Source organism: Streptomyces sp. H39-S7 (assembly GCF_027158205.1).
GTDB lineage: Bacteria > Actinomycetota > Actinomycetes > Streptomycetales > Streptomycetaceae > Actinacidiphila.
Genome location: NZ_JAPVLU010000030.1, coordinates 1 through 55,767 on the forward strand (window position 1 = coordinate 1; position 55,767 = coordinate 55,767).

53 protein-coding genes (1 of these 53 only partly in view) are annotated in these 55,767 nt (G+C 73.1%); 28 read left to right on the forward strand and 25 right to left on the reverse strand.

The annotated features are described in order from the left end of the window. Positions 1-383, reverse strand: a 383-nt coding sequence (locus O3X23_RS26570; RefSeq protein ID WP_269274084.1) for a winged helix-turn-helix domain-containing protein, incomplete at its 3' end; no start/stop codon positions are given. 144 nt (positions 384-527) lie between these two features. Between O3X23_RS26570 and O3X23_RS26575 the strand changes: the two genes are divergently transcribed. The 4 genes from O3X23_RS26575 to O3X23_RS26590 all read left to right on the forward strand — a co-directional run bounded on the left by O3X23_RS26575 (position 528) and on the right by O3X23_RS26590 (position 4,317). Next, a complete protein-coding gene (locus O3X23_RS26575) occupies positions 528-1,328 on the forward strand; it encodes an alpha/beta fold hydrolase (RefSeq protein WP_269274178.1) in 801 nt (266 codons plus the stop codon). Positions 1,329-1,380: 52 nt separating this feature from the next. Continuing rightward, complete coding sequence (locus tag O3X23_RS26580; RefSeq protein ID WP_269274085.1) at positions 1,381-2,139, forward strand: molybdopterin-dependent oxidoreductase; 759 nt, start codon at positions 1,381-1,383, stop codon at positions 2,137-2,139. Further along, positions 2,123-2,776 (forward strand): cytochrome b/b6 domain-containing protein, encoded by a 654-nt coding sequence (locus tag O3X23_RS26585; protein ID WP_269274086.1) that lies wholly within the window; start codon positions 2,123-2,125, stop codon positions 2,774-2,776. The genes O3X23_RS26580 and O3X23_RS26585 overlap by 17 nt, the downstream gene beginning before the upstream one ends. A 110-nt stretch (positions 2,777-2,886) precedes the next feature. Further along, a complete protein-coding gene (locus O3X23_RS26590; RefSeq protein ID WP_269274087.1) occupies positions 2,887-4,317 on the forward strand; it encodes a hypothetical protein in 1,431 nt (476 codons plus the stop codon). Positions 4,318-4,413: 96 nt separating this feature from the next. On the opposite strand, the gene O3X23_RS26595 is transcribed toward O3X23_RS26590, so the two are convergent. Continuing rightward, positions 4,414-5,469 carry a LacI family DNA-binding transcriptional regulator gene (locus O3X23_RS26595; RefSeq protein WP_269274088.1) on the reverse strand — a complete coding sequence of 352 codons (1,056 nt, stop codon included), beginning with the start codon at positions 5,467-5,469 and terminating at the stop codon, positions 4,414-4,416. Between the two features lie 233 nt (positions 5,470-5,702). Between O3X23_RS26595 and O3X23_RS26600 the strand changes: the two genes are divergently transcribed. Genes O3X23_RS26600 through O3X23_RS26625 form a run of 6 tightly spaced genes read left to right on the forward strand, consistent with a single transcriptional unit; the run spans position 5,703 to position 13,270 of the window. Continuing rightward, entirely contained in the window at positions 5,703-7,037 is a 1,335-nt protein-coding gene (locus O3X23_RS26600; protein WP_269274089.1) for an ABC transporter substrate-binding protein, read from the forward strand. Between the two features lie 15 nt (positions 7,038-7,052). Beyond that, positions 7,053-7,928, forward strand: a complete 876-nt coding sequence (locus O3X23_RS26605; protein ID WP_269274090.1) for a carbohydrate ABC transporter permease — start codon at positions 7,053-7,055, stop codon at positions 7,926-7,928. A 1-nt stretch (position 7,929) separates the two neighbouring features. Beyond that, positions 7,930-8,763, forward strand: a complete 834-nt coding sequence (locus O3X23_RS26610) for a carbohydrate ABC transporter permease (RefSeq protein ID WP_269274091.1) — start codon at positions 7,930-7,932, stop codon at positions 8,761-8,763. A 52-nt stretch (positions 8,764-8,815) separates the two neighbouring features. Further along, complete coding sequence (locus O3X23_RS26615; RefSeq protein ID WP_443047984.1) at positions 8,816-10,075, forward strand: glycoside hydrolase 5 family protein; 1,260 nt, start codon at positions 8,816-8,818, stop codon at positions 10,073-10,075. Continuing rightward, entirely contained in the window at positions 10,072-10,194 is a 123-nt protein-coding gene (locus O3X23_RS26620) for a hypothetical protein (RefSeq protein WP_269274094.1), read from the forward strand. The genes O3X23_RS26615 and O3X23_RS26620 overlap by 4 nt, the downstream gene beginning before the upstream one ends. A gap of 10 nt (positions 10,195-10,204) precedes the next feature. Continuing rightward, complete coding sequence (locus tag O3X23_RS26625; protein WP_269274095.1) at positions 10,205-13,270, forward strand: alpha-mannosidase; 3,066 nt, start codon at positions 10,205-10,207, stop codon at positions 13,268-13,270. A gap of 221 nt (positions 13,271-13,491) precedes the next feature. On the opposite strand, the gene O3X23_RS26630 is transcribed toward O3X23_RS26625, so the two are convergent. Then, complete coding sequence (locus O3X23_RS26630) at positions 13,492-13,959, reverse strand: MarR family winged helix-turn-helix transcriptional regulator (protein ID WP_269274096.1); 468 nt, start codon at positions 13,957-13,959, stop codon at positions 13,492-13,494. 106 nt (positions 13,960-14,065) lie between these two features. Between O3X23_RS26630 and O3X23_RS26635 the strand changes: the two genes are divergently transcribed. Next, positions 14,066-14,623: a DoxX family protein gene (locus O3X23_RS26635; RefSeq protein ID WP_269274097.1), complete on the forward strand. Its 558-nt coding sequence runs from the start codon at positions 14,066-14,068 to the stop codon at positions 14,621-14,623. A 225-nt stretch (positions 14,624-14,848) separates the two neighbouring features. Here the strand turns inward: O3X23_RS26635 and O3X23_RS26640 are convergent, their stop codons facing one another. Beyond that, complete coding sequence (locus tag O3X23_RS26640; RefSeq protein WP_269274098.1) at positions 14,849-15,337, reverse strand: SRPBCC family protein; 489 nt, start codon at positions 15,335-15,337, stop codon at positions 14,849-14,851. 83 nt (positions 15,338-15,420) lie between these two features. Then, the gene (locus tag O3X23_RS26645; protein WP_269274099.1) at positions 15,421-16,263 is read right to left on the reverse strand and encodes a DeoR/GlpR family DNA-binding transcription regulator; all 843 of its coding nucleotides are present in this window, start codon (positions 16,261-16,263) and stop codon (positions 15,421-15,423) included. A gap of 207 nt (positions 16,264-16,470) precedes the next feature. Between O3X23_RS26645 and O3X23_RS26650 the strand changes: the two genes are divergently transcribed. Next, a complete protein-coding gene (locus O3X23_RS26650; RefSeq protein ID WP_269274100.1) occupies positions 16,471-18,846 on the forward strand; it encodes a hypothetical protein in 2,376 nt (791 codons plus the stop codon). Here O3X23_RS26650 and O3X23_RS26655 read toward each other — a convergent pair. The 4 genes from O3X23_RS26655 to O3X23_RS26670 form a co-directional block, all read right to left on the reverse strand. Beyond that, the gene (locus O3X23_RS26655; RefSeq protein ID WP_269274179.1) at positions 18,816-21,212 is read right to left on the reverse strand and encodes a right-handed parallel beta-helix repeat-containing protein; all 2,397 of its coding nucleotides are present in this window, start codon (positions 21,210-21,212) and stop codon (positions 18,816-18,818) included. The two genes, O3X23_RS26650 and O3X23_RS26655, sit on opposite strands and share 31 nt — an antisense overlap. 86 nt (positions 21,213-21,298) lie before the next feature. After that, positions 21,299-21,898: an Rv1733c family protein gene (locus O3X23_RS26660; protein ID WP_269274101.1), complete on the reverse strand. Its 600-nt coding sequence runs from the start codon at positions 21,896-21,898 to the stop codon at positions 21,299-21,301. Between the two features lie 94 nt (positions 21,899-21,992). Next, complete coding sequence (locus O3X23_RS26665) at positions 21,993-22,820, reverse strand: MOSC domain-containing protein (RefSeq protein WP_269274102.1); 828 nt, start codon at positions 22,818-22,820, stop codon at positions 21,993-21,995. A 71-nt stretch (positions 22,821-22,891) separates the two neighbouring features. Continuing rightward, entirely contained in the window at positions 22,892-23,491 is a 600-nt protein-coding gene (locus O3X23_RS26670) for a DUF6643 family protein (RefSeq protein WP_269274103.1), read from the reverse strand. 254 nt (positions 23,492-23,745) lie between these two features. Between O3X23_RS26670 and O3X23_RS26675 the strand changes: the two genes are divergently transcribed. Together O3X23_RS26675 and O3X23_RS26680 are read left to right on the forward strand one after the other, a co-directional pair. Next, complete coding sequence (locus O3X23_RS26675) at positions 23,746-25,095, forward strand: TerD family protein (RefSeq protein WP_269274104.1); 1,350 nt, start codon at positions 23,746-23,748, stop codon at positions 25,093-25,095. Positions 25,096-25,215: 120 nt separating this feature from the next. Further along, entirely contained in the window at positions 25,216-26,364 is a 1,149-nt protein-coding gene (locus O3X23_RS26680; RefSeq protein WP_269274105.1) for a glycosyltransferase family 4 protein, read from the forward strand. On the opposite strand, the gene O3X23_RS26685 is transcribed toward O3X23_RS26680, so the two are convergent. Then, a complete protein-coding gene (locus O3X23_RS26685; RefSeq protein ID WP_269274106.1) occupies positions 26,337-27,521 on the reverse strand; it encodes a glycosyltransferase in 1,185 nt (394 codons plus the stop codon). The two genes, O3X23_RS26680 and O3X23_RS26685, sit on opposite strands and share 28 nt — an antisense overlap. Before the next feature lie 88 nt (positions 27,522-27,609). On the opposite strand from O3X23_RS26685, the gene O3X23_RS26690 reads away from it, so the two are divergent. Both O3X23_RS26690 and O3X23_RS26695 read left to right on the forward strand, forming a co-directional pair. Then, complete coding sequence (locus O3X23_RS26690; protein WP_269274107.1) at positions 27,610-28,389, forward strand: glutamate racemase; 780 nt, start codon at positions 27,610-27,612, stop codon at positions 28,387-28,389. A gap of 73 nt (positions 28,390-28,462) precedes the next feature. After that, on the forward strand, positions 28,463-29,014 hold the full coding sequence (locus O3X23_RS26695; protein ID WP_269274108.1) for a hypothetical protein: 552 nt from the start codon (positions 28,463-28,465) through the stop codon (positions 29,012-29,014). 40 nt (positions 29,015-29,054) lie between these two features. On the opposite strand, the gene O3X23_RS26700 is transcribed toward O3X23_RS26695, so the two are convergent. Then, positions 29,055-30,071, reverse strand: coding sequence for an O-antigen ligase family protein (locus O3X23_RS26700; protein WP_269274109.1), 1,017 nt, complete (start codon positions 30,069-30,071; stop codon positions 29,055-29,057). A 222-nt stretch (positions 30,072-30,293) separates the two neighbouring features. Here O3X23_RS26700 and O3X23_RS26705 point away from each other — a divergent pair, with 222 nt between their 5' ends. From O3X23_RS26705 to O3X23_RS26715, 3 genes are all read left to right on the forward strand, one after another. Then, positions 30,294-30,791: an NUDIX hydrolase gene (locus O3X23_RS26705; protein WP_269274110.1), complete on the forward strand. Its 498-nt coding sequence runs from the start codon at positions 30,294-30,296 to the stop codon at positions 30,789-30,791. A gap of 91 nt (positions 30,792-30,882) precedes the next feature. After that, positions 30,883-31,665 carry a 3-hydroxybutyrate dehydrogenase gene (locus O3X23_RS26710; protein ID WP_269274111.1) on the forward strand — a complete coding sequence of 261 codons (783 nt, stop codon included), beginning with the start codon at positions 30,883-30,885 and terminating at the stop codon, positions 31,663-31,665. A 44-nt stretch (positions 31,666-31,709) separates the two neighbouring features. Then, entirely contained in the window at positions 31,710-33,620 is a 1,911-nt protein-coding gene (locus O3X23_RS26715) for a helix-turn-helix domain-containing protein (RefSeq protein WP_269274112.1), read from the forward strand. A gap of 56 nt (positions 33,621-33,676) precedes the next feature. Here the strand turns inward: O3X23_RS26715 and O3X23_RS26720 are convergent, their stop codons facing one another. Beyond that, positions 33,677-35,080 carry an MFS transporter gene (locus O3X23_RS26720; RefSeq protein ID WP_269274113.1) on the reverse strand — a complete coding sequence of 468 codons (1,404 nt, stop codon included), beginning with the start codon at positions 35,078-35,080 and terminating at the stop codon, positions 33,677-33,679. A 154-nt stretch (positions 35,081-35,234) separates the two neighbouring features. Here O3X23_RS26720 and O3X23_RS26725 point away from each other — a divergent pair, with 154 nt between their 5' ends. Further along, complete coding sequence (locus tag O3X23_RS26725; protein ID WP_269274114.1) at positions 35,235-35,672, forward strand: cupin domain-containing protein; 438 nt, start codon at positions 35,235-35,237, stop codon at positions 35,670-35,672. Between the two features lie 18 nt (positions 35,673-35,690). On the opposite strand, the gene O3X23_RS26730 is transcribed toward O3X23_RS26725, so the two are convergent. Further along, on the reverse strand, positions 35,691-36,149 hold the full coding sequence (locus tag O3X23_RS26730; protein ID WP_269274115.1) for a MarR family winged helix-turn-helix transcriptional regulator: 459 nt from the start codon (positions 36,147-36,149) through the stop codon (positions 35,691-35,693). Positions 36,150-36,305: 156 nt separating this feature from the next. On the opposite strand from O3X23_RS26730, the gene O3X23_RS26735 reads away from it, so the two are divergent. Both O3X23_RS26735 and O3X23_RS26740 read left to right on the forward strand, forming a co-directional pair. Further along, positions 36,306-37,532, forward strand: a complete 1,227-nt coding sequence (locus O3X23_RS26735; protein ID WP_269274116.1) for an MFS transporter — start codon at positions 36,306-36,308, stop codon at positions 37,530-37,532. A 92-nt stretch (positions 37,533-37,624) separates the two neighbouring features. Next, positions 37,625-38,065, forward strand: a complete 441-nt coding sequence (locus O3X23_RS26740; protein ID WP_269274117.1) for a GlcG/HbpS family heme-binding protein — start codon at positions 37,625-37,627, stop codon at positions 38,063-38,065. Between the two features lie 67 nt (positions 38,066-38,132). Here the strand turns inward: O3X23_RS26740 and O3X23_RS26745 are convergent, their stop codons facing one another. From O3X23_RS26745 to dhaK, 4 genes are all read right to left on the reverse strand, one after another. After that, positions 38,133-38,789 (reverse strand): peptidylprolyl isomerase, encoded by a 657-nt coding sequence (locus O3X23_RS26745; protein WP_269274118.1) that lies wholly within the window; start codon positions 38,787-38,789, stop codon positions 38,133-38,135. Positions 38,790-38,971: 182 nt separating this feature from the next. Further along, positions 38,972-39,379: a PTS-dependent dihydroxyacetone kinase phosphotransferase subunit DhaM gene (locus O3X23_RS26750; protein WP_269274119.1), complete on the reverse strand. Its 408-nt coding sequence runs from the start codon at positions 39,377-39,379 to the stop codon at positions 38,972-38,974. Beyond that, on the reverse strand, positions 39,376-40,014 hold the full coding sequence (gene dhaL / locus O3X23_RS26755; protein WP_443047985.1) for a dihydroxyacetone kinase subunit DhaL: 639 nt from the start codon (positions 40,012-40,014) through the stop codon (positions 39,376-39,378). The genes O3X23_RS26750 and dhaL overlap by 4 nt, the downstream gene beginning before the upstream one ends. Before the next feature lie 67 nt (positions 40,015-40,081). Beyond that, complete coding sequence (gene dhaK / locus O3X23_RS26760; RefSeq protein ID WP_269274121.1) at positions 40,082-41,074, reverse strand: dihydroxyacetone kinase subunit DhaK; 993 nt, start codon at positions 41,072-41,074, stop codon at positions 40,082-40,084. A gap of 377 nt (positions 41,075-41,451) precedes the next feature. On the opposite strand from dhaK, the gene O3X23_RS26765 reads away from it, so the two are divergent. The 6 genes from O3X23_RS26765 (at position 41,452) to O3X23_RS26790 (ending at position 49,342) form a co-directional block, all read left to right on the forward strand. Then, positions 41,452-42,102: a TetR/AcrR family transcriptional regulator gene (locus O3X23_RS26765; protein ID WP_269274180.1), complete on the forward strand. Its 651-nt coding sequence runs from the start codon at positions 41,452-41,454 to the stop codon at positions 42,100-42,102. A gap of 105 nt (positions 42,103-42,207) precedes the next feature. Further along, positions 42,208-43,398, forward strand: a complete 1,191-nt coding sequence (locus O3X23_RS26770) for an acyl-CoA dehydrogenase family protein (protein WP_269274122.1) — start codon at positions 42,208-42,210, stop codon at positions 43,396-43,398. A 54-nt stretch (positions 43,399-43,452) separates the two neighbouring features. Then, positions 43,453-44,319, forward strand: coding sequence for an oxygenase MpaB family protein (locus O3X23_RS26775; protein ID WP_269274181.1), 867 nt, complete (start codon positions 43,453-43,455; stop codon positions 44,317-44,319). 78 nt (positions 44,320-44,397) lie between these two features. Beyond that, the gene (locus tag O3X23_RS26780; RefSeq protein WP_269274123.1) at positions 44,398-46,566 is read left to right on the forward strand and encodes a serine/threonine-protein kinase; all 2,169 of its coding nucleotides are present in this window, start codon (positions 44,398-44,400) and stop codon (positions 46,564-46,566) included. An 82-nt stretch (positions 46,567-46,648) separates the two neighbouring features. Beyond that, a complete protein-coding gene (locus O3X23_RS26785) occupies positions 46,649-47,767 on the forward strand; it encodes an NAD(P)H-dependent flavin oxidoreductase (protein ID WP_269274124.1) in 1,119 nt (372 codons plus the stop codon). Between the two features lie 21 nt (positions 47,768-47,788). Next, on the forward strand, positions 47,789-49,342 hold the full coding sequence (locus tag O3X23_RS26790) for an acyl-CoA synthetase (protein ID WP_269274125.1): 1,554 nt from the start codon (positions 47,789-47,791) through the stop codon (positions 49,340-49,342). Between the two features lie 24 nt (positions 49,343-49,366). Here O3X23_RS26790 and O3X23_RS26795 read toward each other — a convergent pair whose 3' ends face one another. From O3X23_RS26795 to O3X23_RS26830, 8 genes are all read right to left on the reverse strand, one after another. Beyond that, the gene (locus O3X23_RS26795) at positions 49,367-51,334 is read right to left on the reverse strand and encodes a hypothetical protein (RefSeq protein WP_269274126.1); all 1,968 of its coding nucleotides are present in this window, start codon (positions 51,332-51,334) and stop codon (positions 49,367-49,369) included. Positions 51,335-51,412: 78 nt separating this feature from the next. Further along, positions 51,413-51,946, reverse strand: coding sequence for a chloramphenicol phosphotransferase CPT (gene cpt, locus O3X23_RS26800; protein ID WP_269274127.1), 534 nt, complete (start codon positions 51,944-51,946; stop codon positions 51,413-51,415). A 101-nt stretch (positions 51,947-52,047) separates the two neighbouring features. After that, positions 52,048-52,989 carry a phosphotriesterase family protein gene (locus O3X23_RS26805; RefSeq protein WP_269274128.1) on the reverse strand — a complete coding sequence of 314 codons (942 nt, stop codon included), beginning with the start codon at positions 52,987-52,989 and terminating at the stop codon, positions 52,048-52,050. Then, positions 52,986-53,372: a carboxymuconolactone decarboxylase family protein gene (locus O3X23_RS26810; RefSeq protein WP_269274129.1), complete on the reverse strand. Its 387-nt coding sequence runs from the start codon at positions 53,370-53,372 to the stop codon at positions 52,986-52,988. The genes O3X23_RS26805 and O3X23_RS26810 overlap by 4 nt, the downstream gene beginning before the upstream one ends. Then, a complete protein-coding gene (locus tag O3X23_RS26815; protein WP_269274130.1) occupies positions 53,369-53,953 on the reverse strand; it encodes a DUF4865 family protein in 585 nt (194 codons plus the stop codon). The genes O3X23_RS26810 and O3X23_RS26815 overlap by 4 nt, the downstream gene beginning before the upstream one ends. A gap of 30 nt (positions 53,954-53,983) precedes the next feature. Continuing rightward, entirely contained in the window at positions 53,984-54,559 is a 576-nt protein-coding gene (locus O3X23_RS26820; protein ID WP_269274131.1) for a TetR/AcrR family transcriptional regulator, read from the reverse strand. A gap of 95 nt (positions 54,560-54,654) precedes the next feature. After that, positions 54,655-54,999 (reverse strand): antibiotic biosynthesis monooxygenase family protein, encoded by a 345-nt coding sequence (locus O3X23_RS26825; RefSeq protein WP_269274132.1) that lies wholly within the window; start codon positions 54,997-54,999, stop codon positions 54,655-54,657. A gap of 67 nt (positions 55,000-55,066) precedes the next feature. After that, positions 55,067-55,767: the final stretch of an acyl-CoA synthetase gene (locus tag O3X23_RS26830; RefSeq protein ID WP_269274133.1), read on the reverse strand. 934 nt of this gene lie beyond the right edge of the window; 701 of the gene's 1,635 nt are visible here — the last part of the coding sequence; its start codon lies off the right edge, out of view; it ends in the stop codon at positions 55,067-55,069.

A 55,767-nucleotide genomic window follows, 5' to 3' on the forward strand; every position in this document is an offset into this window, starting at 1 on the left:
GGGGGAGTGCCGGCCGGGCCGACCGGCCGCAGGGCGTCCGCCAGCACATCGGTCCGCAGCAGCCGGCCCAGCCCCTCGCCCAGCAGGGCGGTCTGTTCCGCCACCACCGGGTAGTTCAGCTCCAGATCGACCGGCGCGGCGGCCGGCTCGGCGAGCGCGGGCCCCGGCGTCCGGGGGGCGGCCCGGACGAACGTGCCGCGCCCCACCTCGCCGACGACCAGGCCGCGCCGGGCCAGCTCGCGGTAGACCCGGTTCGCCGTCGAGGCGGCGATGCCGTGCCGGCGGGCGAACGCGCGCTGCGTGGCGAGCCGGTCGCCCGGCCGCAGCCGGCCGGCCACGATGTCCGCCGCGACCGTGTCGGCGACCGCCCGGTAGTCCTCCATCAGCCCTCCACCTCACGCATGATTGCACCGAGAACAATATAGACATTGCACTCACTGATTCCCACCCCTAGCATCGGGTCCTGAGCCGGTGGGACCGGCCGGATGGACGGGAAAGAACAGGTGGTCAGCGCGATGACGGCGGCAATGGCGGAACTCAGCGGCATCACCGTCGGGTACGAGGACGCGGGCACGGGCGAACCGCTCGTCCTCGTCCACGGCCACCCCTTCGACCGCTCGATGTGGGCACCCCAGCTCGGTGCATTCGCAGCCCGCGGCGTGCGGGTGATCGCCCCCGACCTGCGCGGTTACGGCGCGTCCACCGTCGTCCCCGGCACGACCTCGGTGGAGACCTTCGCCCGCGACCTCGCGGCGCTCCTCGACCACCTCGGTCTGGACCGGGTCGTCATCGGCGGTCTGTCGATGGGCGGCCAGATCGTCATGGAGTTCTGCCGGCTCTTCCCCGACCGGGTCCGCGGCCTGCTGCTCGCCGACACCTTCCCGGCGGCCGAGACCGAGGACGGCAAGCGGACCCGGCGCGACATGGCGGAACGGCTGGTGCGCGAGGGGCTGAAGGGGTACACCGACGAGGTGCTGTCCAAGATGGTCGCGCCGTACAACATCGAGGCGCTGCCCGCCGTCGCGGACCACGTGCGCCGCATGATGTACGGCGCACCGCCGGAGGGCGCGGCCGCCGCGCTGCGCGGGCGCGCCGAACGGCCCGACTACCGGGAACTGCTGGACCGGATCGCGGTGCCCGCCCTCGTCGTGGTCGGCCGGGACGACGAGTACACCCCGGTCGCCGACGCCGAGGACATGCACCGGCGGATCGCCGGATCGGAGCTGGTCGTCGTCGAAGGCGCCGCGCATCTGCCGAACCTCGAACGCCCTGCGGCGTTCAACGCGGCGCTCGACCGCTTCCTGACCCGAGTTATGACGAAAGCCTGACGTCAGGGCGCCGCCCCTGGCCGTCGGCCGCCGTACGTGCTCGAATCGACCTATGGACGAACCCCGCGTGGACGATGCCCCCGACGACCCGGGGGAGCAGGACGAACGGCGTGGTGCGCCGGTCGGGCGGCGCGTGGTGCTGGGCATGCTGGGGCTGGGCGCCGCGGGGGTCGCGCTGGGCAGCCACGTGCAGGACCGCCTCGACGCGGTGCTCGCCGAGGTGAGCGCCAAGGACCCCACCGGGGTGACCGGACTGCTGCCCGGCGGCGGAGGATTCCGCTACTACTCGGTCACCTCGTCGGTGCCCAAGCGCAACGCCGAGAACTACCGGCTCACCGTCGGCGGCCTCGTCGACCGCCCCGCGACGTACCGGCTCGCCGACCTGCAGGCCATGCCGCAGCAGCGGCTGGTGCACGACGTGCAGTGCGTGACCGGCTGGCGGGTGCCGAAGACCGCCTTCGCCGGTGTGCGGCTCTCCGCGCTGCTGGCCGCCTCGGGGGTGCGTCCGGAGGCGACCGCCATCCGGTTCGACTGCTTCGACGGCGCCTACACCGAGAGCCTCACCCTGCAGCAGGCCCGCCGCGACGACGTCATGGTGGCGCTGTCCATGCAGGACAAGCCGGTCACCCACGCCCACGGCGGCCCGGTCCGGCTCTACGCGGCGCCCATGTACTTCTACAAGTCGGCGAAGTGGCTCTCGGGGATCACCCTGACCAAGAGCGTCGAACCCGGCTACTGGGAGAAGCTCGGCTACGACGTCGACGCCTGGGTCGGCACGTCGAACGGACGGTCCGATGACCCCACTTCCTGACGGCGTGACCGCCCCGACCGCCGTGCGGCCCCCGGAACGGCGGGTCCGCCGCTTCAGCCGCGCGGAGCGCTGGGTGCACCGCGCCACCGCCTGGCTGATGGCCGTCTGCGTGTTCACCGCCGCATGCCTCTACCTGCCCCCGCTCTCCGAACTCGTCGGCAGGCGGCGGCTGGTGGTGACCGTCCACGAGTGGTCCGGACTGGTGCTTCCGGTGCCCCTGCTGGCCGGCGTGTTCTTCCGTGCGCTCCGTGCCGACCTCGGCAGGCTCAACCGCTTCCGCCGGCACGACTGGCACTGGCTGCGCACCGTGCTGCGCAAACGCAGCAAGGACGGAGTGCCCGCGGGCAAGTTCAACGCCGGGCAGAAGCTCTACGCGTCCTTCACCGCGGGAGCGGTGCTGGTGATGATCGGCACCGGGCTGCTGATGTGGTTCACCCACCTCGCTCCGGTGGTCTGGCGGACCGGCGCCACCTTCGTCCACGACTGGCTGGCCCTGCTGCTCGCCGCCGGGATCACCGGGCACGTCTGGTTGGCCGCCAAGGACCCCGAGGCGCGGCTGGGCATGCGGACCGGGAGCGTGGCGGCGTGGTGGGCGCGTCGCGAACACTCGCTGTGGAAGCCGGACGGCAAGGGCTGAGCGGGCCGCGCGGCGGACGGCCGGCCTCCGTTCGATTCTGTTACGGGACGGCCACCCGGAGTCCGCCGACAGGACACCGTCCCTTTCCGGCGCGCGCCTAGCGTCGTGACATGACGACCTCTCAGGCGCCCCCGATGCGGCGGGAGTCCGCGACCGAGGTGCCGCGGGTGGCGCCGGTCGGCATACCTGCCGTGCCGCCCACTCCGCCGCCGCGGCGCCGACGCTCTCCGGCGCTGCGGGTGCGGCTGCCGCTCCACGGACCCGCACGGCTCGTCGTGTCGGCCGCGCTCGCCCTGGCCGCACTCGCCGCCCTGTGCGCGACCGCCGTACTCGGCGCGGTCGACGTCCGGGGCGAGGTCTCCGCCCTGGACACGGCCGTCTCCCAGCGGGCCGCCGTCGCCGCCGAACTGCGGTTCGCGCTCGCCGATCTGGACGCCCAGCGGGCCAACTCCCTGGTCCCCGGCCACTCGGCGCTCCACCCGGACGTGGAGGTCGGCAACCGGCTGCTCGCCCTGATCACCGCGCAGCAGCGCCGCGCCGAGGTCAGCGGTCTGCTGCGGCAGCTCGGCGCCGATCCCGCCCAGGGCGACCGGGTCCGGTCCCTGCTCGACGCGCTCGGCCGCTTCGACGACGCCGGCGCCCGCTCGTCCTACGTGGACGAGACCCACCCCGACCGCCCGGCGGGCATCCCGCCGCATGCCGCGGTCGCCCTGTCCTCCGAGGCCGCCGACGTGCTGCGCAACGAGCTGCTGCCCGTCGCGGCGGCGCTGTCGGAGACCTACGCCCAGCAGGCCGCGCACCGGGAGTCGGCCGCGTGGGAGAGCGCGTCCTGGTCGGCGGCGCTCGTCGGGGTGTCCGGTGTCCTCGCCCTCGGCTTCCTGCTGTGGTGGCAGCGGGACCTCTCCCGCCGCTATCACCGCCGCCTCAACCCGGCGCTGGTCGCCGCCACGGCCGCCGCTCTGGTGGTGACCGTGACCGGCGCGCTCTCCTTCGCCTCGGCGGCGTCCGAGGTCGACGCGGCGGGCCGGGAGGGGCTGCGCCCCTGGTCCCGGCTGGCCGAGGCCCGCGCGGTGGCCGCCGATGCCGCGGCCACGCAGAGCCGCTGGCTGGTCCACGACGCCGACTCGGCGGGCTTCCAGAGCGAGCGCTTCACCACGCTCACCCGCAGGCTCGACGTCCTCCTCGCCCCCGAGCCGTCCGTGGCGACCGCGGAACGCCCCGCCTACCAGGACGTGTCCACCCGCTACGGCCACTTCCGCGCCGATGACCGGAAGCTGCGCGAGCTGCGTGCCGCGGGCCGGCTCGAAGAGGCGGTCACGGTGCTCACCGAAGTCGGCCGCGGCCAGGTCGCCTTCGACTTCTGGGACTTCGCCACCACGCTGGACGCCCTCGCGGACCACCAGCGCTCCGACTTCGACCTGCACACCGCCCGCGCCCGCTCGGCCCTCGCCGGCTGGCCGGCCGTGCCCGCCGGAGCGCTGGCCGCCGCGGCGGTCCTCGTCCTCCTGGGCATCCGCCCCCGCCTGGCCGAATACCGCTGACCCGCCGGCCGCTGGGGCCCGTGGCCGACGCGCCCTCCCGAGCTGCCGGCGGGTGGTGTGCGCACGCTGTCAGCGCTGCGGTCGGGCGGCCCCGTGCTACCCCGTGGGAGGCGGTCCCGTGCTCGCGCGGGCCACGAGGCGTGGCAGGTCGTCCTGGATCTCGCGGGCGGGGTTCCCGTCGAGGAGGCTGAGCAGCTGCTCGGCGGCGTGGCGGCCGAAGCTGCCGGTGTCGCGGACGAGCGCGGTCAGCGCGGGGTGCGCGCTGCGGCAGAGCACGGAGTCGTCCCAGGCCACGACGGACAGGTCGCCGGGGACCGCGAGACCGCGCTCGTTGGCGACGGCGAGACCGGCCATGGCCAGGACGTCGTTGTCGTAGACGATCGCGGTGGGCGGCCGGGGCTGGGCCAGCGCCCGGCGGGTGGCCTCGGCACCCTCGGTGTCCGAGTAGTCGGTGCTGATGGAGTGGACGTCGGGCAGTCCGCGACGGGCGGCCTCCGCACGCAGCGAGCGGATCCGGCGCTGGGTGTGGGCGAGGTGCGGCAGGCCCGCGATGTGCAGGATCCTGCGGTGCCCCAGCCCGTGGAGGTGGTCGACGATCGAGGCCATGGCGCCCGCGTCGTCGGCCCACACGGTGGAGATACCGGAGTGCCCGGGCGTGCCCGGGGCGAGCGCGCCGATGACGACGGCAGGCAGGCCGAGTTCGTCGAGCAGCGCCGGGCGGGGGTCGTCGAGCCGGGGGTCGACGACGAGCAGGCCGTCGACCCGGCGTTCTGCCCACCAGCGGCGGTAGATCGCGCACTCCTCGCCCAGGTCCTCCACGACCTGGAAGAGCAGTCCGAGGTGGCGCCGCGCCAGCACCACCTGGATGCCCGAGACGAGTTGCAGGAAGAACGACTCGACCCCGAGCGTGTGCGCCGGCCGGGCCAGTACCAGGCCGACGGTGGCGGCGCCCTCGCCGGACAGCGCCCGGGCCGCGGTGCTGGGGCGCCAGCCCAGCTGTTCCGCGACCCGGCGGACCCGGTCGCGGGTCGCGGGGGAGACGCCGGGCCGGTCGTTGAGCGCGAAGGACACGGCGCTCTCGGAGACGCCGGCGCGCTGCGCGATGTCCTTCATCGTCGGTCGGCGGGCCGGAGTGCGGCGCACGGGATCCATGGCTGGATTATGTCCTACTCCGGGACCCGCAGTGCGCTCCCGTACTAATGCGCTTGAGCTCATGCTCACTAAAGCGCATTAGTTTTGTTGTTAAAAGTGCTCCCACCTGCACATATGCCGGACGGCATGAATTCATGACGATTTAACCGTTGACGATGCTCCCGACGCGGGTGCAGCCTTACCCCGCCGCCCCACCCCGCCCCTCCTGGCCCGAGCGAAGGAGCTTGTCAGCCATGTCCGTATCCAGTGGAAGAACCCGTGGAGAGCGCGGCACCCGCCGCGGCGCCACCCGAACCACCGCACTCGTCCTGCCCCTGCTGCTGTCCGCGCTGACGCTGACCGCCTGCGGTTCCGGCGACGACGCCGGCGGCAGTGCCGACGGCAAGATCGAGGGCGACATCAGCTTCCAGACCTGGAACCTGCGGGCGAACTACAAGGACTACTTCGAGGGCCTGGCCGCGGAGTTCGAGAAGCAGAACCCCGGCGTCCACGTGAAGTGGCTCGACCAGCCTGCCGAGAACTACGCGGACAAGCTCAGCGCCGACGCGGCCGGCGGCACTCTCCCCGACGTCGTCAACGTCTCGCCCGACCTGTCGTACCCGCTGGCCAAGGCGGGCATGATCATGAGCCTGGACAAGGAGCCCGCGGCCGCCAAGTTCAAGGCCGACTACACGCCCGAGGCGTGGAAGGGCAACGAACTCCCCGGCCTGGAGGGCTCGTACGCCTTCCCCTGGTACCTCAACACCGGACCGCTGTTCTACAACAAGACGCTCTTCCAGCAGGCCGGCCTCGACCCGGCCAAGCCGCCGAAGACCTACGACGAGCTCTTCACGGCCGCCAACACCATCGCGGTGAAGTCCGGCGGGAAGACCGCCACCCTCGCGGGCACCCCCTCCATCGAGGATTTCGGCCGCTACGGCGTCCCGCTGATGAACGCGGACGCGACCAAGTTCACGTACAACGACGCCAAGGGCACCGAGCTGCTCACCAAGTACCTGGAGCTGTTCAAGAACGGCGGTCTGGACTCCCAGGCGCTGACCAGCGGCCCCGACGCCGTCGGCCAGAAGTTCCTGCAGCAGAAGGTCGCGATGAACCCGGGCAGCGCGCACGACCTGGGCACCTTCAAGCAGAACGCGCCCGACCTGTACAAGAACCTCGGCATCACCGACGCGCCCAACAACACCGGCCACCCCAACATGTACGTGATGGGCATGGCGGTGAACAGCCACAGCAAGCACAAGGCCGCGGCCGTCGCCCTCGCGCACTTCCTCACCGACAAGCAGAACCAGGAGTCCTTCGCGCACAAGGTCGCGATCTTCCCGAGCACCGCGGGATCGCTGGACCAGCCCTACTGGACCCAGGACGACGGCACCGACGAGGGCCGCATCAGGGTCGCCTCGGCGCGGCTCCTCAAGGGCGCGGTGAACTACACGCCGGTCGTGATGACCGACGAGATGAAGACCATCCTCAAGAACGAGGTGGCGAAGGCGCTGCAGGGCAAGAAGTCGCCGCAGCAGGCTCTGGACGACGCCGTCGGCCAGAGCGACAAGCTGCTCAAGCAGAGCTGAGCGGGCGGACCCGACATGAGTGCAAGGACCCACCGGGCCGCCAGCCCCTGGCTGTTCCTGCTGCCCGGCCTGGTGATCATCGCCGCGTTCAGCCTCTACCCGTTCATCAGCACGGTCGGCACGGCCTTCACCGACGCCCGCACCCTGACGCCCGGCCACTGGGTGGGGCTGCGGAACTTCCAGGACATGCTGGATGACGAGCAGTTCTGGACCGGGCTGCGCAACAGCACGCTGTACGTGCTGCTCGTGGTGCCGTGCACCGTGCTGCTGCCGCTCCTGCTGGCCCTGCTCGTACAGAAGCAGGTCCCCGGCATCGCGTTCTTCCGCTCCTCCTTCTACACCCCGGTCGTCGCGTCGGTCGTCGTGGTCGCGCTGATCTGGGTGTGGATGCTGGACGACCGCGGGCTGGTCAACGGAATCCTCGGGTACTTCGGGACCGGCCCGGTGGAGTTCCTCAGCGACCAGTGGCTGCTGCTGTTCAGCGCGATGGCGCTGACGGTGTGGAAGGGCCTCGGCTACTACATGATCATTTATCTGGCGGCGCTGGCCAACGTGCCGCGCGAACTGCACGAGGCGGCCGCCGTGGACGGTGCCGGAGCGTTCCGGCGCTTCGTCAGCATCACCGTCCCCGCGGTGCGCTCCACCATGGTGCTGGTCGGCGCGCTGTCGTCGGTCGCGGCCTTCAAGGTCTTCACCGAGGTCTATCTGATGGCCGGCCCCACCGGCGGCCCGGCCGGCGAGGACACCACCATCGTCATGCTCGTCCAACGCGTCGGCACCGGACTGTCCGGGCGCACCGGCTACGCCTCCGCGCTCTCCGTGGTGATCTTCGTGGTCACCCTGGTCCTGATGCTGCTGGTGCTGCGCGCCGACCGCAAGGACGGTGAGTGACATGGGCGGCCGTATGCCCCGCTGGCAGCTCGTCCTGCGCTACGTCCTGCTGCTCGCCGTCCTGGCCGTCACGATCGGCCCGTTCCTGTGGCAGCTGAGCACCTCGCTCAAGGGCCCGACCGAGGACATGTACAGCTACCCGCCGAAGCTGCTCCCCGAGCATCCGACGCTGGACAACTACGCGGGCGTCGCGGACATCATCCCGGTCTGGGAGTACGCCCTGAACTCCCTCAAGGTCGCCGCGGCGAGCGTCATCACCAACTGCGTGGGCTCCGCCCTGGCCGGCTACGCGCTCGCCCGGCTGCGCTTCCGCGGCCGCAAGCTCGCGACCACCGCCTTCGTCATGGCGCTGCTGGTGCCGTTCGAGTCCATCTTCATCGCGCAGTTCACCACCATGCGCGACCTGCAGCTGAACAACACCCTCATCGCCGTCGTGCTGCCCGGCTGTATCGGCGCGATGAACGTGCTGCTGATGCGGAACGCGTTCAGCCATCTCCCGTACGAGATCGAGGAGGCCGCCGTCATCGACGGCGCCAACGTCTGGCAGCGCTTCGTACGGATCGCGCTGCCCTCCGTCAAGGGCACTCTGGCGGTCGTGGCGATCTTCTCGTTCATGGGCGCCTGGGACGACTTCCTGTGGCCCCTGATCGTGCTGTCCGACCCGGACAAGTACACGCTGACCGTGGGACTGAACTTCCTGCACGGCACGTTCGCCAACAACCCCAGGCTCGTCGCCGCCGGGACCATCATCGCCGTAGCCCCGCTCATCGTCATGTTCGCCTGCCTGCAGCGGTACTTCTTCCGCGGCGTGGGCGAAGGCGCCGTCAAGGGCTGACCCATCCCCGTTCCCCCTCCCCGCACTGAGGACACCGCACCGGATGAACACCATGCGCTTCGGCGTCAACTACACGCCCACGCGCGGCTGGTTCCACCACTGGCTCGACTTCGACCTCGACGAAGTCCGCGCCGACCTGGACTCCATCGCCGCCCTCGGCCTCGACCACATCCGGGTCTTCCCGCTCTGGCCGGTCTTCCAGCCGAACCGCACCCTGGTCAGGCCGCGCGCCGTCGAGCAGCTCGTCCAACTGGTCGACGCGGCGGCCGAGCGCGGACTCGACACCGCGGTGGACGGGCTGCAGGGCCACCTGTCCAGCTTCGACTTCCTCCCCTCCTGGACCACCACCTGGCACCGCCGCAACCTCTTCACCGACCCCGACGTCATCGACGGCGAGGTCGACTACCTGCGCACCCTCGCGGCCGCGCTCGCCGACCGGCCCGGCTTCCTCGGCATGACCATCGGCAACGAGATCAACCAGTTCTCCTCGGGACCGCACCCCGACCCCGACCGGATCACCCCCGGCCAGGCCGAGTCCTGGCTGCGACGGGTGCTGGGAGCGTGCGAAGAGGGCGCGCCGGGCAAGTTCCACCTGCACGCGTCCTACGACGCCGCCTGGTACCAGGACGACCACCCCTTCACCCCCGGTCACTCCGCCCTGCTGGGCGCCGCGACCGCCGTCCACTCCTGGGTGTTCAACGGCACCGCGCAGCGCCACGGCCGTACCGGTACCGCCACCGAGCAGCACGCCGCCTATCTGATCGAGCTGTCGAAGGCCTGGGCCACCGACCCGCACCGGCCGGTGTGGCTGCAGGAAGTGGGCGCACCCGCCCCGCACATCCCCGCCGAACACGCCGCGGAGTTCACCGAGGCCACCATCGCCGCCGCCCTGGACTGCCCGGACGTGTGGGGCGTCACCTGGTGGTGCTCCCACGACGTGGACCGCGCCCTCGCGGACTTCCCCGAGCTGGAGTACGGCCTGGGGCTGCTCACCACCGACCGTACGGTCAAGCCCGCCGGCGCGGCCGTCGCCCGCGCCGTCGAGCAGTGGCGCGGGCGCGAGCACCGCCCCGCGCCGCGCACCACCGCACTGGTGGTGGACGCGGGCGACCGCGTCAGCGCGCCCGCCCGGTCCGTGTGCGCACCCGGTGGGGCCTTCTTCGAGGCGTGGGCGCGACTGGCCGCCGCCGGCGTCCGGCCCGCCGCCGTCCTCGCCGAACGCGCGGACGACGCCGCCCATCTGGCGGCCCGCGGCATCACCGAGGTCCTCACCGTCGAACAGGTCGACCTCATCGGCGGAACGCACCGATGACGCGGCACCGCGGCCGCGCCGCTACCGCCCGCCCGCTGCGCGGCGTACAGATGGATGAGGCAGCGACCCGCCCGCCCACCGCCTCCGCCCCGCCGTCCGCCGCCTCCCCCCGGATCTGAGGAGACCCTCATGCACAGCAACCGAACCGTCACCGAGGACCGGCTCAAGCGGGTCCTCGCCGAACGCATCCGCCCCGCCGTGTACCCGCAGTCGGTGCCGCTGGACATCGGGATCTGGAACGCCCCCGGCGAGCCCGTCCCGGTGGCCGAGGGCCTGGCGGCACCCCGCGCGCCCATCGAGACGGGTGAGCCCTGGGGCCCGCCGTGGGGCACCAGCTGGATCACCGTGACCGGCGTCGTCCCGGACGAATGGGCCGGCCGGACCGTCGAAGCACTGCTGGACCTCGGCTTCGACGAGAACATGCCCGGCTTCCAGTGCGAGGGCCTGGTCTACCGGTCGGACGGCTCACCGGTGAAGGGACTCAACCCGCGCAACCAGTGGATCAGGATCGGCGCGCCCGTCGCCGGCGGCGAGCGGGTGGAACTGCACATCGAGGCCTCGTCGAACCCGGTCCTGCTCGACTACCACCCCTTCCTGCCCACCGACCTCGGTGACAAGGAGACCGCCGGCCACGAGCCGCAGTACAAGCTCGCCCGGATGGACCTCGCCGTCTTCGACGAGACGGTGTGGGAGCTGGTCCAGGACCTGGAAGTGCTCGGCGGGCTGATGGCCGAGCTGTCCACCGACTCACCGCGCCGCTGGGAGATCCTGCGCGCCGTGGAACGGTCGCTGGACGCCGTGGACCTGCAGGACGTCGGCGGCTCGGCCGCCGCCGCCCGCGAGCGGCTGGCCGAGGTCCTGGCCGCACCCGCGCACCGCTCCGCGCACCGCATCAGCGCGGTGGGCCACGCGCACATCGACTCCGCCTGGCTGTGGCCGCTGCGCGAGACCGTCCGCAAGGTCGCGCGCACCACCTCCAACATGACCGCGCTGCTGGAGGAGAACCCGGAGTTCGTCTACGCCATGTCGCAGGCGCAGCAGTACGCCTGGATCAAGGAGCACCGGCCCGAGGTGTACGCGCGGGTCAAGAAGGCCGTCGCGGACGGGCGGTTCGTGCCGGTGGGCGGCATGTGGGTCGAGTCCGACACCAACATGCCGGGATCCGAGGCACTGGCGCGGCAGTTCGTGCACGGCAAGCGGTTCTTCCTCGAGGAGTTCGGCATCGACACCGAGGAGGTGTGGCTGCCCGACACGTTCGGCTACTCCGCCGCGCTCCCGCAGATCGTCAAGCAGGCCGGCGCGAAGTGGTTCCTCACCCAGAAGATCTCCTGGAGCGAGACCAACAAGTTCCCGCACCACACCTTCTGGTGGGAGGGGCTGGACGGCACCCGGGTCTTCACCCACTTCCCCCCGATCGACACCTACAACGCCCAGCTGTCGGGCAAGGAGGTCGCCCACGCCGTCCGCAACTTCCAGGAGAAGGGCTCCGCGACCCGCTCGCTGGCCCCGACCGGCTGGGGCGACGGCGGCGGCGGCACCACCCGCGAGATGCTCGCGCACGGCAAGCGGCTGGCCGACCTGGAGGGCTCGGCGAAGGTCGTCTTCGAAAAGCCGTCGGCGTTCTTCGAGAAGGCCCACGCCGAATACCCGGACGCCCCGGTGTGGGTGGGCGAGCTCTACCTCGAACTGCACCGCGCCACCCTCACCAGCCAGGCCCGCACCAAGCAGGGCAACCGCCGCAGCGAACACCTGCTGCGCGAGGCCGAGCTGTGGGCCGCGACCGCGGCCGTACGAACCGGCTTCCCGTACCCGTACGAGGACCTTGACCGGATCTGGAAGACGGTCCTGTTGCTGCAGTTCCACGACATCCTCCCCGGCTCGTCCATCGCCTGGGTGCACCGCGAGGCGGAAGCGAAGTACGCGGCCGTCGGCGCGGAACTGGAACAGATCATCACCGCCGCGCAGGCCGCCCTCGCGGGCAGCGGCGCCGGTGGTACGTCGGTGCTGTTCAACGCGGCGCCGCACGCCCGCTCGGGCGTCCCCGCGGGCGGCGCCGTCGTCGCGGCGCCGAGCGTCGCGGCGCCGAGCGACGCGGCGGTGAGCGCCGCGCCGCGCGAGGGCGGGGGATTCGTCCTCGCCAACGGGCTGCTGCGGGTGGCGATCGACGCACGCGGGCTCGTCGTCTCCGTCTACGACCTCGAAGCCGGCCGCGAGACCGTCGCCCCGGGCACCGCCGCGAACCTCCTGCAACTGCACCCCGACTTCCCCAACCGCTGGGACGCGTGGGACGTCGACACGTTCTACCGCAACACCGTCACCGACCTCACCGACGTCGACACCCTGGAACTGGACGCCGTCGGCGGCGGCGTGGCGGCGGTCCGGGTGACCCGGAGCTTCGGCTCCTCGCGGGTGGAGCAGGTGCTGACGCTGACCGCCGGGGAGCGCCGGCTCGACATCGCGACCGAAGTGGACTGGCACGAGACCGAGAAGTTCCTCAAGGCCGCCTTCCCGCTCGACCTGCACGCCGACCGCACGGCGGCCGAGACCCAGTTCGGCCACCTCTACCGCGCCACGCACACCAACACCAGTTGGGACGCGGCGAAGTTCGAGGCGTGCGCCCACCGCTTTGTGCATCTCGAGGAGCCGGGCTGGGGTGTCGCCGTCGTCAACGACTCGACGTACGGCTACGACGTGACGCGCGCCGTACGGCCCGAGGCCGCCACCTCGCTCACCGGCGGTACCACCACCACCGTCCGGCTCTCCCTGCTGCGCGCCCCGCGCTTCCCGGACCCGCACACCGACCAGGGCACGCACCGGTTCCGCTATGCGCTGGTCCCGGGCGCCACGATCGGCGACGCGGTGCGGGAGGGCTACCGCATCAACCTGCCGGAGCGTCGGGTGCCGGGTGACACGGCGGTGTCGCCGCTGGTGTCCGTGGACCACGACGCGGTGGTGGTGACGGCGGTGAAGCTTGCCGATGACGGGAGCGGGGACGTGGTGGTGCGGCTGTACGAGTCCGGCGGGGGGCGTGTGAGGGCGCGGTTGACGGCCGGGTTCGCGGTGGCGTCGGCGACGGTGTGCGACCTGCTGGAGCGGCCGGTGGGTGGGGCGGCGTCGGGTGGATCCTCGGGCGTCGAGCTTTTGTTGCGGCCGTTCGAGATTCGTACCTTGCGGTTGGCTCGCGGGGACGGCTGACATCTGATCCGGCCGGTGGGGGTGCGGGGGCCGGGCCCTCCGGTGGGGGGTTTCGAAATCGTATATTTACGGTCCCCCAACCCCTCCGGCCGGGGGTGCCCCCAGCCGCCCACAAATACACGGCAGCATTTCGAAACCCCCCACCTGCGGACCCGTCCCCCTCACGTCACGACCTGTCTGCCGGCGCGGATGTGCTCGCGTGCGCCGCCCGCCCGTGCGGCTCAGCGGGCGTTCGATGTGCGCAGGCGGCGGCTCACCTCGCCCAGGCCCTCCGCGATGGCGGCGAGCTGGTCGCGGGTGAGGACGTCGATCAGGAGCTCGCGGACCAGGGCGACGTGGCCCGGGGCGGTCTCGCGGACCTTGGCCCAGCCTTCGTCGGTGAGGCAGGCGACGACTCCGCGCACGTCGCCCGGAAAGGAGCGGCGGCGGACGAGGGCGCTCTTCTCCAATTGGGTGACCTGGTAGGTCAGCCCGCTCTTGGAGGTGAGGAGGGCGTCGGCCAGCTCGGTCATCCGGAGCTCGCCGCAGGGGGCCGCGGAGAGCCGGGTGAGGATCTCGTACTGCGGGTGCGAGAGGCCGGCGTCGTCCTTCAGCTGCTGCTCCACCCGGCGGCCCAGCAGGCTGCTTGCCGCGAGGAAGCCCGTCCAGGCCGCCATCTCCTGCTCGTCGAGCCACCTTGTGTTGTCCATGGGGTCATCGTAGCGCTGTTGTTCAAATTCGAATTAGCCGATACGGTCGAGCTCGGTGGTTCGAATTTGAACCACGTTACGTCCCCCACTCCAGGAGATCCGCCCTATGCCGTCCCCCACCACCGAGCTCTCGCCGTCCGTAGTCCAGGCACCCGTTTCGGCGCACGCGTCGGCTTCCCCGCACGCCTACGACGCGGGCCTCCTCCTTCTCCGGCTCGCGGTAGGCCTCACCATGGCCGCGCACGGCAGCCAGAAGCTGTTCGGCTGGTTCAGTGGAGGGGGCCTCGAAGGGACCGGGCAGTTCTTCACCATGAGCGGCTATCCGTCGGGCAAGGCGATGGCCGTCGTGGCGGGTCTCAGTGAGACCCTGGGCGGGCTCGGCCTGGCCGTGGGCCTGCTCACCCCGCTGGCGGGCGCCGCGGTGGTCGGCACCATGGTCAACGCGCTGGCCGTGAAGTGGGGCGGCGGCTTCTTCGCCCCCGAAGGCGTCGAGTACGAACTGCTGCTGACCGCCGCGGCCGCCGCCCTCGCCCTCACTGGCCCCGGCCGCCTCGCCGCCGACCGCTACCTCCCCGTCCTCCGCTCCCACCGCCTCGCCTACGGCGCCGCAGCCCTGGCACTGGGCGTTGCCATAGCGGGCGTCATCCTCCTGCTGAGGAAGTAGTCGCCTCACCCGGACGGTACGGGCCGCGGTGGACAGTGGGCGGCACCCCCTCCGGCCTGCTGGGACGTGAGGGGGACGGGTCCGGAGGGGTGGGGTTTCGAAATGCTGCCGAGCTATTTGTGGGCGGCTGGGGGCACCCCCGGCCGGAGGTTGGGGGATCGTAAATAGTCTTTCGAAGCCCCACCCCGGAGGGCCCGGCGCCCGCACCCTCGCCGGACCGGTGGATTACCCCGCCCCCGCCAGCCGCAAGTCAAGTGCCGAGACGGCGGCGCGGAACGCTCGCCCCAACCCCGGCCCCAACACCCGCATCGCGGTGCGAAGCGGCGCCGGCCCGTCCATCGCGAAGGTCCATTGGACCAGGCTGCCCGGGCCTATCGGTTCGACCCGCCACTCCTCCACCAGGGCCCGCAGGCCGGGGGCGTTGCACGTGTCGGCGCGGTAGACGTAGCGCTTGGGCGCCTCGTCGACCAGGACCGTCTCCTCGAAGCGGACGCCGCCCGCCAGGGCGACGTCGCGGCCCACCGAGGTGCGGCGCGCGCGCTTCACCGCGCGGAACCAGGCCGGCCAGGCCTCCGTGTCGACGGCCAGCGCGCGGTACACCGCCTCGGGGGGCGCGATGATGCCGAGGGTGAAGACCAGGCGGACGGGCGCGGTGTCGAGGAAGTCCGGGTCGACGGGGCGCAGGGGACGCGGGGAGCGCGATCGGCGGGCCATGGGCGCACCTTACGTGACGAGTCGTCAGCTGTCTGCGGAGGGAGGGGAGTCCGTCCCGCTCCCGCACCCTGCGTGACGAGTCGTCAGCTGTCCGCAGCGGAAGGCGAGTCCGCCTCGCCGGCGACGACCAGGTCCGACAGGTACTCGGAGATCTCCGCGCGCAGCACCTCGGGGATGCCGGCGTCCGTGACGAGGGTGTCCACGTCCTCCAGTGAGGCGAAGGAACTGAGGCCCACCGTGCCCCACTTGGTGTGGTCGGCGATCACCACGACCCGGCGGGCGGACCGCACGAACTGCCGGTTGGTCTCCGCCTCCGCGAGGTTCGGGGTGGACAGGCCGGCCTCGACCGAGATCCCGTGCACGCCCAGGAACAGCATGTCGAAGTGGAGCGAGCCGATCGCCCGGTCCGCGACCGGCCCCACCAGGGAGTCCGACGGGGTGCGTACGCCGCCGGTGAGCACCACCGTGGCGGCGCCGTCCCGGCTCTGCGCGCCCGGGCGGCGCTGCGCGGTGTGAAAGACGTCGGCGACGCGTACGGAGTTGGTCACCACGGTCAGGTCGGGTACGTCCAGCAGCCGGTGGGCCAGGGAGTACGTCGTCGTGCCGCCCGACAGGGCGATCGCGCTGCCCGGCGTCACGAGCTCGGCGGCGGCCCGCGCGATGGCCTCCTTCGCGCCGAGTTCGAGGCCCGACTTCGCTTCGAAGCCCGGTTCGTGGCTGCTCGCCTCGACCACCGGCACCGCGCCGCCGTGCACCTTCTCGACGACGCCCTGACGGGCCAGCGCGTCGAGGTCCCGGCGGACGGTCATGTCCGAGACGTTGAGTTTGCGGGTGAGTTCGTTGACCCGTACCCCGCCGCGCCGCCTGACCTCGTCGAGGATCAGGGCACGTCGCTGCTCGGCGAGGAGATTCTGGTTGTCGCTCACCCGTGGCCCCGTCTCTTGTCTCATGCGTCCCGTCGAACGCCATCGAACCACGGTCATCCTTCCATGCGAGGGCCTATCAGGGCGTGCGGGGGGTGATCGGGGCTCCGCCGCGCGTCCTTGTCACCATTTCGGGGCACATTCCGTACGGGGGACCGCGTCCGGCCGCCGTTGCGGCGATCCTGGGACCGCGCGACAGACGGGAACCATGTGAACCGGTACAGCGGAACCGGGCCCGCGGACGCGTGGGCGCCGGCACTCGAACTGCTCGTCCACGGCGTCGGCGGCGCCACACCCGAAGGAATGCTCGGCGATCCGCGCACCGTGCGGGTGGCGGGCGACGACACGGCGGGGCTCTACCGCCGCACGGCGGACGTCGACGCCGAACTCCACGAGGACGGCGAGCGGGACGCGCCGGTGCCCGAGGCCTACACCTGGTGCAATCTGACCTCGGGCAACGGCAGCCGCGCCATGTGGCTGCTGCTGACACCGTTCATGATCGTCAACCTGGCGCACTGGATGCGCCCGCCGACCGGCCGGCGCGGCCTGAACCGGACCTATGACGTGCTGGTGCGGCTCATCGCGCTCACCTTGACCCTGCTGCTGGTCGCGGCCGTCTGCGAGGTCGCCATGGACCTGGTCGGCTGGCAGTGCGCGGGCGGCGCCTCCTGCGTGCGCGGCAAGTACTGGCTCGGCTTCGCCGCCGCGCACCGGGGCGGCTGGTGGTCGGAGCCGGGCCGCCGACTCGCCCTCGCGGCCCTGGTGCCCGGCGCGCTCACCACGCTGCTGTGGTGGCTCTCGCACCGGACCTGGTACGCGTACGAGTCCCAGCGCCCGGCCACCGACGACCGGCCCCGCACCGGCGGGCCCGCGCTGGCGCTGCCCGGCTTCTGGTACGGCCGCCGGCTGGTCGCCCGGCTGCGCTCCGCGCACACCGCCGCCGGCCTGCTCACCGTCGCGACGGCGCTGCTGGTACCCGCGCTGCGCCACGACCACGAGCACGGAGCCGGTGCGCTCATCGCCACCGGCTGGGCTCTGGGCGGGGTGATCGTCGCGCTCTCCGCCGCCGCGGTCACCGAGACCTGCCGGGCCGGGCGCAGCGAGACGGAACCGGACGAGGCAACGGATCACCGCACCGCCCGGCTGCTGCTGTGCGGCGGCCCGGCGGTGCTGGTCGCCGTCGCGGTCTACGCCGGCTGGCACCGTGCCGACTGGGTCTCCACGGGCCGGCTGCCGGCCGACGCCGCCTTCACCGCCCTCACCCTCGTCCAGGGAGCCCTGATCGCCGCCCTGGCCGTGACGGCCGCGCTGATGCACCACGACGCGCACCGTCCGCCGGACGCCCCCGGAATCCCCGCGCAGTCCGCGGAGCCGCCGCACTTCGGCGGCCACGCCGGGCGGGCGGTGCTGCACGGCCTCGGCGGGCCCGCGGTCGCGCTGCTCGCCTGCGCCCTGGGCGGTGTGCTGACGGGCGGTGTGTCCCAGCGGATAGCGGACTGGCTGGACCGGGGCGCGACGCCCGGCCAGGAGGGCGGGCCGCTGCGGGGGCCGCCGGCGCTGCTGACGTGGCAGGCGTCGATCATCCCGGTGCTGCTGGTCGTGCTGGTGGGCGTGGTGGCCGGCGCGGCCTGGCGGCTGTGGCGGGAGCAGCTGGCCGTCACCGAGGAGATGGCCGCGCTGTACCCGGGGGAGGCCCGGCAGCCGGCCAGGACCCGGCAGATCGCCGGGGCGATCGCCCGGGCCCGGCTGACCGACTCCGTCGCGTCGCTGGTCGCGCTGGTCTGCGGGGTCTCGTTCGTGCTCGGCGCGGGCGCCGTCGTCGGGGCGTGGATCGGCGGGTCGGGGCCGGGGGAGGCGGCGCGCGGCACTCCCGGACCCCTGCCGGACGTCGCGCGGGCCGCGCAGTCGCTGGGCTCGTGGCTGGTCGGCGCGGGCGTCGTCGCCCTGCTGGCGCTCGGGCGCCGCGCCTACCGGGACGCCTCCGCGCGCCGCACGATCGGCATCCTCTGGGACGTGGGCACGTTCTGGCCGCGCGCCGCCCACCCGTTCGCGCCGCCCTGCTACGCAGAGCGGGCCGTGCCCGACCTGACCTGGCGGATGGCCACCTGGACCGCGCGCACCGGCGGCCGGATCATCCTGTCCGGCCACTCGCAGGGCGGCGTGCTGGCGGCGGCGGCCGTCTGGCAGCTGGATCCGGCGACCCGGCGCCGGGTCGCGCTGCTCACCTACGGCTGTCCGCTGGAGCGGCTCTACGGCCGGTGGTTCCCCGCGCACTTCGGTCCGTCACAACTGTGCTCCCTGCACCGGGAGTTGAGCGCGTGGCGCAACCTGTGGCGGCGTACCGACCCGATCGGCGGCCCGGTGCGGGTCGGCGAGGGCACGGTGGTGGACCGCGGGCCGCTCAAGGACCCCGTCGCGTACGGGCGTACGCCGCGGCATCCGCTGCCCGAGCCGGTACAGGGCCACTCCTGCTTCCCGTCCGACCCGGCCTTCGCCGCCGAACGGGCCGCCCTGCTGCGCCGGCTGCCCGCCCCGGAACCCGCGGGCCTGCCCGCTCAGGGCAGTTCCGGCAGGTCCTCCGGGTAGAGCAGCTGCAGTTCGTCGTGGCTCGGCTCGGTGACGTGCGCGAGGCGCCCGGCGTGCCGTTCGACCATCGCCTCGAAGGTCTGCCGGGCGGTGCGGCCGTTGCCGAAGCCCGGGCCCCGGGGGAGGGCGTTGAAGTACTTGAGGATCGCGTCGCCCGCGTCCTCGCCGAGTTGGTACTCGTGCTCGATCGCCTGCGCCTCCACGATCCGCAGCAGCTCGTCGGCGGTGTAGTCGCCGAAGGTGATGGTGCGGGAGAAACGGGACGCCACACCGGGGTTGGAGGCGAGGAAGCGCTCCATCTCGGCGGTGTACCCGGCGACGATGACCACCACCGCGTCGCGGTGGTCCTCCATGAGCTTCACGAGGGTGTCGATGGCCTCGCGGCCGAAGTCCCGCCCGGAGTCCTCGGGCGACAGCGCGTACGCCTCGTCGATGAACAGCACGCCGCCGCGCGCCCGGTCGAACGCCTCCTGGGTGCGGATGGCGGTCGAGCCGATGTGCTCGCCGACCAGGTCCACCCGGGCCACCTCGACCAGATGGCCGCGCTGGAGGACACCCAGCGAGGCGAGGATCTCGCCGTACAGCCGGGCCACCGTGGTCTTGCCGGTACCGGGGGAGCCGGTGAAGACCAGGTGCCTGCGCAGCGACGGCGCCTTGAGGCCGGCCTCCTGGCGGCGGCGGCCCACGGCGATCAGGTCGATGAGGGTGCGCACCTCGCGCTTGACGCTGTCCAGGCCGACGAGCGCGTCGAGTTCGCCCAGCACGTCGTCCGAGCCGCGGATCACCGGCGCCGGCTCGGGGGGCCCGGCGGAACCCTGCTGGGGCACCCCGCCCAGCAGCCCGAACGACTGGACGGCCACCGCGGTCACCGGCGCGGCGGCGTCGGTGAGCGGGGTCTGCTCGGCCGCCCGGTCGCTGGTGCAGTCCTCGGTGACCGGGCCCGGTTCGGCGAACTCGTAGCCGCCGCGCTCGCAGCGCTCAGTGCGGCAGCGGGTCAGGGTGCTGCGGCAGCCGTCGATGACGTGGAAGCCGTAGCCGCGGCTGCCGGTGACCCGGCAGCCGGTGAAGGTCCCGCGGCCCTCGGCCGACACGTAGAACCCGGCCTCCGCGGGGTTGGTGACCGTGCAGCGGTCCAGCACCGGGTCGGCGCCCTTGGTGACGATGACGCCGGTGGCCGTTTCGTCGATGGTGACCTGCGCGAGAGTGCCGCCGCTGCCGTGGTCGCGGAACCAGGCACCGGTGGCCGCCTCACGGATCCGGCAGTCGTCGAGCTGGACGGTCGCGCCGTCGCTCACCGAGACCGCGGTGTTGCGCACCTGCGAGAAGTCGCTGTCCACGACGTCCGCCCGGGAGCCCCGGTCGAGGACGAACAGGGCGTCGGGCACGTCGTGCACCCGGCAGGAGTCCAGCACGGCGGCGGCCCCGTCGCTCACCCAGACCGCGGGGTAGTCGCCGGTGCTGTCGTGGATCTCGCACTGGTTGGCGTCCACCCGGGTACCGGGGTCCCACACCGACAGGCCGTTGCGGCCGAAGCGGCGGACGGCGGAGCGGGTGAGGGTGAGGACGGAACGGGCCCGCAGGTCGATCGCGTTCTCGGGGATGTCGTGGATGTCGCAGTCGGAGAGGGTGAGCACCGCGTCGGTGTCGAGGGTGATCCCGTCACCCGTGGTGCGGTGCACCTGGCAGTCGGTGAAGTGCGCGGTGGCGCGCGAGGCGACCTGCACGCCGGTGCCCTTGATCTCGTAGACCTCGCAGCCGACGGCCTCGGCGGAGGTCCCCTCACCGGTGACCGACAGTCCCGCGCCGTTGCTGTGGTGGATGCGGCAGCGCTCCAGGCGCGGTGAGGCGCCGCCGCGCACCGAGACGCCCGTCTGGCCAGCGCAGACCACCTCGCAGTCCTCGAACAGCCCGCCGGCCGACTCCAGGACGCTGATCCCCAGGCCCGCCGGATTGTCCACGGTGCACTGGCGGACGGTGGGGCGGGCGCCGTCGCGCACCTCTATCCCGACGGCCGACCTGGTCGCGACCCGCAGCCCGGTCAGCTCCGGCGCGCAGCCCTCGATCAGCAGCGCGGCCGCCGACGTGTCCTGCCCCTCGACGGTCAGGTCCTGGACGAAGGCCGCCGCGCGCAACGTCAGCGCGACACCGGCCGCCGGGGCGATCCGGACCGAGCCCAGACCGTCCGCGGCGCGCAGGGTGACGGCCCGGGTCACGACGAGGTTCTCCCGGTAGGTGCCGGGCGCGATCGACAGGACGTCGCCGTCGCCGGCCGCTTCCAGGGCGGCGCCCAGGGTCTCGTACTCTCCCGAACGGCGGCGCCACCGCGAGCTGCTCGTGCTGGTCACCTGCACCACGCCATGTGCCATCGGGCTGCCCTGCCCCCACCTCTTGCGTATTGCCACCGGGGGATCCACCGTAGCGTGCGCGGGGCGCTCCCCATGACGAGTCACGGTCAGCCGCCGGCACCCGCCCGTCCCCAGTCCTGGCCGACGCGGCTCCATTCGCGCTCCCATTCGAGCAGCCGCCGGCACATCAGCCGCCACAGCAGCAATTGCCGTACGGCCAGCAGCGACGCGCCCGTCAGAACCGCCCCGCCGATTCCGGCCAGCCCCGCGTGCGCCCTGGCGGTGGCGCGGTCCAGCGGCGGATCGACCGGCCGGCCACCGCGATCGGACCAGATGTACAGGCGGCCGTCCACCCGCTCCTGGTTCTCGACGCGGACGGTGCCGCTGCGCGCCGAACCGTCGGGCGCCTGCCAGGTCAGTACGGAGGGCCGCCGGCGCCCGCCCGCGCGGCCCGCCTCGGCCGTCCCGGCCGACGACCGGGACGCGGTGGTGACCGGGACGGCGGGCACCAGGGCCCGCTCCGCCAGCTGATGGCGCGCGGTGCGCTGCAGGGCGCGGTTGGCCGCCTGGCCGGTGAACCAGCCGGCCACGGGCACGGCGCAGATCATGAGGACCACGGCGACCAGGCTGATCCACGCCTCGACGAGATCCGACGCGCGGCGCAGCGGATTGCGCCGCCATCGCCACCCACGCACCCTGGAGCCCATGGAGCAGCACTCCCTTCAACCGTTCCGTCCATCGAACGGCGTGGACCCGCGCGGGGCCGGTCGCGCGGTGGTCGCGGGAGCGATGCCCGGCGCGTCACTCCAGGATGGTCAACGGGTCGCCCACCCGCAGGGTTCCGGGGTGTTCGGGGATCAAATTCTGGCCGAAGATCGTCTTTCCGTCGATCCGGTGGTGCTTGGCCAGGCTGCGCATCGGTTCCCGGCCGCGTTCGGCCGTCTCCTGGTTCGTGGTCGGCACGACGCAGCGCGCGCAGCGCTTGGCGACGCGGAAGGTGACCTCGCCGATCCTGATCCGCCGCCAGTCGTCCTCGGCCCGTGCCACGGTGCCGTCCACGACCACGTTGGGCCGGAAGCGGTTCATCGGCAGCGGCCCCTCGGCGGCGTGCGGGCCCCGCGCGACATGGGCGTTGAGGGTGTCGAGCGACGCGGTCGCGGTGAGGAGCAGCGGGTAGCCGTCGGCGAACGACACGGTGTCGCCAGGGCGGGAGTGCTCCGGGTCGACGGGGCGGCAGACCGCCGGGTCGGTCATGTACACCAGGCGCGCCGGCACGCCGAGGTAGTCGCTGAACCACTCGGTGGCCGCGTCGTCCGCCACCACGGCCTCGACCTTGTCGCGGAAGATCAGCACCGGCTCGGTCGATCCGTTCTCGGGAGGGGCCACCCGCAGGGCCTCCCGGCCGGGCGCGGTGAACCGCAGCGCGCCGCCCCCCGACGGCTCCGCGGTCACCAGCGCCGTTCCCGTGTGCTGCCGCTGCGTGATGACGCGCCCGTCGGCATCGACCAGCATCCACCTGCGGTCTCCGGCGAGCCCCCACGGCTCCACGTCCGCCGCTTCGGGGGCAAGGCCGCGAAGCGATTTGACCGGGTAGATGTACAGGGCGCTGAGCAGGGCGTTCATCGGCATAGCGGCATTTTGCCAGGGCAGGCCGCGACCCGCCCAGCCGGTTTCCGCAGCGGACTCGGTCCGCAGTGGAGTCAGCCCTGGTAGTAGCCCTGGTTCCCCTGGCCGAGCGGACGGCGCTGCTGGTACGGGTCCTCCGCATAGCCGTTCGGCACCTGGCGGGGCGGCACCGGACGCTGCGGCTGGCGCGCGGCCTCGTAGCCCATGCCCTGCGCGGGGGCCTGCTGCTGCGGCGGCTGCTGCACCGGATAGCTGCCGGTGGAACCGGTGTTGTAGCCGTTGGCCCCGGTGAAGCCGTTCGCCCCGTTGAAGCCGTTGTACGAGCCGCTCGCGCGCCCTCCGCCGGCCTGCTGCGGGATGTACGGCGCGGGAGTGTGCTGCACCGGCGCGGGCTGGGGCTGGTAGCCGTTCGACGGGTAGCCGTTGGACATGCCCTGCGCCGCCGGGTACGAGGCGTACTGCGACGAACCGGACGGCAGCGCGGGGAGGGCGGCCGGCAGGGCGGGGAGGTTCCTGCCGGTCTCGTACGAGGGGTACGCGTACTCGGACGGCACCCTGATCGGGGCGATCTGGGGGGTGCCACGCTCAGCGACGAGGCTGTCGTAGATCGGCGTGTCCGGGAAGGACGGCGCTGCGTAGTAGCCGCCACCATAGGTGCCGCGGGGGGAGCTCATGGCACTTAAGTTAAGCCCACGATGTGCTGGTTGGGGAGACCGATTAGTAGGTTGTTTTGTGTGCTGTGAGTGACGGTCGGCCCTCAATGCGAGCGAATCGATGAAAATCGGTCATCATTAAGCGCAAGATCGAGCAAAACCCGTGCCCGCAAGGCGTTACCGGCGGTCGCTCCCCGCCCCGCCGGGGCGCAGCGTATGTCCTACGGCCAGGGGTCCGGGCTACGGTGGGCGGCACCTGTGCAAAAGGGGAGAGCATGACGATGCGCAAGGGCACGAACGTGCCGGTGGCCGTGCCGACCGTCCGCGTGGAGCTGGGATGGCGAACGGGGCCCGGTGCCCCGGACGTGGACGCCTCCGCGCTGCTTCTGGTGGGGGGCAAGGTCCGGTCGGACGCCGACTTCGTCTTCTACAACCAGCCGGCGCACGCGTCCGGTGCGGTACGCCATGAGGGCAAGCGCACCGCGGGTGACACGGTGACGGACACGATCTCCGTCGATCTCGGTGCCGTGGAACCGGCCATCGATACCATCGTGCTCGTCGCCTCCAGCGACGGCGGGACGTTCGGGCAGGTCCCGGGGCTGCACATCCGCCTCAGCGACCCGGCAGGCGGCGCGGAGCTGGCACGCTTCGACAGCACCGACGCGTCCGTGGAGACGGCGTTCGTGCTCGGCGAGCTCTACCGCCGCCAGGGCGCCTGGAAGTTCCGCGCGGTCGGGCAGGGCTACGACAGCGGACTCGGCGGCCTCGCCACGGACTTCGGGATCTCGGTCGACGAGCCGGCCGCCGCTCCGGCGCCGGCTCCCGCCCAACAGGCGCCGCAGACCTACCAGCCCCCGCAGCAGCCGTACCAGCCGCCGCCCCCGGCGCCGCAGCAGTACCAGGCCCCGCCGCCCCCGCCCCAGCAGTACCAGGCGCCGCCCGCGCCGGTGCAGCCGCCTGCCGCTCCGCCGGCCGCGCCGCAGCCGGTGCGGCTCACGAAGGTGACGCTGACCAAGGAGTCGCCGTCGGTCTCGCTCACCAAGCAGGGCGGCACCTCCGGCGCGATGCGGGTGAATCTGAGCTGGCAGGTGCACAAGCAGTTCAAGGGCTGGGGGCGCAAGAGCGGGAAGCCGTCGGCCTTCCACTCCGACCTCGACCTCGACCTGTGCGCCCTGTTCGAACTCGCCGACGGCAGCAAGGGCGTGATCCAGGCGCTCGGCAACGCGTTCGGATCCCTCCACCAGCCCCCGTACCTCCATCTGGACGGCGACGACCGGACCGGCGGCTCCGAGTCCGGTGAGAACCTCACCATCAACCTCGACCACAAGCAGGCGTTCCGCAGGATCCTCATCTTCGTGACGATCTACGAAGGCGCCCGCAGCTTCGCCGGACTGCACGCGACCGTCACCCTGCAGCCGCTGAACGGCGCCCCGATCGACTTCTCGCTCGACGAGTGCACCGTGCCGTCCAACGTCTGCGCCCTCGCACTCATCACCAACCAGGGCGGTGACCTGGTGGTGCAGCGCGAGGCGCGCTACCTGGTGCCGCAGCGCGGCGTCAGCCCGCAGCGCACGGTCGACTACGCCTACGGATGGGGCATGAACTGGACACCGGGCCGTAAGTGACCCGGAGCACGCCGAATCGGCCATAACGGCCGCGCCCCTGTGCCACAGTGACGCCCCGGAGCGGTGGATTCCGGGGGATCCCCCCGTCGCGCTCCGTGCCGAGTCACGAGGGGTGAGGCCGTGCGTGTCGCCATGCTGTCAGGGCCGGACGGGCCACGGTGGCCGGACGCCTGGCAGCGGGCCGCCGCCACGGTCGCCGACGTCGTCGAGCTGGTCGTCGTCGGGTCGTTGAGCGCTCCGCCGCTGCCGGGACTGCCGTTCGCCGGGCGCGACGCGCGGTCGCCGCGCCGGTACGAGATCGAGGCCGCGCACCGGGAGCGGAGCCGTCCGGCGGCCGGATCCGCCGGGCAGCGGGACACCGCGGGCCGCGTCGAAGCCGTCCTGCGGTTCGCGAGCGCGGAGTACGGCGCGGTCGACGTCCTGCACGCCCACACCCCGGGCGCGGCCGGCCGGCTGCCGTGGCTGTCCCAGGCAACCGGCATCCCGTACGTCCTGTCGGAGCACGACCGCCGGTGGCTCGGACACCCGTCCCGGCCGCTGCCGGGACTGCTCGACCGGCGGCGCGCGGCCCGGCTGTACCGGGAGGCGGCCGCGGTCCTGCCCGTCAGCGACGCCCTGCTCGCCCGGATCGGTGAACTCGGGCTCCCCGGACGTCATCTGCTGGTGCCGAACCCCGTGGACACCGAGGCGCTGCCGCGCGTGCCCGCCCGGGTGCGCATCAGCCAGGACCCGGTGCGCGTCGTGGCGGCCGGCCCGCTCGTCGGGAACGAGGGGTGGGACGTCCTGGTCGACGCCTTCGCCGAAGCACTCGACAAGGACGCGCGCTTGCGGCTGCGGATCATCGGCGACGGACCCGGGGTCGACGCCGTCCAGGAGCACATCCAGCGCTCCGGAGCCGGCGGAGCCGCCGTCCTCGCCGGTGACCTCGGCCGCAAGGAGACCCTGCACGCCCTCGCGCACGCCGACCTCTTCGCGGACCCGCGGCACGTCAGCGGCTTCGGCACGACGGCGCTCGACGCACTGTGCTGCGGCACCCCCGTCGTCGGCACCCGCACCGGAGCGCTGCCCGAACTCGTCGGCGGCGACGGCGGCATCCTCGTACCGCCCTGCGACCCTCAGGCGCTGGCCCGCGCGCTGGTCGAGGCCGCCGCGGAACTGCCCCTGCGGCAGCCCGCGGCGCTCGCGGCCAGGACCCGGCGGCACTTCGGACCGCAGACCGTCGGCGCGCGGCTGGCCACCGTCTACACCGAGGCGTCGGGGCGCGCGTAGGTCCTGCCCTTCCACGCCGCGCCCCGGCCGCGGTAGTGCTGCACCGCGGAATCGACGGTCATCAGCAGGTACAGCGCGGCGGTGAAGGGGAGCAGCGGCGCGAGCCACAGCGGCTGCCGGTAGTAGCGCAGCATCGGCAGATACGTCGCCGCCATCACCGCCCAGGCGGCCGCGCCGACGGCGCACAGGCCCGGGGCGCCCGCCGCCGCGCCGGCCAGCGCCGCGAGCGGCGGCACCAGGTAGACCAGCACGAGCCCGGCGACGGTCGCCGCCAGGACCGCCGGGTTGTGCCGCAACTGCGCGTAGGCGCTGCGCGAGACCATCCGCCACAGCTCACCCAGGTCCGGGTACGGGCGCACGCTGTCCACCCGGTCCGCGAGCCCGAGCCAGATCCGGCCGCCGCCGCCCTTCACCGCGCGGGCCAGCGCCACGTCGTCGATGACCGCGTGCCGGATCGACTCCGGGACGCGGGCCGCCTCGACGGCCGAGCGGCGGATGAGCACACAGCCGCCGGCCGCGGCGGCCGTCCTGCCGCCCGGACGGTTGATCCAGCGGAACGGGTACAGCTGCGCGAAGAAGTAGACGAACGCCGGGACGATCAGCCGTTCCCAGACCGTCTCCACGCGCAGCCGGGCCATCAGCGACACCATGTCCAGGTCCGCCGTCCGCGCCGCCGCCACCAGCGCGCGCAGCGAATCCGGCTCGTGCGCGATGTCCGCGTCCGTGAGCAGCAGGAACTCCGCGCCGGTGCGCTCGGTGGCCAACGCGATGCCGTGCCGTACGCCCCACAGCTTCCCGGTCCAGCCCGCCGGCAGCTCACCCGGGGAGGCCACCGTCAGCGGCAGCCCGCCGCGCAGGGCGGCGAGCGACCGGGCGGTGTCACCGGTCCCGTCCGAGCTCCCGTCATCGATCAGGAAGACCTCGGCCCGGCCCGGATACTCCTGCGCCAGCAGCGACGGCAGGCTCAGCGGCAGTACGGCCGCCTCGTCGCGGGCGGGCACGACGACGGCCACCACCGGCCACGTTCCGGGCCCGCCGGCCGGTTCCGCACCGGCTGCGGGCAGCCGGACGTCCGTCCGCCAGAAGAACCCCTGCGCCAGCAGCAGCCACACCCACGCCAGCAGCGACACCCCAGCGACCCACGTCAGCACCGTCACCCGCCGCAGTCTGCCGCAACGGCGGCCCCATCGCGGCGTGTCACGACACGACCGGGGGCCGCGGGTGGTCGTCGCATAAGGTGACAGGGTGAAGATCGCGCTGCTGGACTCCGGAATCGGCCTCCTGGCGGCGGCTGCCGCGCTGCGTCGGCTGCGGCCCGACGCGGACCTCGTCCTGTCCTCGGATCCCGAGGGGATGCCATGGGGCCGCACCGCGGACAACGTGACGGCGCGCGCGCTGGCCTGCGCGCGAGCGGCCGCGGAGACCCGCCCCGACGCGCTGATCGTCGCCTGCAACACCGCCTCCGTGCACGCGCTGGCCGCGCTGCGGGCGGAGCTGGAGCCGGCCGTGCCGGTGATCGGGACGGTCCCCGCCATCAAGCCCGCCGCCGCGGGGGGCGGGGCGGTGGCCATCTGGGCCACGCCCGCGACCACCGGCAGCGCCTACCAGCGCCGGCTGATCGAGGAGTTCGGCGGCGCCGCGGTGGTGACGGAGGTGCCGTGCCCCGGCCTGGCGGAAGCGGTGCAGTACGCGGACGACGCGGCGATCGACGCGGCCGTCGCCACCGCGGCGGCCCTGACCCCGCGCGACGTGCGCGCCGTGGTCCTGGGCTGTACGCACTACGAGCTGGTGGCCGACCGGATCCGCGCCGCCGTCCAGCGGCCCGAAGGACCGGCCGTCACCCTGCTCGGCTCGGCGGAGGCGGTCGCCGCCCAGGCCCTGCGCAGGCTCGGCGCGCTCGCCGACCCGACGGCGGAGCCGACGGGCCGGCTGACGGTGCTCCTCAGCGGCCACCCGGCCGAGCTCCCCGCGTCCGCGCTGGCCTACCCGGAGGGCCGGGCACTCGGGGCCACCGCGTCCGCCTGAGCCCGTCCGGCGCCGTTCATCCGCACGGCTCACGAGGCTGCCGACCCGCCGGTAGCTGAGTAGGCTGCGAAGCATGACGGAAGCGCCTCAGGGAGATGCACCCGCGCCCCAGATCTGGCCCCAGGTCTGGACAGGACGTGCCCGCAACCGCATGCAGTGGCTGCCCGCGGCCGCGGGTGCCGCCTGCATGGCGCTCGGAATCGAGCTCGCCGTCGACGGCCCCTACACCTCGGGGCAGGCAGCCCTGGTCATGTCGGTGGTGGGCTGTGTGGCCGTCGGGCTGCTGGTCCTCTTCGGCACGGTCGCCTTCACCCATGTGCGGGTGACGGTGGACGGCGAAGGCCTCTACGTGCGCTGCGGCCACATCGGGGTACCCCGTCGCCGCATCCCCTTGGACCAGGTCAGCTCCGCCGACCTCGAGCCGCACATCAGCCCCCGGCACTGGGGCGGCTGGGGCTACCGCTGGCGCCCCGAGATGGGCACCGCGGTCGTCGTGCGCCGCGGCCCGGGAGTGGTCCTGGTCCTGGGCACCGGCCACATCTTCACCTTCACGGTCGACGACGCCGAAGGCGCCGTGCAGGCGATCCGGCAGTGGGTGAAGTCGGGCCTGCAGCCGGCTCCGTAACCGGCCCCGATCCACGGCCCCGACCCCCAGCGCGCCCCGCCTAGTCCGCCAGCGGCCGTGCCGCCGCCAGTCCCGCCACGATGCCGGCCGCGGCCGTCACGACGGTGTAGCTGAGCACGTGGTCCACGGTCGCCAGCATGGCGAGGCCGGTCAGGGCCGCGCCGGTCGTCAGGACGACCGGGGTGCCCCGAGGTGACCGCCACAGCGTGCAGAGCACCCAGGCGAACGCCGCCCCGAGCAGGGCGAGCCCGGGCAGGCCCTGTTCCGAGGCGACCTGGAAGACGGCCGACTGGGGGGTGGGCGGCCCTTCGGCGTCCGCCTGCGCGCCCGTGCTCTCCACCCGGAACCGGTCGGGACCGACACCCCGTACCGGATGGTCCTCCGCCATCCCCACCGCGTCGCGCCACAGCTCGACCCGGGGGGCGGTGAGCTGCCCGGTCAGCGAGGCCGACAGTCCGGACGGCAGGGTGTCGGTCGCGACCGCGTACGTGCCGCCGACCGCGATCGCGGTCGCCAGCGCGAAGCCCACCAGGGCCGGCAGCCGCCGCCGCATGTGCGAGGCGGCCAGTGAGCACAGCAGCACGCCGAGGGAGGCGGCGAATCCCGCCGTCGAGCCGATGGCCAGCGCCAGCGCCCCCGCTCCGGCCCCGAGGACGCGCAAGGCCAGCCGCGCCGGCGGGGACGGTGTGCCCCAGGCGGCGCAGCAGGCGGCGCCGGTGGCCAGGACCAGCAGTGCGGCGTCGGCGTTCGCGTAGCCCAGCGGCGGCGTGTCGACGGCGCCGGACAGCCGGCCGGGCATCACCAGGGACGCGACGACGATCGCGAGCGCCATGCCCGCGGGAGTCGCGACGGGCAGCAGGGCTCCCGCGATCCGGCCCGTCGCGTAGCCGGCGGTCACCGCGAGCAGTGCCAGCAGCAGCCCCTCGGGGCGCGCCGGGCGCCCCGCCGCGGCTATCAGCGACCAGGTGGCGCAGCCGACGAGCACGGCGATGCCGAGCGCGTCGGTCCTGCTGCCCCGGACCCGTTCCTCCGGGCTGTCCCGGCCGTCCGCACGCATCGCTCCTGACGCCCCGCCGGTCGCCGTTCTCATCCCCCGGTACCCCCTGACGCCACCCGGACGCGACGGGGTGCCGTCGCCGTCGGGTCCCCGCGTAGGCGCTGTACCGGTCACCGTAACGGCTCAGGTGGTGAGTTGTGGATATGTAGTGCAGGAACGATGCACCACTTGGTAGCCCTGGGGCTGGTGGGGCGAAAGGCGGGCTGTCGCTACCCTCGGAGGATGCCGATCCCCGAATTCATCCGCGCCATCCGTGCCAAGGCGGGCAACACGCTGCTGTTCATGCCCGGTGTCGTCATGGTCGTTTTCGACGACGACGGCCGGGTGCTGCTGAACCGCCGTTCGGACTCCGGCGAGTGGGCGCTGATCGCCGGGATCCCCGAGCCGGGGGAGCAGCCGGCCGAGGCCGCGGTGCGGGAGATCCAGGAGGAGACGGCGGTGGTCGCCGTCGTCGAGCGGATCCTCGGCGTGTTCACCAACCGGATGATCGAGTATCCCAACGGCCACCTCGCGCAGTACATGGACGTGGTGCTGCTGTGCCGCGCCGTCGGCGGCACGGCGAAGGTCAACGACGACGAGTCGCTCGACGTCGGCTGGTTCGCCGTCGACGCGCTGCCGGAACTGGCGCCGCTGCACCGCGAGCGCGTCGCGCTCGCCCTCAAGGACGACGTGGCGGCCTGGTTCGTGCCGGCCCCGGCCCCGGAGCCCGGCGACCGCTGAGCACTCATGGCGCCGGGCCACACCCGCCGACGGCGAAGTGTGGGTGCGGCCGACATCGGTCAGCGGACGATCGCTGTCTAGCCTGCCCAGCATGACGCTGATCTCGCCTTCGCCCGCGGACCTCGGCGGCCGCACCGCACTCGTCACCGGGGCCGCCGGAGGCATCGGCCGGGCCTGCGCCCTGCGGCTGGCAGCCGCGGGGGCCAAGGTGCGGGCCGTCGACCGCGACGCCGAAGGGCTCGCCGCGCTGTACGAGGAGGCCGCGGGCCGGCCCGGCTCCCTGGAGACCCTGCTGCTGGACCTGACCGACCTCGACGCCGCCGAGCAGGCGGCGGCCGGCACCGACATCCTGGTCAACAACGCCGGGCTGCAACTCGTCCGCCCCATCGAGGACTTCCCGCCCGACGTCTTCTCCACCGTGCTGCGCGTCATGCTGGAGGCCCCCTTCCGGCTGATCCGGGGTGCCCTGCCGCACATGTACGGGCAGGGCTGGGGCCGCATCGTGAACATCTCGTCGGTGCACGGCCTGCGGGCCTCCCCGTTCAAGTCCGCCTACGTCTCCGCCAAGCACGGGCTCGAAGGGCTGTCCAAGACCGCCGCCCTGGAAGGCGCGCCGCACGGCGTGACGTCCAACTGCCTGTGCCCCGGCTACGTCCGCACCCCGCTCGTGGAGCGGCAGATCGCCGACCAGGCCGCCGCGCACGGCATCGCGCCCGAACGGGTCGTGACCGAGATCCTGCTGGCCGACACGGCCGTCAAACGGCTGGTGGAGCCGGCGGAGGTCGCGGAACTGGCCGCCTACCTCTGCACGGAACCGGCCTCCTTCATCACGGGTTCCTCCCTGACGATGGACGGCGGATGGACCGCCCACTGACCGCCGCTGGCGCCAGGGGCGGCCGGGCCGGTATGCCTGTGCCCATGAATGGCGATCACCCGGCAGTCGACGAACCGTCCGAGGCCCCCTACCTGCGGCTCCTCGCCCGGGGCGCGCCCGCCGAGGAGTACGAGCGCCCGGTGCTGCTCGCCCGCGCCGGCGGCGCGCCCGGCACCCGGCTGGCGGAGCTCGAACGCGCCAAGCGGCTGGCCCTGAGGGTCCGGGACGAGCTCGAGGGGCGGCGGCGCCGCGAGGCGGAGCTGTCGGCGCTCTTCGCGACCGCGGGCGACCTGGCGGGGCTGCGCGATCTGGACGCCGTGCTGCAGGCCATCGTGCAGCGGGCGCGCTCGCTGCTGGGCACCGACGTCGCCTACCTCACCCTCCACGACCCCCGGGCCGGGGACACCTACATGCGGGTCACCGAGGGCTCGGTCTCCGCCCGCTTCCAGACCCTGCGGCTCGCGATGGGCGCCGGGCTCGGTGGGCTCGTCGCCCAGACCGCCCTGCCGTACGTCACCGAGAGCTACTTCGACGACGAGCGGTTCCGGCACACCCACACCATCGACTCCGGGGTCCGCGACGAAGGACTGGTCGCGATCCTCGGCGTGCCGCTCGCGCTGGGCAGCGGGGTCATCGGCGTGCTCTTCGCCGCCGACCGGCGGATCAGGGTCTTCGAGCGCGAGCAGATCGCCCTGCTCGCCTCACTGGCCTCCTTGGCCGCTGTCGCCATCGACACCGCCAACCTGCTGGAGGAGACCCGTTCGGCGCTCGACGGCCTGGGCACCGCCAACGACACCATCCGCACCCACAGCGCCGTCCTGGAGCGCGCCTCCGAGGTCCACGACCGGCTCACCGAACTGGTGCTGCGCGGCGGCGGGGTCGACGACGTGGCCGCCGCCGTCGCCGAGGTGCTCTCCGGCACGGTCCAGGTCACCGGTACCGGCACGGGCGGCGAGCCGGTGCCCGCCGCGCTCGCGGCAGCCGTCGCCCGCTCCCGGGCCGACGGCCACGCGGTACGCGAGGGCGACACCTGGACCGCGGCCGTCACCGCCGGCGGAGAGCTGCTGGGCGCCCTCGTCCTGCGCGGCCACCCCGGACTCGACCCCGTCGACCAGCGCACCCTGGAGCGCGCCGCCATGGTCACCGCGCTGCTGCTGCTCGCCCGGCGCACCGCCGGCGAGGCCGAGCAGCGCTTCCGGGGCGAGCTGCTGGACGACCTGCTGGACGCGCCGCACCGCGACCCCCGGCTGCTGCGCGAACGCGCCGGGCGGCTCCGTGCCGACCTCGACGTACCGCATGTCGTGCTCGCCGCCCGCCCGGCCGACGACGCCACCGTCGACCGCCAGCGCCTGTGGTCCGCCGCCTCGCACCTCGCCGCGACCCGGCACGGACTGGCCGCCGCCCGGGACGGCGGCACCGTCCTGCTGCTGCCCCTGGAGGACGGCGCCGACGCGTCGCGGACCGCCCGCCGACTGGCCGTGCAACTGGGCGCGGCCGTCCACGCCGAGGTCACCGTCGGCGCGTCCGGCCGGGTGCCCGCACCGGCCACGCACCCCGAGGCGGTCGCCGCCGGATACGCCGAGGCGCAGCGCTGCGTCGACGCGCTGCGGGTCCTCGGCCGCGGCGGTGAGGGCGCCGCGGCCGAGGACTTCGGCTTCCTGGGCCTGCTGCTGGCCGACTCCCGCGACGTCGGGGGATTCGTCCGGCGGACCATCGGCGCGGTCATCGACTACGACGGCCGGCGCGGCACCGACCTGGTCCGCACCCTCGACGCCTACTTCGCGAGCGGAATGAGCCCCGCCAGGACCAAGGACGCGCTGCACGTCCACGTCAACACCGTCGCGCAGCGCCTGGAGCGCGTCGCCCAGCTGCTCGGCCCCGACTGGCAGCTCCCGGAACGCGCCCTCGAACTCCAACTGGCCCTGCGCCTGCACCGGCTGGGCGGCGCGGGCTGAACAGCGGCCGATCCGCGACCACCCTGGTCACGGATCGGCCGGTGCCCGCCCCTCGGTCAGCGCGGGGCGGTCGCGGCGGTGGGCGCGGGCAGCGGGTCCGCGGCCCGTTCCCGCTGCGGTTCCACCTCGGCGAGGTCCCGGCCGCGGGTCTCCTTGGCGCACAGGACGGCGACCAGGGTGACGAGCGCGGCGAGGACCACGTACAGGGAGATCGGGGTGGAACTCCCGTAGTCCTTCAGCAGCGCGGTCGCGATGAGCGGTGCGGGGGCGCCGGCCGCGACGGAGGCGAACTGGGCGCCGATGGAGGCTCCGGAGTACCGCATGCGGGTGGAGAACATCTCCGAGAAGAAGGCCGCCTGCGGGGCGTACATCGCGCCGTGGAAGATCAGCCCGACGGTGATCGCGAGGACCAGGGAGCCGAAGTTCTCGCGGTCGATGAGGAGGAAGAACGGGAACGCCCACAGCCCCACGCCGACCGCGCCCAGTAGGTACACGGGCTTGCGGCCGACGCGGTCCGACAGCGCGCCCCAGGCCGGGATCACCGCGAAGTGCACGGCGGATCCGATGAGTACGGCGTTGAGGGCGGTCTGCTTGTCCAGCCCGGCGTGGGTGGTCGCGTAGACCAGGACGAACGCGGTGATGACGTAGTAGCTGATGTTCTCGGCCATCCGGGCGCCCATCGCGACCAGCACATCGCGCCAGTGGTCACGGAAGACGGCCACCAGCGGCATGCGCTCCACCGGGTCCGCGGACGTGCGTGCCTCCGCCTTGGCCAGCGCCGCCTTGAAGACCGGCGACTCGTCGACCGACAGCCGCACCCACAGACCCACCATGACCAGCAGGCCGGAGAGCAGGAACGGTATCCGCCAGCCCCAGGCCAGGAACGCCGAGTCCGACAGGAGCGCGGTCAGCGCGGAGAGCACCCCCGTCGCCAGCAACTGCCCGGCGGGCGCCCCGGTCTGCGGCCACGAGGCCCAGAACCCGCGGCGCTTCGCGTCCCCGTGCTCCGACACCAGCAGCACGGCCCCGCCCCACTCGCCCCCGAGCGCGAATCCCTGGACCAGCCGCAGCGCGGTCAGCAGCACCGGCGCGGCCGAGCCGACCGCTGCGTGCGTCGGCAGCAGACCGATGCAGAAGGTGGCGCCGCCCATCATCAGCAAGCTGATGACCAGCAGTTTCTTGCGCCCGAGCCGGTCACCGAAGTGCCCGAACACCAGCGCGCCGACCGGTCGGGCGGCGAAGCCGATCGCGTAGGTCAGGAACGACAGCAACGTGCCGACCAGCGGATCGGAGCCCGGGAAGAAGAGCTTGTTGAACACCAGGGCGGCGGCGGAGCCGTAGAGGAAGAAGTCGTACCACTCGATGGTGGTGCCGATCAGGCTCGCGGCGATGACGCGCCGCAGGGAGCCGGGGGTGGGAGGCGCGGGAGCCTGGGCGGGCTGGGCAGGCGGAGCAGTCATCGGGGATTCACTTCCGGGCGGGGACGGGATTATCCGGGTGCTGCCACACGGTAGGAAGAGCCGGCCCGTTGACCCATGTGGTGGGACACCACAGTCCCGTCGCCTCCTGTGAGCTCCGGCCCCATGCCGGGTCCGCGTGCAAGAGGCTGGGTCCATGACGGACATCTCAGAACTGGTCGCGCTGCTCGGTCTCGAACCCCATGTCGAGGGCGGGTGGTACCGGGAGACGTGGAAGGCCCCTGGTGAAGCGGTCCCCGCCGGGTATCCGGGGCCGCGTGCGTTCGCGACCGGCATCTACTTCCTGTTGCACCCGGGCGAGGTCTCGAAGTGGCACCGGGTGCGCTCGGACGAGCTGTGGCTCTGGCACCGGGGAGGCCCGCTGCGGATGCGGCTGGGCGGCGACGGCGAGCGCCCGGACGAGGCGGGGGCCGTCGAGGCGGTGCTGGGCGACGGGGTCGAGAGCGGGGAGCGGCCGCAGTTCCTCGTGCCCGGCGGCTATTGGCAGTCCGCCGAGCCCGCGGGGGACGAGCCGGTCCTGGTGACGTGCGTCGTCGCCCCCGGGTTCAACTTCGAGGACTTCACGCTGGAGTAGACGCCCGCCGGAAAACGGTCAGGCGGGCGCGCCCAGGGATTCGACGGCATCGACCAGCGGGGTCAGCCCGGGGTTCCCGGCGGCCTCGTCGAGGGCCTCGCGCAGCGCGGCGTCGTTCGTCGGGCGCGCCTCGGCGAGGAGTTCCAGACCGGCCTCGCTGACGTTGGTGTAGATGCCGCGGCGGTCGGTCGGGCAGAGATAACGGGAGAGCAGACCGCGGTCCTCCAGGCGGGAGACCAGCCGGGTGGTCGCGCTCTGGCTGAGGACGACGGAGTCGGCCACCTGGTGCATCCGCAGGTGGCCGCCTTCGCCGTCGTGCTGGCGGCTGAGGACGTCGAGCAGGGAGTACTCGCGGACGCTCAGGTCGTGCCGCGCCTGCAGCGCCCGCTCGATGTGCGCCTCGATCCGGCCGTGCAGCAGGGACAGCGCGCACCAGCCCTGGGCGAGGCCGGTCAGTGCGGGGTCGGTGGCGGTCATGGAAGGTCCCTTCTGCCGTGCGGCGCGGGCGTGAGCGCGCCTGTGGCTCAGGATAGAGCACAACCGCGATAGCCCGCGTTTGCAATGAAACGCGTCTGCAATTATTGTGAAGTCTTGTAAGGCGCATTCGCAACGTTGTTGGGAAGTGAACCCCCCATGCCTCTCGCACTGCTGGCCCTCGCCCTCGGGGCCTTCGGGATCGGCACCACCGAGTTCGTGATCATGGGGCTGCTGCCCGAGGTCGCCGCCGACTACGGCGTCTCGATCCCGACCGCCGGATTCCTGGTCACCGGCTACGCCCTCGGCGTGGTGCTCGGCGCCCCGCTGATGACCGTCCTCGGCACCCGGATCTCCCGCAAGCGCATGCTGATGCTGCTGATGGGGCTGTTCATCGCGGGCAACGTGATCTCCGCGGTCGCCCCGGTGTTCGGCGTGATGCTCGCCGGCCGGATCGTCGCCTCCCTCGCGCACGGAGCGTTCTTCGGCATCGGCGCCGTCGTCGCGGCCGGCCTGGTCGCCCCGGCGAAGAAGGCCGGAGCGATCGCGATGATGTTCACGGGACTGACCGTCGCCAACCTGGTCGGAGTGCCGCTCGGCACCCTCGTGGGCCAGAACTTCGGCTGGCGCACCACGTTCTTCGTCGTCGCGGGACTCGGCGTCCTGGGCCTGCTCGGCATCGCCAGGCTGCTGCCCGAACAGCCCCGCCCCGAAGGCGTACGGCTGCGCCACGAGATCGCGGCCTTCCGCAACGTCCAGGTGCTGCTCGCGATGGCGATGACCGTGCTCGGCTTCGGCGGGGTCTTCGCCGCCATCACCTACATCACGCCGATGATGACCGACGTCGCCGGCTTCGCCGACACCTCCGTCACCTGGCTGCTGGTCCTGTTCGGCTTCGGCATGGTCGGCGGCAACCTGATCGGCGGCCGGTACGCCGACCGCCATCTGATGCCCATGCTCTACGTGACACTGGGCTCCCTCGCCGTCGTCCTGGCGCTGTTCACCTTCACCGCCCACAACAAGATCACAGCCGCGGTCACCATCATGCTGATCGGCGCCCTGGGCTTCGCGACCGTCCCGCCGCTGCAGAAGCGCGTACTGGACCAGGCGGCCGGCGCCCCGACCCTCGCCTCCGCCGTGAACATCGGCGCCTTCAACCTCGGCAACGCCCTCGCGGCCTGGCTCGGCGGCCTGGTCATCGCCTCGGGGCTCGGCTACACCGCGCCCAACTGGGTCGGCGGCGCGCTCGCCGCCGCCGCGCTGGTGCTCGCGATCGTGTCGGGCTCCCTGGAGCGCCGGACCACCGGCCGCGACCGGCTCACCGCCGACACGGTGCCCGCCGCGTCCACCGAGCGCGAGCCGGTCCCCGTCCCCGCCCACCTCTGAACCGTCCCGCCCCACCACCGTGGGACCCCACCACCGTGGGACCCCACCACTGCGGGACCCCACCCCCACCACCCCTTGAGGAGCACACCCCCATGAGCACCACCACCGCCCCCGCCGCAGTCCTCCCGCTGTCCATCCAGGACGCCGAGGCCCTCGTCGAAGCCGCCCGCGCGGCCGCGGAGACCGCCGGAGTGACGGTCAGCGTCAGCGTTCTCGACGCGGGTGGCCACCTGCTGGCCTTCCGGCGCGACGACCGGGCGGTGCTGATCTCCGGCGAGACCAGCACCCGCAAGGCGTTCACCGCCCTGCAGTTGAACGCCGCGACCGCGGACCTCGTCGAGGCGGTCCAGCCCGGCGCCCCGTTCCACACCCTGCCGACCGCCCTCGACCGGCCGCTGCTCTTCATCGCGGGCGGCGTTCCCGTCCACCGCGGTGGACGTCTGATCGGTGCGATCGGCCTCGGCGGCGGCGCCCCCGAGCAGGACCACGGCATCGCCGTCACGGCGCTGCGCGCGCTCGGCGACGTGGCCTGACCTCCGGCAACAGCACGGTGGACCGCCCGATCCGGGCGGTCCACCGTGCTGTCCGCCGGAGTCGCCGTCACCTGTTGCTGATCTGCACCTTCCTGATGTCCACGGGAAGGGCCGGATAGCCGTCGCCGGGGCCGTTCTGGTCGTCCTCGCCGCCCGCGGCGATCTTCCGCAGGACGTCGAGGCCCGCGGTGACCTTGCCGAACGGGGTGTAGGCGGGGGAGAGCTTGGTGTCCTTCCAGACGAAGAAGAACTGGCTGCCGTTGGTGTTCGGGCCGGCGTTGGCCATCGCCAGCGTCCCGGCCGGATAGGTGGCGCCCGTCAGGTTCTCGTCGGGGAAGGAGTACCCCGGGCCGCCGCTCCCGGTGCCGGTCGGGTCGCCGCACTGCAGGACGTACAGCCGCTGGGTGGTGAGGCGGTGGCAGTGCGAGCGGTTGAAGTAGTCACGCTCGGCCAGGAACCGGAACGACCAGGTGGTACACGGGGCCTTGTCCGTCAGCATCCTGACGGTGATGGCGCCCTGACTGGTCTTCAGGGTGGCGGTGTACGGCCTCGCGGCCTTCCGCGCGTCGAAGACCGGTATCCCCTTGAAGTTGTCGGCGGGGACGGCCGCGGTGTACGCACAGGGGAGGGGCGCCGGCGGCGGATCGTCGGCGGCCGCGGCCGTCGTCATGCCGAGCGGGAGTACTGCGGCGGCGGTGAGCAACGCCCATTGCTTGCGCTTCATACGAGAACCCTCCGGATCGGACCTGGCATGGCCGCACCATGCCTGCCCGATCTCCTGGGGGCTAAGCGCCGCAAGGGCCCGGTGGGGCGTGATGGCCGAAACCGGCGTGTCCCGCCCGCATTCCGAACACGCGAACCGGTGGGCCGGCGGGCCCCCTTCTCGTCCGGGGGCCCGCCGGACGGTCACACCTTGCGGTACGTGTACGCCTCCTCGGCCGCGGCGACGACCGCCGCCAGGTCCGCCCCGGCGGACGCGGTGACCACCGCGGCGACCGCGCCCTCGACGAAGGGCGCGTCGACGAGCCGGGTGCCCGGGGGCAGTTCGTCCTCGTCGGCCAGCATCGCCTTGACGGTGAGCACGGCGCTGCCCAGATCGACCAGGACCGCCACCCCGGCACCCCGGTCCACCGAGCGCGCCGCCGCCGCGATCAGGTCGGAGCTGGTGCCCAGGCCACCGTCGGGGGTTCCGCCCGCCGGGGCGACGGGCGCTTCGGCCCCGCCGCCGGCCAGGCCTGTCGCGAGCCCGCCGACCGCTGCGGCGACCGCCGCGCTGTGCGACACCAGGACGATGCCGACCAGGCCGTCGCTCATGCGACCGCCTCCGCCGCGGTGTCCGCGAACGCGGCGACCAGCAGCGCGGCCGAGGTCGCACCGGGGTCCTGGTGCCCAATGCTGCGCGGTCCGAGGTAACTCGCGCGCCCCTTGCGGGCCTGCAGGGGAACGGTCGCCGCCGCACCCTCGTCCGCGGCGATCCGGGCGGCGGCGAGGCCGTCCGCGAGCCCGGAGCCCGCGTCCAGGGCGAAGGACAGGGCCTCCACCGCCGGGACGAGCGCGTCGAGCATGGTCTTGTCGCCCGGTATGGCCCCCCCGAGCTTCCCGACCGCCTCGACCCCCGTGCGCAGGGCGTCGCGGAACTCCTCCGGGGTGGCCTCGGTGCCGTCGCCCAGCGCCTTGCCCGCTCTGCGCAGCAGCGTCCCGTACAACGGGCCGGCCGCCCCGCCCACGGTGCTGATGAGCTGCGCCCCCACGAGGGTGAGCACCCCGCCCGGGGTCTGCGGCGGCTCCGACTCCACCGCCGCGTGCGCCGCGGTGAAGCCGCGCCGCAGATTGCTGCCGTGGTCGGCGTCGCCGATGGGGGAGTCGAGTTCGGTCAGCCGGTCCGCCTCGCGGTCGACGACCGCGGCCGCCGTGGCCAGCCAGCGGCGTACGAAGTCGGCGTCGACCACCGGGCCGGGAGCCGTGGATGCGTTCATGCGGTCCTCTCTGCGGATCTACTGACTTCGACGACGTGACTCAGCAGCCCCAGCGCAGCGCCGGCGTGGAGACCGGGGCGTCCCACAGCCGCAGCAGCTCCTCGTCCACCTGGCACAGGGTCACCGAGCAGCCGGCCATGTCCAGGGACGTCACGTAGTTGCCGACCAGGGTGCGGGCGACCGCCACGTTGCGTTCGGCCAGTGCCCGGTGCACCTCGGCGTTGAAGCCGTACAGCTCCAGCAGCGGGGTGCCGCCCATCCCGTTGACGAGGGCGATCACCGGCGCGTCCGGGCGCAGGTCCTCCACGACCGCCTCGACGACGACATCGGCGATCTCTCCCGAGGTCATCATCCCCCGGCGCTCGCGGCCGGGCTCGCCGTGGATGCCGACGCCCAGCTCCAGTTCACCCGCGGGCAGATCGAAGGTGGGGCTGCCCTTGGCGGGGGTCGTGCACGCGCTGAGCGCCACGCCGAAGCTGCGCGAGGACTCGTTGACCCTGCGCGCCAGCGCCTCGACCCGCTCCAGCGGCGCGCCCTCCTCGGCCAGGGCGCCGGCGAGCTTCTCGACGAAGAGCGTCGCGCCGGTACCGCGCCGGCCGGCCGTGTACAGGCTGTCGAGGACGGCGACGTCGTCGTTGACGACGACCTTGGCGATCTGCACGCCCTCGTCCTCGGCGAGCTCGGCCGCCATGTCGAAGTTCAGCACGTCGCCGGTGTAGTTCTTGACGACGAAGAGCACGCCCGCGCCGCTGTCCACGGCGGCGGCCGCGCGGACCATCTGGTCCGGTACGGGCGAGGTGAAGACCTCGCCCGGGCAGGCGGCGTCGAGCATCCCTCGGCCGACGAATCCGCCGTGCAGGGGTTCATGGCCGGAGCCGCCTCCCGAGACCAGGCCGACCTTGCCCGCGACCGGCGCGTGCCGGCGGACGATCAGTCGGTGGTCGACGTCGATGAGCAGCTCCGGGTGGGCGGCCGCCATGCCGCGCAGGGCGTCGGCGACCACGCTTTCGGCCACGTTGATGAGCATTTTCATGAGGTGCGGCCCTCCGCTTCAACAGCTGTCGTTGCGTCCACTGTGCACGCAAGGCAGCCTACGGACCGGACCCGGTGAAGGCACCCCGGGCGCAGCAGGTAGTCACTGAGCGTCGCCGACGCCATGCCGACGACCATGACCTTCAGCGGGCCCGCGGCGGTGGGCACGGTGGTCGCCCCGGAGACGGCGGAGCCGTTCGGCGCGAAGCGGTCGTGGTCACCGTCGGTGACCGGGACCGGCCTGCGGGGCTCCCGACCTGCCGCCGTCGTGCCACCGGAGCCGGGGCCGGGGCCGGGCACCCGGCGGAGGACGGTTTCGCTCCGGAGCCTTCTGGCATACTGCGGAAATCCTGTGGCAGTTGGAGAGTGGGTCCGGTTTTGAATAATAGTCAACAGCGTGGAACGGACCTTCCGCGCGGACCGCGCGGCACCGACCGGTCCCTGGCGCGGCGGGCCGAACTCATAGCCATCGGGCGCAAGTTGTTCGCCAACACCTCGTACGACGCCCTGTCGATGGACGACATCGCCCGGCACGCGGGTGTCGCCAAGGGGCTGATCTACTACTACTTCAGGAACAAGCGCGGCTATTACCTCGCCATCGTGCGGGAGTCGGTCGAGGAGCTGGTGGTGCGCGCCTCCAGTACCGCGGACCTGCCGCGCGCCGAACGCGTGCACCGCACCATCGACGGCTATCTGCGCTACGCCCAGCACAACCAGGCCGCCTACCGCACGATCGTGAGCGGCGGCGTCGGCTTCGACGCCGAGGTGCACGCGGTCCGCGACGCCGTGCGTGAGGAACTGCTCGCGGCGATCGCCGAAGGCGCGTACGGGCACCGGGAGCTTCCGGTGCTGGCGCGCACCGCGCTGGTCGGATGGCTGTCGGGGGTGGAGGGCGTGACCCTGGACTGGCTCGGTCACCAGGGTCTGGAGCGGGACGTGGTGCGCTCCCTGCTGGTGCGCATGCTGCGCGACACCTTCCTGGCGATCCAGGACTTCGACCCGGCGTGCCCCGCCCCGGTCACGGACTGACGACCGCCGGCCGCGGGGCGCTACCCCTTCCGAATTACTGGAACGCGTTCTAGTCTGTGCGCCGTCGCCGCAGGGACCGGGGACCCGGAGACCTCAGGAGGGGCCGTGCACCTCGACTACACACCCGAGCAGCAGCATCTGCGCGTGGAGCTGCGTTCGTACTTTGCCGGACTGGTGCCGGACAACGTCTACGCCCGCTACGCCGATCCCGCGGCGCAGAAGAAGTTCTACCGGGACACCGTCCGCCGGCTCGGCGCCGACGGCTGGCTGGGCATCGGCTGGCCCGCCGAGTTCGGCGGCCGGGGGCTGTCGCCGATGGAGCAGTTCATCTTCTTCGACGAGGCGGCGCAGGCGGGTGTGCCGCTGCCGCTGATGGCCCTGAACACCGTCGGTCCGACGATCATGCAGTTCGGCACCGAGGAGCAGAAGGCGTACTTCCTGCCGAAGGTCCTCGCCGGCGAACTGGACTTCGCGATCGGCTACTCCGAGCCGGACGCGGGCACCGACCTCGCCGCGCTCAAGACCCGCGCGGTGCGCGAGGGCGACGAGGAGACCGGCACCTACACCGTGAACGGCCAGAAGATCTGGACCACCAACGGCGACACCGCCGACTGGGTGTGGCTCGCCGTCCGGACCGATCCCGAGGCTCCGCCGCACAAGGGCATCACGATGCTGCTGGTGCCCACCTCCGACCCCGGCTACTCGTGCACGATCATCAACACCCTCGCCTCGCACGACACCACCGCCAGCTACTACGAGGACATCCGGGTGCCGGCGAGCCGCCGGGTCGGCGCGGAGAACAAGGGCTGGCGGCTGATCACCAACCAGCTCAACCACGAGCGCGTCACGCTCGCCGCCCACGGCACCATGGCGATCCGCGCCCTGCACGACGTGCAGCGCTGGGCCGCCGACACCAAGCTCGCCGACGGCAGCCGGGTCATCGACCTGGGCTGGGTGCGGCGCCGGCTCGCCATGACGCACACCCGGCTCGACGCGATGAAACTCCTCAACTGGAAGATGGTGGACGCCGTCCAGCAGGGCACGCTCACCCCGCAGGACGCCTCCGCGGTCAAGGTCTACGGTTCCGAGGCCCGGCGTGACGCCTACGCCTGGCTGATGGAGATCGCCGCCGCCGCGGGCCCGCTGAAGGAGGGCTCCGCCGGCGCGGTCCTCCACGGCGAGCTGGAGCGCGGCTACCGCAGCGCGGTCATCTTCACCTTCGGCGGCGGCAACAACGAGATCCAGCGGGAGATCATCTCGTGGATCGGCCTGGGTATGCCGCGCGTCCGCCGTTAGCGTGGGAGGGGGAGTACACCGGTGGGGGTGCACCCGGGCGGCGAGGAGGCGGCGATGCGTGACGCGGACCCCGGGCTGTTCGGACCCGGCTCCGTCACCTGGCAGCTGCACGGCGACCCGATCATGTGGGTCGCCGGGGTGCGGGCCCTGTACCTGCAGGCCCTGCACCCCCGGGCCGTCCAAGGCGTCATGCAGAACTCCGACTTCCGCAAGGACGCCTGGGGGCGGCTGCTGCGGACCGCCGACTTCGTCGGCACGATCACCTACGGGACCTCCCTGCAGGCCGAGCGGGCGGGGGCCAGGATTCGCGGCATACACCGCCGGCTCGGTGCGACCGATCCGCGCACCGGCGAGCGGTTCGGCGTGGACGACCCGGACCTGCTGCTGTGGGTGCACTGCGCGGAGATCGACTCCTACCTCGCGGCCGCCCGCCGGTCCGGTCTGCCGCTCACGGGCGGCCAGGCCGACGCCTACGTCGACGAGCAGCGCACCGCCGCCCGGCTGGTCGGCCTGGACCCCGCCACAGTCCCCGGCGGCACCGTGGCGCTCGCCGACTACTTCGAGCGGGTCCGGCCCGAGCTGGCCGCCACCGAGGACGCGTACGCGGTGTACGAGTTCCTGCGGGCGCCGCCGGTGCCCTGGCCCCTGGTCCCGGCCAGGGCCGCGCTGTGGAGCCGGGTCGCGGACCTCGCCTACGCCGCGCTGCCGCCCTTCGCCCACGACCTGTACGGCCGACCCGCGCCGTCGGCCACCGCCACCGGGCTGAGGCTGCGGCTGGCCGGCCGGGCGCTGCGCACCGTCCCCCGCCGGCTGCGTTGGCAGCTGCCGCCGGGACATATCCTCAAGGCGGTGGGGCGGCTCGGGCCCGGAAGCCACCCGTCCGTGTACAAGCTGCGCGAAGGGGCTCGTTCCCTGCCGTAATGCGACGTGCCGCCCGGCGGTGGCTGCGGCCATACTGGAAGCCGGGGGAAGTACGCGGAACGACGGGGGCGGCGGCGGATGATGGCGGCTGTACACGATGGAAGTGGCACGCTGATCCAGAGCCGGTACCGGCTGAACGAGCTGATCGGCCGGGGCGGGATGGGTGAGGTCTGGCTCGCGCTGGACGAGTCGCTGGGGCGGCGGGTGGCGGTCAAGTGCCTCAAGCCGCTGAGCCCGGCGGCGGACGCCGGGTTTACCCGGGTCCTTCAGGAGCGCTTCCGGCGCGAGGCCCGGGTGGCCGCCTCGCTGCAGCACCGCGGGGTGACGGTGGTGCACGACTTCGGTGAGCACGACGGCGTGCTGTTCCTGGTGATGGAACTGCTGGACGGACGCAATCTGCTCCAGGTGCTGGACGACGCCAGGCGCCAGCCGCTGCCGGTTCCCGACCTGATGGACATCGCGGAACAGGTCGCGTCGGCGCTGGCCTACACCCACGCCCAGGGCATCGTGCACCGGGACCTGAAACCGGCCAACATCATCCGGCTGAGCGACGGCGCGGTGAAGATCTGCGACTTCGGCATCGCCCGGCTCGGCCACGACATCGGCTTCACCTCGCGCCTCACCGGCACCGGCATCGCCATGGGGACGCCGCACTACATGTCGCCGGAGCAGATCGGCGCGTCCGAGGTCGACCAGCGCAGCGACCTGTACTCGTTCGGCTGCGTGCTGTACGAGCTGGCCATCGGGCGGCCGCCGTTCGACATGGACGACGCCTGGGCCGTGCTGGTCGCGCACCGCGACACCGTGCCCGAGCCGCTGTGCGCCGGCCGGCCCGACCTGCCGCGGGAACTGGAGCGGCTCATCCTGGACCTGCTCGCCAAGGACCCGGACGACCGGCCGCAGAACGCGGCCGACGTCGGCGGCCGGCTGAAGGCGATGCGCGGCGCCCCGGAGCGCCCGGTGGTCCCGCTGCCCGGCTGGGCGCGCGGCCTGGCCTCCGACTCCGGCGCCCGCGCCACCCGTGCCTTCCACGCGGCCGCGCCGCCGCGCCACGCCCTCACCGGCGCCTGGTCCACCCGCACCCCCTCGGGCACCGTCGCGCCCGCGCCCGAGCAGCTCGCGACGCTGGCCGCCCGGCACACCGAGGGCATCGACCTGGAGCGGCTGGGCCGCTGGCAGGAGGCGTACGACCTGCACACCGCGGTCGCCGCGGAACGCGACCGGGCGCTGGGCACCGAGCACCCGGACACCCTGACCAGCCGTCATGAGGCGGCGTCCTGCCTGGCCCGGCTGGGCAGGACCGAGGACGCGATGCGGCTGTACGACTACGTCGCCGGCGTCCGGCAGCGGGTCCTGGGCCCCGACCATCCCGACACCCTCGCCGCCCGGCACGAAGCGGCGTACGCGCTGGGCCGGCTCGGCCTGCACCTGGAGGCCCACCAGGGCTACTCCGCGGTGCTCGCCGCCCGGGAGCGCACGCTGGGCGCCGAGCATCCCGACACCCTGCGCTGCCGGCACAACCTGGCTTTCAACCTGGGCCGGCTGGGGCGGCTCGACGAGGCGCACGCGCTGGCCGTCGAACTCGCCGCGGTGCGGGCCGCGGTGCTGGGCCCCGACCACGCCGAGACGCTGGTCACCCGCTACGAGGTGGGTTACGTGCTGGGCCAGCTCGGTCACTGGGCCGAGGCGCTGGAGGTGTACGGGGACGTGGCCGCCGCCCATGAGCGCACCCAGGGAGCGGGCCACCCCGACACGCTGGCCGCCCGCTACGAGATGGGGATATGCCTGGGCCGGCTGGGGCGCAGCACCGAGGCGCTGGAGCTCTACCGCGACCTGGTCGCGGCCCGCACCCGCACCGCGGGCCCGTCCGACGCCGAGACGCTGCGCGCCCGGCACGCCCTGGGCGTCAACCTCGGCCGGCTCGGCCGCTGGGACCAGGCGCTGGCCGAGGCGGAGCACGTGGCCGGGGTCCGGCAGCGGGCGCTGGGCGCGGACCACCCCGACACCCTCGTCAGCAAGCGGGAGGTCGCAGTGGGGCTCGGCTGGCTGGGCCGCTGGGAGACCGCGCTGAACGTGTACCGGGAGGTCGCCGACGCGCGGACGCGGGTACTCGGCCCGGCCCACCCCGACACCCTCACCAGCCGCAACGACGAGGCGCACTGCCTGGAGCAGCTCGGCCGCTCGGCGGAGGCGCTGGCGCTCTACCGCAGGGTCGCGGCGCAGCAGGGCGGTCCGCAGCGGCTGTAGGGGTCCCCGGGCTCCGTAAATATCTGACGTTGCGTCAGATAATCTCTTCCGTCTCCACGCCCGCTGCGGCATCCTGCCCCTCATGGAGACGGAGCTGAGCAAACGGCTGGGTATCGAGCACGCCATCTTCGGCTTCACGCCGTTCCCCGCGGTGGCCGCGGCCATCAGCCGCGCGGGCGGGATGGGCGTGCTCGGTGCGGTGCGCTACTCGGACGCGGACGAACTCGCCCGCAGCCTGGACTGGATGGAGGAGAACACCGGCGGCCGGCCCTACGGCCTGGACGTCGTGATGCCCGCCAAGAAGGTGGAGGGCCCCGGAAAGCAGGCACTGAGCGAGGCCGACATCGAGGCGATGATCCCCGAAGGGCACCGCGAGTACGTCCGCCAGGTGCTCGCCAAGCACGGCGTGCCGGAGCTGGGGCCGGACGACGTGTCGGGGTGGCGGATCACCGGCTGGATGGAGCAGGTCGCCCGCAACCAGCTCGACGTGGCCTTCGACTATCCGATCAAGCTGCTGGCCAACGCGCTGGGCTCACCGCCCGCCGACGTCGTCGCCCGCGCCCACGAGCACGACATCCTCGTCGCCGCCCTCGCCGGCAGCGCCCGGCACGCCGGGCACCACAAGGACGCCGGCATCGACATCGTCGTCGCCCAGGGGTACGAGGCCGGCGGCCACACCGGTGAGATCGCCAGCATGGTGCTGGTGCCCGAGGTCGTCCGAGCCGTCGAGGGCCTGCCCGTGCTGGCTGCGGGCGGCATCGGCACCGGTGAACAGGTCGCCGCGGGCCTGGCCCTGGGTGCCCAGGGCGTCTGGCTCGGCTCGGTGTGGCTCACCACCACCGAGGCGGAGCTGCCCTCGCGGGTCCTCATCGACAAGCTGCTGGCGGCGGGCTCCGGCGACACCGTCCGGTCCCGGGCCCTGACCGGCAAGCCGGCCCGCCAACTGCGCACCGAGTGGACCGACGCCTGGGAGGACCCGGCCGGACCCGGCACCCTGCCGATGCCCCTGCAGGGCCTGCTGGTCGCCGACGCGGTCTCCCGGATCCAGAAGTACGAGACCGAGCCGCTGCTCGGGACCCCGGTGGGGCAGATCGTCGGCCAGATGACCTCCGAGCGCAGTGTCCAGGCCGTCTTCGACGACCTCACCCGCGGCTTCGAAAAGGCCGTCGACCGCATCAACCGCATCGCCGGCCGAGCCTGAGCCGAGCCTGAGGAGGCCCGCATGACTTCCACCGCTCCCAACGGCTTCTGGGCACAGGCCGCCCAGGACCCCGACCGGCTGGTGCTGGTCGCCCCGGACGGCGACGAATGGAACGCCGGACGGCTCAGCGCCGCCTGCAACCAGCTCGTCCACGGACTGCGCGAGGCCGGCCTCGAACCCGGGGACGCGTTCGCGGTCGTGCTCCCCAACAGCGTCGAGTTCTTCACCGCCTACCTCGCCGCGTTCCAGGCCGGCTTCTACCTGGTGCCGATCAACCACCACTTCGTGGCACCCGAGATCGCCTGGATCCTGTCCGACTCCGGCGCCAAGGTCCTCATCGCCCACGAGCGGTTCGCGGCCGACGCGCGGGCGGCCGCGGACGAGGCGGAGTTCCCGGCGGACCGGCGGTTCTCGGTCGGCGAGGTGCCGGGCTTCCGGCCATACGCCGACCTGACCGACGGGCAGCCGGTCGGCGCGCCCGCGGACCGCACCAGCGGCTGGGTCATGAACTACACCTCGGGCACCACCGGACGCCCCCGCGGCATCCGCCGGCCGCTGTCCGGCAAGCTCCCCGAGGAGACCTATCTCGGCGGGTTCCTCGGCATCTTCGGCATCAAGCCGTTCGACGGCAACGTCCACCTCGTCTGCTCGCCGCTCTACCACACCGCCGTCCTGCAGTTCGCGGGCGCGGCGCTGCACATCGGGCACCCCGTCGTCCTCATGGACAAGTGGTCGCCCGAGGAGATGCTCCGCGTCATCGACCGCCACCGCTGCACCCACACCCATATGGTGCCCACCCAGTTCCACCGCCTCCTGGCCCTCCCGGAACAGGTCAAGGAGCGCTACGACGTCTCCTCGATGCGGCACGCCATCCACGGCGCCGCGCCCTGCCCCGAGCACGTCAAGCGCGCCATGCTCGACTGGTGGGGGCCCTGCGTCGAGGAGTACTACGCCGCCAGCGAGGGCGGCGGCACGTTCGCCCCCGCCGCCGACTGGCTCAAGCGGCCCGGCACCGTCGGCAAGGCATGGCCGATCAGCGAGATCGCCATCCACGACGACGACGGCAACCCGCTGCCGGCAGGCGAGGTCGGCACCGTCTACATCAACATGAAGACCGGCGGCTTCAGTTACCACAAGGACGAGGGGAAGACGCGGAAGAACCGCATCGGCGACTTCTTCACCGTCGGCGACCTCGGCTACCTCGACGAGGACGGCTACCTGTACCTGCGCGACCGCAAGATCGACATGATCATCTCCGGGGGCGTCAACATCTACCCCGCCGAGATCGAGGCCGCGCTGCTCACCCACCCCGCCGTCGCGGACGCCGCGGCCTTCGGCATCCCCCACGAGAGCTGGGGCGAGGAGGTCAAGGCCGTCATCGAACCCGCCGCCGGCCACCGGGCGGGACCCGAACTGGCCGACGAGATCCTGGCGCATTGCGAGAAGCGGCTCGCCGGCTACAAACGGCCCAGGACCGTCGACTTCATCACCGAGATGCCCCGCGACCCCAACGGCAAACTCTACAAGCGGCGGCTGCGCGACCCGTACTGGGAGGGGCGCGACCGCGCGCTGTGAACCGCCCTCCGCGGGGGAACGCCGTCAGATCTCCGGCGGCGGGCCCCAGCGGCCCGGGTCCGGGCGGCCGAACGGCAGGCCGGCGCTCTCGCAGGCCCGGCGCAGCTGATCGGTGTCCGGCAGGTCGAAGCTCTCCTTGCGGATGACCTGGCCGGTCGGCGACCAGACGAAGAGCGCCTCCTGGCCCTCCTCGTGGGTGTCGACGCCGATGCCGCCGATCGCGGTGCGGGGGTGCTCCCACCGGGTGCGGCCCGAGCCGCCGCGTGAGGCGAGCCGGATGCCGTCCGGGCCGAGGGCCAGTCCCGGGCGGCGCAGGTCGTACAGGCCGCCGAACAGCGCGCCGGCGGCCGCGGCCGCCGGCAGGCCCCACAGGAGCCAGTTCATGTCACCGCTGAGATAGCGCGTCTTGAAGCCGGCGACGCCCACCACGACGACCATGAGCACGGCACCCGCGAGGTAGTACCACTTGCGGGTGGACCAGGGCATGTCCAGCACGACGGGCTCGGCGGACGTCACCGCGGGCGCGGCCGGCCGGTCCTGGACGACGCCGGCCGCCAGGCTCGCGTAGGCCGCCGACTGGTAGGCGTCGTGCTCCGGATCGGTGACCGGATAGCCGAAGGCCCTTGCCCGGTCCCGCAGTTCGGTGCGGGAGACGCGGAGCGCGCTGAGCGGCGCGTTCAGCTGCTCGGTCCCGTCCGTGCCGCGCAGCCGCAGCCAGGGGTGGCCGTGGCGGGTGTTGATCTCCAGGGCGCCGATGTCCGCGCGCTGCACCCGGATCTCCGTGCTGCCGCCCTCCCAGCGCAGGTACTCCGAGGTGACGGTCAGGACCGCGTCCGGGGCGACCTGGTGGGGCAGGAAACCGGGCCGCAGGTCGTAGGCGCGGCTGCGCGGCCCGTCCTCGATCACCCGGTAGCCGCGGGACCGCAGCACCGCGAACAGCTCTCCCGCCGGGATCCGGCCGGTGTGCGCGGTGCCCAGCAGCGCCAGGTCGTGGCCGTAGACCTGCAGCAGCGCCGCCGGCCCGCCCCCGCCACCGGCCGTGCCGGCGGCGGAGAGCGGCTGCGCGACGAGGCCGGCGATGCGCTCGGCGGCCAGGTCGGTGGTGCCGAAGACCGGGTCGAAGGCGGTGATCCGCTCGGGCGAGACGGTCCAGCGCGCGGGCCGGTCCCCGGCCAGCCGGACGAGGTACCCCGCGGCCAGGGCCAGCACCGCGATGCCGAGGGCGTTGATCAGCGCGACCCGTCCGGGAACCGCCGCCGCCGAACCGTCGGTGACCGCCGCGACGACCAGCGCGGTCGCCCCGACGGCCGACGCCGCCAGCCGGCGGCCGTACTGCCGGGCGCGCAGCCCCGGTTCGGCCCGGGACAGCTCCACCGCGCCCTCCTGGGCCGCGGGCAGCGGGCCCTCCGCCGCGGCGGTCAGCAGTGCCGCCTCGCGGCGGGCGAAGACCGTCTCCCAGTGCACCGCCGCGCCCGAGGCCGCGCCCTGCTCGTCCGTGATCCGGACCGGGGCGCCGAGCCGCCGGGCCGTCAGATGGAACGGGAACATCGCCAGCCCCATGTCCTCCACGCCCATCGAGCAGAGCTTGCCGACGTTCGTCGCCCCGTACTCCGCCGGCGCCAGGACATCGAGTCCCGGCACCAGGACGGTCAGCGGATGGTCGCGGGAGAAGGAATGGGTCACCCGCACCCGGCCGCCCCGCAGTTGCTGCAAGCCGCTCGCGCTCAGCCGCCAGAACGTCAGCGGCCGCAGCCGCCACCACAGCGTGGCCGCGCCCCAGGCGAGCGCCGCGACCGCGAGCGGCACCACCACCCGCAGCAGCCGGTCGTCCGCCAGCGCGTAGGCGATGACGCCCGCCAGGGCGGCCGTCGACGGCGGCATCCACCAGGGCGCCGGGTCCGTCCGCAGCCGGTTGCTCTCCAGGACGGCCCCGGCACCAGGACCGGTGACCGCCCCGGGGGGCCGGGGCGAGGAGGCGTGCGACGGCTGCATGAGTGGCCTTCTCCCGAGACAGGGGTGGTCCGAATATCCTTTCAGACGCCCGTGGCGACGGATCCTCAGCCCGCGCGGTCAGCCGACCCGCGCGGCGATGGCATGGGCGCACACCAGCGTCGGGGTGCTGGTGGTGTCCACCTCGAAGTCGTACTCCACCCCTTCGTGCACGATCAGGGCCTGGCTGCGCGCCATGCCCCCGGGCCGGTCGCCGCGCGCGGCCTCCCGCTCCTCGGCGACCCCGGCCTCGCACCGCACGCCGACCCACAGCACGTCGAGCCCGACCAGCGCGGTGCGCCACCTGGCCTGCGAGTCGGCGCCGCCGAGGAAGACGTCGTCGACGACGATCCGGGCACCGGCGCGTGCCATGGCCGCGATCCCCTCGGCCCAGGCCACGTCGAGCAGCCGGAACACGGCCCCGGTGGTCACCTCGCCGTCCGGACCGAAGACGATCCCCGCGTCCGAGGCCCGCATCGCCGCGGGCAGCGCCTCGACCAGGGTGTCGACGCCGAACGACAGCCACGGCTCCGGAAGGACGCTTTGCAGACAGCGGGCGAGGCCGCTCTTCCCCGAGCTCGATCCGCCGTTGAGAACGATCACCTGAGTGGGCATTGCGCCACCGTAGGCGTCGGGAGAGGAAGCGGCCACCGGATACCGAGCGTCCGGGATGGCGGGACGAGCCCGCCGTCGTCGCCGAGTCGGCGACCGGGGTGCTATCCGCCGGTCCACTCCGCCGACAGCGCACGCGCCGGATTGGTCGTGAAGACCGCCTCGGCGGCCTGCGCGCCCAGTTCGCGTTCGATGCGCGGTCGCAGCGTGTGCAGCAGGTACGGCATGCCCGGCCCGCCGCCGGTCGCGGCACGTGCCCCGGCCGTCGTGGTGTCACCGCCGAGCAGCAGCTGCTCGGTGTGGCCGGCCTCGGCGAGGGCCAGCAGGCAGTCCAGCAGCCGCCAGTCCGTCGCGTGGTTGGCCCGGGAGGGGCCGTCGAAGGCGAGGAAGGCGCCCGACGCGGCGAGTTCGCGGTGCGCGCGCGGGTCCGGCGAGCGGTTGAGGTGGCCGAGGATCACGCTCGCCGGCGGCACCTCCAGCTTCCCGCAGAGCAGTTCGAGGACGTCGGGCGCGGCCGTGCCCAGCTCGTGGTGGACACCGATCGGGGCACCGGTCGCGTGATGCGCCCGCGCCGCCGCCGTCATGACGTACCGGGCGTGCGCGTCCAGGCCGTGGAAACCGCCCGCGACCTTGATCATGCCGGCGCGGGCGGTGCCGGGCGGGGCGTCGGGGTCGTCGCCGGGCCGCAGCCCGAGCGTCAGCTCCGACACGAAGAACTCGGCCAGCCTGCCCCGCAGCCGGTCCAGCGCCCGGGGCGCGTAGTGCGCGGCCTGGTGCAGCCCGGTCGCGGCCACCACGTGCACGGACGAGGCCCGGGAGACCGCCGGGAGGTCGGCGGCGCGCCGCCCCAGGCCGAACGGGGTCCACTGCGCGACGCTCCGGCCGCCCAGCTCGTGGAAGGCCCGCAGCTCGGCCTCCGCCGCCCCGGGGGAGTCCAGCTCCTGTCCCGCGAGGGCCGGAACGCGGAAGAAGAGGTGGTCGTGGGCGTCAGCGACGCCCAACTCGCCGGGCGGGATGTCGCCGAGGACCGTACGGACGGCCCTCATACGGTGTCCTTCGCGAGCGCGGCCGTCACGACGCGCAGCCCCGCCAGTGCCTTCGGCACCCCGATGTACGGCGCCAGGTGGACCATCACCTCGACGATCTCCCGCGGTTCGATCCCGATGCGCAGGCTGATCCGCACATGGTCGTCCAACTGCGGTTCCACACCGCCCAGCGCCGCCAGCGCGGCGAGGTTGGCGATCTGCCGGTCGCGCAGCGCCAGCCCCTCGCGCTGGTAGGTGCCGCCGAACAGGGCCGTCACGATCCAGTCGGGGAATCCGGGGGCGACCTCGTCGAGGCGCGCGAGGGTGGCCTCGATGGTCTCCGGGCCCGCCAGTTCGCCGAGCAGCCGGTAACCGGCCTCGCGATCGATCTCCGCCCGCTTCACCAGTGCCGTCCCGTCCCGATGGTGTCCTGTTCCGGCGCCGACAGGTGCAGCACCTGGTAGCGGTCCCCGGCCTCGGCGGGGGCGGTGTGCTCCCAGAGGGTGAAGTGCAGCAGTTCCCAGTGGCGGGGGTCGACGGCGAGTGCCGCCGAGTGCACCCCGGGGGTGGCGGCGTACTCGCGGGCGGTATCGAGCGCCCGGTCGATGACGGCGGCCGGGTTCTCGCCGGGAGGGATCGGCAGGGCGCGCCGGGTGGCCGCCCGGGGGACCGTGCGCGCCGCGGGGCCGGGTTCGAAGGCCAGCCCCGTCCAGTGCCCGACCTCGGGGCGGCCGAAGTCGTCGATGATCCCCTGGAATCCCGGCCCCCACAGGAAGCTGTTCATCCCTTGCGGCGTGTTCCACAGGTAGAACGGCGCGTACTGGTTGACGGGCGAGAGGTCGGTTCCGCGCTCGCGGATGAGGTAGGCCTTGAGGCCGAGGCCGGGGAAGTCGTCGAGGAGGCGGCCCCGGGACTCGACCCGACGGCGGATGATCCTCATGTCGTAGTCGGCGGGCAGCGTGATCCGGTACTGCATGGCGTGCATCGGGCTGAACTCCCTACGGCGCGGCGGTGGTCACTTCCGGGGTGCGGTCGAGCGGGCGGCGAGCAGGGCGACCGCGCCGCGTACCGCCTGGTGGAACGGCTCCTGCGAGTCCTCGGCGCGGGCGAGCACATAGCCGCCCTGGACGACGGCGGTGATCATGGCAGCGGTGTCCCGCGGATCGAGCGCGGCGTCGAACTCGCCCGCGGCCAGGCCCTCGGCGATGATCTCCGCGAGCCTTCCGCGCAGCCAGGCGAACGTCTCCTGCACCGGGCGGAGCAGCTCAGGGCTGTCGATCACGTCCGGGTCCATGGCCATCCGGCCGACCCGGCAGCCGCGCAACGCGTCCCGCTCGCGCAGCAGATAGGCCGATACCCGCTCCAGGGCCGTGCCGCCGCCGCACATCTGGGCGTCGGCCTGGGCCATCAGCTGGTCCGCGCTGCGCCGCATCGCGGTCAGCGCGAGCTCGGGCTTGCCGGAGAAGTGGTGGTACATGCTGCCCTGGCCGGCGCCCGCGTGCTGCTGGATGGCCTTGGGGCTGGTGCCGGTGTAGCCGCGTTCCCACAGGAGTTCCTGCGTGCTCTCGATCAACCGTTCCGCGGTGTCCATGAGTCGAGTGTACATACTAGTAGGTACAGAAGGCACGCGCTGAGGATTGCGCCGCACGTCGCACGGTACGGCGCATCCTCGGGCGGCCGGCCGGCTCAGTCGCGCACGAAGCCGTAGGCCCGCTCCACGCGGGCGACTTCGACGCTGTAGGAGGCGTACCACCGCTCCCGGCCGAGCCGTTGCACCTCCAGGTGCTCCGGATCCTGCTTCCAGGAGGCTATGGACTCGGCGTCCCGGTAGTAGACCACCAGCAGGTCACGGCCGTCAGGACCGCTCTCCGACTCGCGGCCCAGGTACCCGGGCCACTTCTCGGAGAGCGGTCCCATGCGGCGGTTGGCGTCCGCGTATCCCTCCGGGTCCTCGCCGCTGGGAAGCGTCGTGATGATGACGGCGTAGTACGGGGGTTCAGGGCGCTGGAACGAGGTGGACTCGGCGGACATGCGCGCACTCCGATCGACGGGGATCCGGACCGCCGATCGTAGGCGCCGCCACTGACAGCGACCCCGGCTACCGCTCGGCCTCCGCCGCGTCGGTGGCCACCGAGCGGGCCCAGCGGTAGTCGGCCTTGCCGCTGGGGGAGCGCTGGATGCGGTCCATCACGACGAGGCTGCGCGGGATCTTGTAGCCGGCCAGCCGGGTGCGGCAGTGCGCCTGGATGTCGTCGAGGGTCAGCGGGTCCGCGCCGTCGCGCGGTTGCACGACGGCGGCGACGTGGTTGCCCCACTTCTCGTCGGGCACCCCGGCGACCAGCGCGTCGTAGACGTCGGGGTGGGCCTTGAGGGCCTCCTCGACCTCCTCCGGATAGACCTTCTCGCCACCGGTGTTGATGCACTGCGAACCGCGCCCCAGGACGGTGACGACGCCGTCCTCGTCGACCGTCGCCATGTCCCCGAGCAGCACCCACCGCTCGCCGTCCCGCTGGAAGAACGTCTCCGCCGTCTTCGCGGGGTCGTTGTAGTAGCCGAGCGGAACGTGCCCGCGCAGCGCGATGCGTCCCGCCTCGCCGACCGCGACCGGCTGCGTCGTGGCCAGGTCGACCACGGCGATGTGCGCGTTGACCCGCAGCCGGAAGCCGTTGGCGGGGCCGGAGTCGTCGGTGGCCGTGCCGTTGAAGCCGGACTCCGAGGAGCCGAAGTTGTTGAGGATCATGACGGTCGGGACCAGTGCCTGGAACTGGGCGCGGACGGTCTCCGACATGATCGCGCCCG

Excerpts from the sequence above, each read along its gene's own strand:
- O3X23_RS26595 (WP_269274088.1), bottom strand. The coding sequence starts at position 5,469 with ATGGATCCCGTGCGCCGCACTCCGGCCCGCCGACCGACGATGAAGGAC.
- O3X23_RS26735 (WP_269274116.1), top strand. The coding sequence starts at position 36,306 with ATGCCTCTCGCACTGCTGGCCCTCGCCCTCGGGGCCTTCGGGATCGGC.
- O3X23_RS26665 (WP_269274102.1), bottom strand. The coding sequence starts at position 22,820 with ATGCCGATGAACGCCCTGCTCAGCGCCCTGTACATCTACCCGGTCAAA.
- O3X23_RS26825 (WP_269274132.1), bottom strand. The coding sequence starts at position 54,999 with ATGTCCGCCGAGTCCACCTCGTTCCAGCGCCCTGAACCCCCGTACTAC.
- O3X23_RS26720 (WP_269274113.1), bottom strand. The coding sequence starts at position 35,080 with ATGACTGCTCCGCCTGCCCAGCCCGCCCAGGCTCCCGCGCCTCCCACC.
- O3X23_RS26750 (WP_269274119.1), bottom strand. The coding sequence starts at position 39,379 with ATGAGCGACGGCCTGGTCGGCATCGTCCTGGTGTCGCACAGCGCGGCG.
- O3X23_RS26795 (WP_269274126.1), bottom strand. The coding sequence starts at position 51,334 with ATGCAGCCGTCGCACGCCTCCTCGCCCCGGCCCCCCGGGGCGGTCACC.
- O3X23_RS26695 (WP_269274108.1), top strand. The coding sequence starts at position 28,463 with ATGACGGAAGCGCCTCAGGGAGATGCACCCGCGCCCCAGATCTGGCCC.
- cpt (WP_269274127.1), bottom strand. The coding sequence starts at position 51,946 with ATGCCCACTCAGGTGATCGTTCTCAACGGCGGATCGAGCTCGGGGAAG.
- O3X23_RS26790 (WP_269274125.1), top strand. The coding sequence starts at position 47,789 with ATGACTTCCACCGCTCCCAACGGCTTCTGGGCACAGGCCGCCCAGGAC.
- O3X23_RS26805 (WP_269274128.1), bottom strand. The coding sequence starts at position 52,989 with ATGAGGGCCGTCCGTACGGTCCTCGGCGACATCCCGCCCGGCGAGTTG.
- O3X23_RS26630 (WP_269274096.1), bottom strand. The coding sequence starts at position 13,959 with ATGGACAACACAAGGTGGCTCGACGAGCAGGAGATGGCGGCCTGGACG.
- O3X23_RS26590 (WP_269274087.1), top strand. The coding sequence starts at position 2,887 with ATGACGACCTCTCAGGCGCCCCCGATGCGGCGGGAGTCCGCGACCGAG.
- O3X23_RS26710 (WP_269274111.1), top strand. The coding sequence starts at position 30,883 with ATGACGCTGATCTCGCCTTCGCCCGCGGACCTCGGCGGCCGCACCGCA.
- O3X23_RS26745 (WP_269274118.1), bottom strand. The coding sequence starts at position 38,789 with ATGAAGCGCAAGCAATGGGCGTTGCTCACCGCCGCCGCAGTACTCCCG.
- O3X23_RS26585 (WP_269274086.1), top strand. The coding sequence starts at position 2,123 with ATGACCCCACTTCCTGACGGCGTGACCGCCCCGACCGCCGTGCGGCCC.
- O3X23_RS26820 (WP_269274131.1), bottom strand. The coding sequence starts at position 54,559 with ATGGACACCGCGGAACGGTTGATCGAGAGCACGCAGGAACTCCTGTGG.
- O3X23_RS26730 (WP_269274115.1), bottom strand. The coding sequence starts at position 36,149 with ATGACCGCCACCGACCCCGCACTGACCGGCCTCGCCCAGGGCTGGTGC.
- O3X23_RS26780 (WP_269274123.1), top strand. The coding sequence starts at position 44,398 with ATGATGGCGGCTGTACACGATGGAAGTGGCACGCTGATCCAGAGCCGG.
- O3X23_RS26655 (WP_269274179.1), bottom strand. The coding sequence starts at position 21,212 with ATGGCACATGGCGTGGTGCAGGTGACCAGCACGAGCAGCTCGCGGTGG.
- O3X23_RS26600 (WP_269274089.1), top strand. The coding sequence starts at position 5,703 with ATGTCCGTATCCAGTGGAAGAACCCGTGGAGAGCGCGGCACCCGCCGC.
- O3X23_RS26675 (WP_269274104.1), top strand. The coding sequence starts at position 23,746 with ATGACGATGCGCAAGGGCACGAACGTGCCGGTGGCCGTGCCGACCGTC.
- O3X23_RS26815 (WP_269274130.1), bottom strand. The coding sequence starts at position 53,953 with ATGCACGCCATGCAGTACCGGATCACGCTGCCCGCCGACTACGACATG.
- O3X23_RS26605 (WP_269274090.1), top strand. The coding sequence starts at position 7,053 with ATGAGTGCAAGGACCCACCGGGCCGCCAGCCCCTGGCTGTTCCTGCTG.
- O3X23_RS26625 (WP_269274095.1), top strand. The coding sequence starts at position 10,205 with ATGCACAGCAACCGAACCGTCACCGAGGACCGGCTCAAGCGGGTCCTC.
- O3X23_RS26580 (WP_269274085.1), top strand. The coding sequence starts at position 1,381 with ATGGACGAACCCCGCGTGGACGATGCCCCCGACGACCCGGGGGAGCAG.
- O3X23_RS26725 (WP_269274114.1), top strand. The coding sequence starts at position 35,235 with ATGACGGACATCTCAGAACTGGTCGCGCTGCTCGGTCTCGAACCCCAT.
- O3X23_RS26785 (WP_269274124.1), top strand. The coding sequence starts at position 46,649 with ATGGAGACGGAGCTGAGCAAACGGCTGGGTATCGAGCACGCCATCTTC.
- O3X23_RS26610 (WP_269274091.1), top strand. The coding sequence starts at position 7,930 with ATGGGCGGCCGTATGCCCCGCTGGCAGCTCGTCCTGCGCTACGTCCTG.
- O3X23_RS26660 (WP_269274101.1), bottom strand. The coding sequence starts at position 21,898 with ATGGGCTCCAGGGTGCGTGGGTGGCGATGGCGGCGCAATCCGCTGCGC.
- dhaK (WP_269274121.1), bottom strand. The coding sequence starts at position 41,074 with ATGAAAATGCTCATCAACGTGGCCGAAAGCGTGGTCGCCGACGCCCTG.
- O3X23_RS26640 (WP_269274098.1), bottom strand. The coding sequence starts at position 15,337 with ATGGCCCGCCGATCGCGCTCCCCGCGTCCCCTGCGCCCCGTCGACCCG.
- O3X23_RS26715 (WP_269274112.1), top strand. The coding sequence starts at position 31,710 with ATGAATGGCGATCACCCGGCAGTCGACGAACCGTCCGAGGCCCCCTAC.
- O3X23_RS26635 (WP_269274097.1), top strand. The coding sequence starts at position 14,066 with ATGCCGTCCCCCACCACCGAGCTCTCGCCGTCCGTAGTCCAGGCACCC.
- O3X23_RS26670 (WP_269274103.1), bottom strand. The coding sequence starts at position 23,491 with ATGAGCTCCCCCCGCGGCACCTATGGTGGCGGCTACTACGCAGCGCCG.
- O3X23_RS26700 (WP_269274109.1), bottom strand. The coding sequence starts at position 30,071 with ATGCGTGCGGACGGCCGGGACAGCCCGGAGGAACGGGTCCGGGGCAGC.
- O3X23_RS26740 (WP_269274117.1), top strand. The coding sequence starts at position 37,625 with ATGAGCACCACCACCGCCCCCGCCGCAGTCCTCCCGCTGTCCATCCAG.
- O3X23_RS26615 (WP_443047984.1), top strand. The coding sequence starts at position 8,816 with ATGCGCTTCGGCGTCAACTACACGCCCACGCGCGGCTGGTTCCACCAC.
- O3X23_RS26575 (WP_269274178.1), top strand. The coding sequence starts at position 528 with ATGGCGGAACTCAGCGGCATCACCGTCGGGTACGAGGACGCGGGCACG.
- O3X23_RS26775 (WP_269274181.1), top strand. The coding sequence starts at position 43,453 with ATGCGTGACGCGGACCCCGGGCTGTTCGGACCCGGCTCCGTCACCTGG.
- O3X23_RS26620 (WP_269274094.1), top strand. The coding sequence starts at position 10,072 with ATGACGCGGCACCGCGGCCGCGCCGCTACCGCCCGCCCGCTGCGCGGC.
- O3X23_RS26705 (WP_269274110.1), top strand. The coding sequence starts at position 30,294 with ATGCCGATCCCCGAATTCATCCGCGCCATCCGTGCCAAGGCGGGCAAC.